This is a genomic window from Mucilaginibacter gilvus (genome assembly GCF_004054195.1).
Lineage (GTDB): Bacteria > Bacteroidota > Bacteroidia > Sphingobacteriales > Sphingobacteriaceae > Mucilaginibacter > Mucilaginibacter gilvus.
In genome coordinates this window covers 172,544-230,214 of sequence record NZ_SBIW01000002.1, presented here as the reverse complement: position 1 = coordinate 230,214, position 57,671 = coordinate 172,544, and the positions used below count along the sequence as shown (strand labels likewise).

Annotated in this window: 53 protein-coding genes (2 of these 53 running past the window's edge); 29 read left to right on the top strand and 24 right to left on the bottom strand. The window is 46.3% G+C overall.

The annotated features are described in order from the left end of the window. The 3 genes from EPL05_RS04270 to EPL05_RS04260 all read right to left on the bottom strand — a co-directional run. Positions 1 to 197, bottom strand: the start of a protein-coding gene (locus EPL05_RS04270) for a class I SAM-dependent methyltransferase (protein ID WP_128532436.1). Its footprint begins 691 nt before the window's first position; only the first 197 of its 888 coding nucleotides appear in the window; it begins with the start codon at positions 195 to 197; its stop codon lies off the left edge, out of view. Positions 198 to 335: 138 nt separating this feature from the next. After that, on the bottom strand, positions 336 to 1,088 hold the full coding sequence (locus EPL05_RS04265) for an ABC transporter ATP-binding protein (protein WP_128532434.1): 753 nt from the start codon (positions 1,086 to 1,088) through the stop codon (positions 336 to 338). Then, complete coding sequence (locus EPL05_RS04260; protein WP_128532433.1) at positions 1,085 to 1,816, bottom strand: MlaE family ABC transporter permease; 732 nt, start codon at positions 1,814 to 1,816, stop codon at positions 1,085 to 1,087. The genes EPL05_RS04265 and EPL05_RS04260 overlap by 4 nt, the downstream gene beginning before the upstream one ends. Positions 1,817 to 1,934: 118 nt before the next feature. On the opposite strand from EPL05_RS04260, the gene EPL05_RS04255 reads away from it, so the two are divergent. From EPL05_RS04255 to EPL05_RS04230, 6 genes are all read left to right on the top strand, one after another. Beyond that, complete coding sequence (locus tag EPL05_RS04255; RefSeq protein WP_128532431.1) at positions 1,935 to 2,639, top strand: SDR family oxidoreductase; 705 nt, start codon at positions 1,935 to 1,937, stop codon at positions 2,637 to 2,639. A 33-nt stretch (positions 2,640 to 2,672) separates the two neighbouring features. Next, complete coding sequence (locus EPL05_RS04250) at positions 2,673 to 3,269, top strand: PspC domain-containing protein (RefSeq protein WP_128532429.1); 597 nt, start codon at positions 2,673 to 2,675, stop codon at positions 3,267 to 3,269. Positions 3,270 to 3,271: 2 nt separating this feature from the next. Next, positions 3,272 to 4,255 carry a LiaI-LiaF-like domain-containing protein gene (locus EPL05_RS04245; protein WP_128532427.1) on the top strand — a complete coding sequence of 328 codons (984 nt, stop codon included), beginning with the start codon at positions 3,272 to 3,274 and terminating at the stop codon, positions 4,253 to 4,255. A gap of 50 nt (positions 4,256 to 4,305) precedes the next feature. Continuing rightward, positions 4,306 to 4,968: an RDD family protein gene (locus EPL05_RS04240; protein ID WP_128532425.1), complete on the top strand. Its 663-nt coding sequence runs from the start codon at positions 4,306 to 4,308 to the stop codon at positions 4,966 to 4,968. A gap of 248 nt (positions 4,969 to 5,216) precedes the next feature. Then, entirely contained in the window at positions 5,217 to 6,176 is a 960-nt protein-coding gene (locus EPL05_RS04235; protein ID WP_128532424.1) for a GLPGLI family protein, read from the top strand. Next, positions 6,173 to 8,842, top strand: coding sequence for a TonB-dependent receptor (locus EPL05_RS04230; RefSeq protein ID WP_128532422.1), 2,670 nt, complete (start codon positions 6,173 to 6,175; stop codon positions 8,840 to 8,842). The genes EPL05_RS04235 and EPL05_RS04230 overlap by 4 nt, the downstream gene beginning before the upstream one ends. Before the next feature lie 205 nt (positions 8,843 to 9,047). Here EPL05_RS04230 and EPL05_RS04225 read toward each other — a convergent pair whose 3' ends face one another. The 4 genes from EPL05_RS04225 to EPL05_RS04210 form a co-directional block, all read right to left on the bottom strand. Then, positions 9,048 to 10,385, bottom strand: a complete 1,338-nt coding sequence (locus EPL05_RS04225) for a TldD/PmbA family protein (RefSeq protein WP_128532420.1) — start codon at positions 10,383 to 10,385, stop codon at positions 9,048 to 9,050. 3 nt (positions 10,386 to 10,388) lie between these two features. Next, positions 10,389 to 12,023 (bottom strand): TldD/PmbA family protein, encoded by a 1,635-nt coding sequence (locus EPL05_RS04220; protein ID WP_128532418.1) that lies wholly within the window; start codon positions 12,021 to 12,023, stop codon positions 10,389 to 10,391. A 68-nt stretch (positions 12,024 to 12,091) separates the two neighbouring features. Further along, positions 12,092 to 12,721, bottom strand: coding sequence for an RDD family protein (locus EPL05_RS04215; RefSeq protein ID WP_128532416.1), 630 nt, complete (start codon positions 12,719 to 12,721; stop codon positions 12,092 to 12,094). Positions 12,722 to 12,765: 44 nt separating this feature from the next. Beyond that, positions 12,766 to 13,392, bottom strand: coding sequence for a DUF4159 domain-containing protein (locus tag EPL05_RS04210; protein WP_128532414.1), 627 nt, complete (start codon positions 13,390 to 13,392; stop codon positions 12,766 to 12,768). Between the two features lie 177 nt (positions 13,393 to 13,569). Here EPL05_RS04210 and EPL05_RS24445 point away from each other — a divergent pair, with 177 nt between their 5' ends. From EPL05_RS24445 to EPL05_RS04160, 11 genes are all read left to right on the top strand, one after another. Then, positions 13,570 to 13,701: a hypothetical protein gene (locus tag EPL05_RS24445; protein ID WP_262708151.1), complete on the top strand. Its 132-nt coding sequence runs from the start codon at positions 13,570 to 13,572 to the stop codon at positions 13,699 to 13,701. A gap of 132 nt (positions 13,702 to 13,833) precedes the next feature. Beyond that, on the top strand, positions 13,834 to 14,829 hold the full coding sequence (locus tag EPL05_RS04205) for an AAA family ATPase (protein ID WP_128532412.1): 996 nt from the start codon (positions 13,834 to 13,836) through the stop codon (positions 14,827 to 14,829). A gap of 124 nt (positions 14,830 to 14,953) precedes the next feature. Beyond that, positions 14,954 to 15,811, top strand: a complete 858-nt coding sequence (locus EPL05_RS04200) for a DUF58 domain-containing protein (RefSeq protein WP_128532410.1) — start codon at positions 14,954 to 14,956, stop codon at positions 15,809 to 15,811. Positions 15,812 to 15,858: 47 nt separating this feature from the next. After that, on the top strand, positions 15,859 to 17,337 hold the full coding sequence (locus tag EPL05_RS04195) for a BatA domain-containing protein (protein WP_128532408.1): 1,479 nt from the start codon (positions 15,859 to 15,861) through the stop codon (positions 17,335 to 17,337). Further along, positions 17,330 to 19,444 carry a DUF4175 family protein gene (locus EPL05_RS04190; protein ID WP_128532406.1) on the top strand — a complete coding sequence of 705 codons (2,115 nt, stop codon included), beginning with the start codon at positions 17,330 to 17,332 and terminating at the stop codon, positions 19,442 to 19,444. The genes EPL05_RS04195 and EPL05_RS04190 overlap by 8 nt, the downstream gene beginning before the upstream one ends. After that, positions 19,441 to 21,222, top strand: coding sequence for a hypothetical protein (locus EPL05_RS04185; RefSeq protein WP_128532404.1), 1,782 nt, complete (start codon positions 19,441 to 19,443; stop codon positions 21,220 to 21,222). Before EPL05_RS04190 ends, EPL05_RS04185 begins: the two co-directional genes overlap by 4 nt. A gap of 321 nt (positions 21,223 to 21,543) precedes the next feature. Beyond that, positions 21,544 to 23,181: a TldD/PmbA family protein gene (locus EPL05_RS04180; protein ID WP_128532402.1), complete on the top strand. Its 1,638-nt coding sequence runs from the start codon at positions 21,544 to 21,546 to the stop codon at positions 23,179 to 23,181. A gap of 4 nt (positions 23,182 to 23,185) precedes the next feature. Then, complete coding sequence (locus tag EPL05_RS04175; protein ID WP_128532400.1) at positions 23,186 to 24,517, top strand: TldD/PmbA family protein; 1,332 nt, start codon at positions 23,186 to 23,188, stop codon at positions 24,515 to 24,517. 69 nt (positions 24,518 to 24,586) lie between these two features. Next, positions 24,587 to 24,784, top strand: coding sequence for a DUF2683 family protein (locus EPL05_RS04170; protein ID WP_128532398.1), 198 nt, complete (start codon positions 24,587 to 24,589; stop codon positions 24,782 to 24,784). Further along, a complete protein-coding gene (locus EPL05_RS04165) occupies positions 24,775 to 25,032 on the top strand; it encodes a Txe/YoeB family addiction module toxin (protein ID WP_128532396.1) in 258 nt (85 codons plus the stop codon). Before EPL05_RS04170 ends, EPL05_RS04165 begins: the two co-directional genes overlap by 10 nt. An 82-nt stretch (positions 25,033 to 25,114) precedes the next feature. Continuing rightward, positions 25,115 to 26,113 carry a phosphotransferase enzyme family protein gene (locus EPL05_RS04160; protein WP_128532394.1) on the top strand — a complete coding sequence of 333 codons (999 nt, stop codon included), beginning with the start codon at positions 25,115 to 25,117 and terminating at the stop codon, positions 26,111 to 26,113. Here the strand turns inward: EPL05_RS04160 and EPL05_RS04155 are convergent. Next, a complete protein-coding gene (locus EPL05_RS04155; RefSeq protein ID WP_128532392.1) occupies positions 26,099 to 26,905 on the bottom strand; it encodes a hypothetical protein in 807 nt (268 codons plus the stop codon). The genes EPL05_RS04160 and EPL05_RS04155 overlap by 15 nt on opposite strands. 63 nt (positions 26,906 to 26,968) lie before the next feature. On the opposite strand from EPL05_RS04155, the gene EPL05_RS04150 reads away from it, so the two are divergent. Both EPL05_RS04150 and ispG read left to right on the top strand, forming a co-directional pair. Beyond that, positions 26,969 to 27,826 (top strand): NAD(P)-dependent oxidoreductase, encoded by an 858-nt coding sequence (locus tag EPL05_RS04150; RefSeq protein WP_128532390.1) that lies wholly within the window; start codon positions 26,969 to 26,971, stop codon positions 27,824 to 27,826. A 95-nt stretch (positions 27,827 to 27,921) separates the two neighbouring features. Beyond that, positions 27,922 to 29,958, top strand: coding sequence for a (E)-4-hydroxy-3-methylbut-2-enyl-diphosphate synthase (ispG, locus tag EPL05_RS04145; RefSeq protein ID WP_128532388.1), 2,037 nt, complete (start codon positions 27,922 to 27,924; stop codon positions 29,956 to 29,958). 175 nt (positions 29,959 to 30,133) lie between these two features. Here the strand turns inward: ispG and EPL05_RS04140 are convergent, their stop codons facing one another. After that, positions 30,134 to 30,658: a GNAT family N-acetyltransferase gene (locus EPL05_RS04140; protein WP_128532386.1), complete on the bottom strand. Its 525-nt coding sequence runs from the start codon at positions 30,656 to 30,658 to the stop codon at positions 30,134 to 30,136. Positions 30,659 to 30,920: 262 nt separating this feature from the next. On the opposite strand from EPL05_RS04140, the gene EPL05_RS04135 reads away from it, so the two are divergent. Together EPL05_RS04135 and EPL05_RS04130 are read left to right on the top strand one after the other, a co-directional pair. Further along, positions 30,921 to 32,096, top strand: coding sequence for a helix-turn-helix domain-containing protein (locus EPL05_RS04135; protein ID WP_128532384.1), 1,176 nt, complete (start codon positions 30,921 to 30,923; stop codon positions 32,094 to 32,096). Between the two features lie 283 nt (positions 32,097 to 32,379). After that, positions 32,380 to 33,453 (top strand): hypothetical protein, encoded by a 1,074-nt coding sequence (locus EPL05_RS04130; RefSeq protein WP_128532382.1) that lies wholly within the window; start codon positions 32,380 to 32,382, stop codon positions 33,451 to 33,453. Positions 33,454 to 33,510: 57 nt separating this feature from the next. Here the strand turns inward: EPL05_RS04130 and EPL05_RS04125 are convergent, their stop codons facing one another. After that, positions 33,511 to 34,614: a hypothetical protein gene (locus EPL05_RS04125; protein ID WP_128532380.1), complete on the bottom strand. Its 1,104-nt coding sequence runs from the start codon at positions 34,612 to 34,614 to the stop codon at positions 33,511 to 33,513. A gap of 194 nt (positions 34,615 to 34,808) precedes the next feature. On the opposite strand from EPL05_RS04125, the gene dnaK reads away from it, so the two are divergent. Then, complete coding sequence (dnaK, locus tag EPL05_RS04120) at positions 34,809 to 36,704, top strand: molecular chaperone DnaK (RefSeq protein WP_128532378.1); 1,896 nt, start codon at positions 34,809 to 34,811, stop codon at positions 36,702 to 36,704. Between the two features lie 229 nt (positions 36,705 to 36,933). Then, positions 36,934 to 37,197 (top strand): GIY-YIG nuclease family protein, encoded by a 264-nt coding sequence (locus tag EPL05_RS04115; RefSeq protein WP_243837209.1) that lies wholly within the window; start codon positions 36,934 to 36,936, stop codon positions 37,195 to 37,197. Between the two features lie 194 nt (positions 37,198 to 37,391). On the opposite strand, the gene EPL05_RS04110 is transcribed toward EPL05_RS04115, so the two are convergent. Next, positions 37,392 to 38,426 (bottom strand): alpha/beta fold hydrolase, encoded by a 1,035-nt coding sequence (locus EPL05_RS04110; RefSeq protein WP_128532374.1) that lies wholly within the window; start codon positions 38,424 to 38,426, stop codon positions 37,392 to 37,394. A 50-nt stretch (positions 38,427 to 38,476) separates the two neighbouring features. Then, the gene (locus tag EPL05_RS04105; RefSeq protein WP_128532372.1) at positions 38,477 to 38,836 is read right to left on the bottom strand and encodes a response regulator; all 360 of its coding nucleotides are present in this window, start codon (positions 38,834 to 38,836) and stop codon (positions 38,477 to 38,479) included. A gap of 194 nt (positions 38,837 to 39,030) precedes the next feature. On the opposite strand from EPL05_RS04105, the gene EPL05_RS04100 reads away from it, so the two are divergent. Then, on the top strand, positions 39,031 to 40,887 hold the full coding sequence (locus tag EPL05_RS04100) for a PAS domain-containing sensor histidine kinase (protein ID WP_128532370.1): 1,857 nt from the start codon (positions 39,031 to 39,033) through the stop codon (positions 40,885 to 40,887). A gap of 274 nt (positions 40,888 to 41,161) precedes the next feature. On the opposite strand, the gene EPL05_RS04095 is transcribed toward EPL05_RS04100, so the two are convergent. The 3 genes from EPL05_RS04095 to EPL05_RS04085 all read right to left on the bottom strand — a co-directional run bounded on the left by EPL05_RS04095 (position 41,162) and on the right by EPL05_RS04085 (position 43,707). Next, positions 41,162 to 41,482, bottom strand: a complete 321-nt coding sequence (locus EPL05_RS04095) for a YMGG-like glycine zipper-containing protein (protein WP_128532368.1) — start codon at positions 41,480 to 41,482, stop codon at positions 41,162 to 41,164. Between the two features lie 95 nt (positions 41,483 to 41,577). Next, positions 41,578 to 42,384, bottom strand: a complete 807-nt coding sequence (locus EPL05_RS04090; protein WP_128532366.1) for an alpha/beta fold hydrolase — start codon at positions 42,382 to 42,384, stop codon at positions 41,578 to 41,580. A gap of 12 nt (positions 42,385 to 42,396) precedes the next feature. After that, positions 42,397 to 43,707, bottom strand: a complete 1,311-nt coding sequence (locus tag EPL05_RS04085) for a gluconate:H+ symporter (protein WP_128532364.1) — start codon at positions 43,705 to 43,707, stop codon at positions 42,397 to 42,399. Positions 43,708 to 43,819: 112 nt separating this feature from the next. Here EPL05_RS04085 and EPL05_RS04080 point away from each other — a divergent pair, with 112 nt between their 5' ends. Together EPL05_RS04080 and EPL05_RS04075 are read left to right on the top strand one after the other, a co-directional pair. Then, a complete protein-coding gene (locus tag EPL05_RS04080; protein WP_208394672.1) occupies positions 43,820 to 44,317 on the top strand; it encodes a VOC family protein in 498 nt (165 codons plus the stop codon). Positions 44,318 to 44,553: 236 nt separating this feature from the next. Next, positions 44,554 to 45,780 (top strand): multidrug effflux MFS transporter, encoded by a 1,227-nt coding sequence (locus EPL05_RS04075; protein ID WP_128532362.1) that lies wholly within the window; start codon positions 44,554 to 44,556, stop codon positions 45,778 to 45,780. A 231-nt stretch (positions 45,781 to 46,011) separates the two neighbouring features. On the opposite strand, the gene EPL05_RS04070 is transcribed toward EPL05_RS04075, so the two are convergent. Beyond that, entirely contained in the window at positions 46,012 to 46,404 is a 393-nt protein-coding gene (locus EPL05_RS04070) for a hypothetical protein (protein WP_128532360.1), read from the bottom strand. 105 nt (positions 46,405 to 46,509) lie between these two features. Between EPL05_RS04070 and EPL05_RS04065 the strand changes: the two genes are divergently transcribed. Both EPL05_RS04065 and EPL05_RS04060 read left to right on the top strand, forming a co-directional pair. After that, positions 46,510 to 48,048, top strand: coding sequence for an alpha-N-arabinofuranosidase (locus EPL05_RS04065; protein ID WP_128532358.1), 1,539 nt, complete (start codon positions 46,510 to 46,512; stop codon positions 48,046 to 48,048). A 338-nt stretch (positions 48,049 to 48,386) separates the two neighbouring features. After that, positions 48,387 to 50,567, top strand: a complete 2,181-nt coding sequence (locus tag EPL05_RS04060) for an ATP-binding protein (RefSeq protein ID WP_128532357.1) — start codon at positions 48,387 to 48,389, stop codon at positions 50,565 to 50,567. Here the strand turns inward: EPL05_RS04060 and EPL05_RS23875 are convergent. From EPL05_RS23875 to EPL05_RS04050, 3 genes are all read right to left on the bottom strand, one after another. After that, complete coding sequence (locus tag EPL05_RS23875; protein WP_166727624.1) at positions 50,564 to 50,719, bottom strand: hypothetical protein; 156 nt, start codon at positions 50,717 to 50,719, stop codon at positions 50,564 to 50,566. The two genes, EPL05_RS04060 and EPL05_RS23875, sit on opposite strands and share 4 nt — an antisense overlap. Positions 50,720 to 51,044: 325 nt before the next feature. Next, positions 51,045 to 51,545, bottom strand: a complete 501-nt coding sequence (locus tag EPL05_RS04055; RefSeq protein WP_128532355.1) for a hypothetical protein — start codon at positions 51,543 to 51,545, stop codon at positions 51,045 to 51,047. Beyond that, positions 51,520 to 52,026: a hypothetical protein gene (locus tag EPL05_RS04050; protein ID WP_128532354.1), complete on the bottom strand. Its 507-nt coding sequence runs from the start codon at positions 52,024 to 52,026 to the stop codon at positions 51,520 to 51,522. Before EPL05_RS04050 ends, EPL05_RS04055 begins: the two co-directional genes overlap by 26 nt. Before the next feature lie 222 nt (positions 52,027 to 52,248). On the opposite strand from EPL05_RS04050, the gene EPL05_RS04045 reads away from it, so the two are divergent. Next, on the top strand, positions 52,249 to 52,968 hold the full coding sequence (locus EPL05_RS04045; RefSeq protein WP_128532352.1) for a hypothetical protein: 720 nt from the start codon (positions 52,249 to 52,251) through the stop codon (positions 52,966 to 52,968). A 2-nt stretch (positions 52,969 to 52,970) separates the two neighbouring features. Here EPL05_RS04045 and EPL05_RS04040 read toward each other — a convergent pair whose 3' ends face one another. The 5 genes from EPL05_RS04040 to EPL05_RS04020 all read right to left on the bottom strand — a co-directional run. Next, entirely contained in the window at positions 52,971 to 53,447 is a 477-nt protein-coding gene (locus EPL05_RS04040; protein WP_128532350.1) for a DUF4126 family protein, read from the bottom strand. Between the two features lie 60 nt (positions 53,448 to 53,507). Continuing rightward, positions 53,508 to 54,425: a helix-turn-helix domain-containing protein gene (locus tag EPL05_RS04035; protein ID WP_128532348.1), complete on the bottom strand. Its 918-nt coding sequence runs from the start codon at positions 54,423 to 54,425 to the stop codon at positions 53,508 to 53,510. A gap of 18 nt (positions 54,426 to 54,443) precedes the next feature. Then, a complete protein-coding gene (locus EPL05_RS04030) occupies positions 54,444 to 55,346 on the bottom strand; it encodes an NmrA family NAD(P)-binding protein (RefSeq protein ID WP_128532346.1) in 903 nt (300 codons plus the stop codon). Positions 55,347 to 55,972: 626 nt separating this feature from the next. Continuing rightward, on the bottom strand, positions 55,973 to 56,962 hold the full coding sequence (locus EPL05_RS04025) for an MlaD family protein (RefSeq protein ID WP_128532344.1): 990 nt from the start codon (positions 56,960 to 56,962) through the stop codon (positions 55,973 to 55,975). An 18-nt stretch (positions 56,963 to 56,980) separates the two neighbouring features. Then, on the bottom strand, positions 56,981 to 57,671 hold the 3' portion of the coding sequence (locus EPL05_RS04020; RefSeq protein ID WP_128532342.1) for an ABC transporter ATP-binding protein. Its footprint extends 83 nt past the window's final position; only the last 691 of its 774 coding nucleotides appear in the window; the start codon falls outside the window, past its right edge — the gene reads right to left on this strand; its stop codon occupies positions 56,981 to 56,983.

Here is a 57,671-nt window from a genome sequence, read left to right as displayed (position 1 = left end):
CCCGCTGTTGCAGAACGGCCTTTGAATTTGATGTGGTGAATTTTTTGCCATTGGTCGGCACTTAGGGTCTTGCTCCAAACGGCTTGTGGCTCGGGGCGTATGAGTACAATATTGCCAAACCGTTCCAGTTTTTCAAAGTCGCCGCTGTCAATCAGCTCATAATCTTTCCAGTGGGTTGGTGTGAGGAGTTGGATCATTTTTTCAGTATCGAGTAGTTAGTATCAAGTATCAAGTATCAAGATTTTGTATCGGGTATCAAGATTTTGCAAATATCGGAATTATCGTTAATAAAGGGTTTGGGTCTTACTACCTGATACTAAATACTTGGTACTATTCTACAACTTTCCCTTTGCCGCCTGCATAAATTTGCTGGCGAATACAAAGTCGTTTAGTTCTTTGTTATCGGTATGTGCAATTTCTTTGTTGCTGCCTTCCCACCATTTTTGGCCCTCGTGCAAAAATATAATATGCTCGCCAATACCCATTACCGAGTTCATATCATGGGTAACAATAATGGTGGTCATGTTGTATTCGGTTGTCAGGTCGTTTATCAGGTCATCAATTACAATGGATGTTTTTGGGTCGAGGCCGGAGTTTGGCTCATCTACAAACAAATATTTTGGCTGCATAGCAATGGCACGGGCAATGCCCACCCGCTTTTTCATACCACCCGAAAGTTCTGCAGGGTAAAGTTTGTTTTTATCTTCCAGGTTTACCCGTTCCAGGCAAAAATTGGCGCGGTCGCGTTTCTCGGCAAGGGTTTGCTTAGTGAAAAGGTTGAGTGGGAACATGATGTTTTCTTCTACCGACATAGAATCGAACAGCGCCGAGTTTTGGAAAAGCATACCAATTTGGGTACGAATAGGCACGCGTCCAGTAAAATCCATATCGGTAAAGTTCTCTTCCTCAAAAAAAACATCGCCTTTGGTGGGTTCGTGCAAGCCTACAATACATTTTAGTAACGTAGTTTTACCAGAGCCCGAGCCGCCGATGATAAGGTTGTTCTTCCCGGTTTGAAAAGTAGCCGAGATGCCTTTAAGCACATCATTATCTCCGAATGTTTTATAAATGTCTTTTATCTCGATCATAGCATTAAACGGGTGATAACCAAATCGGCAAATAATATCATAACGCAACTATACACAACTCCACGCGTGGCCGATTGTCCCACTTCCAGCGCACCACCCGAGGTATAAAACCCCTGGTAGGCACAAATAGAAGCTATAATAAAACCAAATGCAGTAGCTTTAACCAAAGCCACCTGCATCGTGAGCGGGTCGAAACCATCGCGCAGGCCCACAACATAATCTGCAGGGGTTACTTCGCCGCCAAAAAGGCAGGCTATCCAGCCGCCCGTCATACCCAGCGCGATAGATACAATAACCAACAAAGGTACCATGGTAATACCGGCAATAATTTTAGGGGCTATGAGGTAGCCCGGTGCATTTACACCCATAATCTCCAGGGCATCTATCTGTTCGGTAACGCGCATGGTGCCAATTTGAGAGGCTATGCTGCTGCCCACCCTGCCGGCCAATACCAGCGCGGATATGGTGGGGCTAAACTCCAGGATGGTAGAGTCGCGCGCTATTTTCCCCGCGGTACTTAAAGGCACCAGGGGGCTTGATAACTGAAAGGCAACCTGTATAGTGGTGGCCGCGCCGATAAAAACCGAGATGATACTGATAATTCCCAATGAGCCAATGCCGGTGGAAACCATCTCGCGCATTACCTCCGCCCAGTAAACACTAAACTTTTCGGGCCGTTTAAAGCTTAAACGCAGTAAGAGTATATATTTTCCTAAACTATTAAACATAGAGGCTTTTAAATCTGGTTAAAAATACATTTTTTAATTTTAAGCTTTATTGCTTGTTATAATTGAATTACTTTTAATAAGAATATTACGCAGCAATGGCTGTATAAATACCCTCACCATGAAAAATGCATTAATAACCGGGGCAACAAAAGGCATGGGCCGTGCCGTGGCCATAGCTTTCGCTAAACAAGGAATAAACCTGTCAATTTGTTCTCGCAAAGAGCAAGAATTATTAGATTTTAAAGAAGAAATATTGCAAATAGCCCCCGGTTTACAGGTGTTTACCCTGGTTGCCGACTGTAGTAAGCGCGATGATGTAAAAAAATTCGCCGCATTCACCGAGAAAAACATGGGTTTCGTCGATATTATTGTAAATAATGTGGGTATGTATAAGCACTCGTTTATACTTGATGACAGCGACGATTCCTTCCAAAAGCAGGTAGATACCAACCTCATGCCTGCCTACGAACTGTACCGTTTCTTCGGTAAAAGTATGGTTTCTGTCGGTAAAGGGCATATATTCAATATATGCTCCATTGCAGCTATAAACCCCATAGCCGAGGCGGGGGTGTATAGCGTAACAAAGTATGCGTTGTTAGGTCTTAATAAGGTAATGAAACTCGAAATGCAGCCGCACGGAGTAAAGGTAACCGCCATCATTCCAGGCTCAACATTAACAGACTCATGGGCGGGGATGCAAGTGGATAAAAACAAGATGGTATTGCCTGAAGATATCGCAGCAGCTATCATCACAATTTATAACATGAGTGCCGGCGCCAATGTAGATGAGATGATCGTTACACCAAAATTTGGACAGATCTGATTATTTAAACGCTAACTAAAAACACTAAACAAAATGGAAAAGAAACTTTATAGAAACGAACACGGCAAAATGATAGGCGGTGTTTGTTCTGGCATCGCAGATTACCTTGCCATCGACCCAACAATTGTACGGCTTGTATTCCTGGCCATGCTTATTGGCCACGGCGCAGGCTTTTTGATATATATAATATTACTTATAGTATTGCCAAAACACAATGTTTTTACCGGCCCTAACTTTAAGCCGGGTGTTGATTACCGGGTGCCACCAACACCGCCTTTTGGCCAGCCGTTCACTTTTCCACCGATCCCTCCAAAAAAGACATCAAATATCGGGATGATCTTCGGCGCGATACTGATCGTATTAGGTTCGATATGTTTGATAGACAACCTTGACATCATACCTGATTGGGATTTTGACAGGCTATGGCCATTGGTAATAGTTGCAGCAGGTGCAGCACTTTTATTTGCAGGGCAAAAGAAACATCCATGGGAAAAAGCCGATTGGAATACTACCGTGGCCCCACCTGCAGGCGAACCGGCCAGCGAAAGCGGTGCTGCCGATAAAACGTCAGCAATCGACCTTAATAAAAAGAACGACGAACCATCAACTGACAACCCTACAACTATATAACCATGAAAAGCAATAAAATAATACCGGGTGTTATCCTGGTGCTCCTTGGGGCCTTATTTTTACTACATAACTATAACGTTATTAATTTCCACTGGGGCAATGTGTTCACCCTGTGGCCGGTGTTCCTCATCATGGGCGGTGTAAACCTGGTGCTTGCCAACAACCGCGAAGTTTGGGCCACAGCGGTAAAGGTAGCCGTAGTGGTAGGATGTTTTTGCCTGCTCGTATTTGTGCCTAACCACAAAAACTATTTTTGGAATCACCATAACGGTAACTGGAATTTTAGCGACCACGATTACGATAATGACGACGACGATAACGACACCACAAGCTCACGGGGCGTTATAAAAGTACACGGTGAAAGTAACTTTACCGAAGCATACGCACCCGCCATTACATCGGCCCGTATCAACATCAGCGGCGGTGCGTCAGAGTACACCATTAAAGATACCACAGGGCAACTGTTTGACGCAGTAACCAAAGAGTTTTACAACAAGTACGATTATACCCACAGCCTGGAAAACGGTGTTTTTGTAGCCAACCTGAAAATGCGCGACCAAAAGGGTAAGGATTTTCACTGGGATAGCGATAAAATGAACTCTGCAGTAATTAAGTTAAATACTGCACCAGAATGGGACATCAATGTAAAAACCGGTGCCAGCGCACTCGATTTCGACCTGAGCAAATTCAAAATAAAAAGCCTTACCATCAACGGCGGTGCAGCCTCGTTCGAGGTGAAAATGGGCCAGCCATTGGCAACCACCAACATCGACGTATCTACCGGTGTATCGGGCGTTACTATTTTGGTTCCTAAAGATGCAGCTTGCAGCGTGAACACCAGTTCGGGCCTTTCGTCAAACAATTTTGAAGGCTTTGATGATAAAGGCAACAACAGGTACGAAACCCCTGGTTTTTATGCCGCGAAAAACAAAATGGTTATCCATTTAAAAGGTGGCCTGTCTGGCTTCGAAGTAAAAAGGTATTAATTTTTAACAGGCCGGGAGGGTGTAATTACAAATGTTTAAATTTGACAGCTATGCAAACTCCCGGCCTTAACACTTTCGCAACCGATACCCAATATGTGCTGGTAGTAGCCGGTAAACCCGAAGGACCATTTAGCATAGCTGAATTAAGAGCAAAAAAAATAAAACCGGGCGATTTTGTAAAAACCCCGGGGATGGACGATTATAAAGAAGTCCATGAAGTTGCCGAACTACGGCAACTTTTTGGCTTTAGCAGGCAGCCATTGCCTATGCAATACTTTGGCAGCTTTGATCAGCGAGCGACCGCTTCTGTGGTAGATTGGTTTATTGTTTTGGCCGTATTTGTTTTGGCTGCTTTTGTGGTGATGCTTTTTTCGCTGCTGGCACTGCCGGGCGAAGAAAACAAGGTAATCCGTATAGGCATCAGCGTGGCTATCGTGGCGCTTACAATCCCGGCAAGGCTGATTTACAGCGTTGTGATGGAGAGCGGGCCAAAGCAGGGCACGTATGGAAAGCAACTGTTAAAAATACGCGTGTGCGATATGTACGGCGAACGGATAGACACTTCAAAGGCAGTTGGCCGCAACGTTGCCAAAATCCTCTCGGTAGCCACATTTTTTGTAGGCTATCTTATTATATTCTTCAATAAAAAACAACAGGCCCTGCACGATATAGTAGCCGATACCCTGGTTATTAAAGACCGGCTGGATGGGTAGCGATTGAGAAGGTTAGGAGAGGTTGTAATAGTTAGAGAGAGAGGTTATAAGGATTTAAACTTTTGACTCAATTAAAGCTTTACTGCTACTAACATTAAAACGTCTAAACTTTTCCAACATCTCCAACTTTCCTAAAATGTTAAAATTTGTTAAATACTACGAAATTATCGTAGATTAACTAATGCAATAGTTATGTTTGTTTTGTAATCGACTTTCAACCTTAATTTTAATACTCATATCACTGCAAAATGAAAACTTTAATTTTACTATTAACCTTCGGTATTATCGTTTTTAACGCTAAGGCCCAAAGCCCCGAGATGGCGAAAGCCACCGTTCGCTACAAATTCTCGCATGTACGCGATACAGCGGCAAAAGATAAACCATATACCGAGAACATGATCTTGTTTTTGGGCCAATCATCAAGCGTATACAAAAGTTACGACCGTAAATTACAGGATGCCCTGATGCGAAAACAAGTAGAAGCGCAGCTGGCCGAGCAAAAAGGCAGTGGCAACTTAAATATTAAATTAACCGGCAGCAAGCCAACAACACGGTCAGAGATCTACCAGTTCCCGGCACAAAACAAAATAATGCGTAAGGAAAACCTGATAACCCCATACCTCATTGAGGAAACCCTGCCGGTGATCAACTGGAAAATAAGCGCGGATACAGCCAGTTTTGGCACACTGCTTTGCCAAAAAGCTACCGGGCATTTTGCCGGCCGCGATTACACCGCATGGTTTTGCCCCGACCTGCCTTTCCGCGCCGGGCCGTGGAAACTGAACGGTTTACCCGGCCTTATTGTAGAAGCTTACGATACCAACAAAGAAGTGCAATTTAAATTTGACGGGTTGGAGCAAGTGGTAGCATCAGACAAACCTGCCACAGCGGCCAATGCGCCGCCGCCATCTCCGGAGGGTACGATGATCAAATTCGGTGGCCCTGATGACAACGCTGATCCGAATTTAATAGCCTTGCCTGCAAACGCGGTAAAAACCAGCGTGAAAGAGTTTGATAAGTTACAGGCCGCCATGCGTAAAGATCCGCAGGCGTTTATGGCTGCTATGGGCGGCGGAGCCGCTAATATGCGTGGCCCGGGTGGTGGCCCTGGTGGCGGTGGCCCGGGTGGCCCAATCCGTTCGGTAGTAGTTAACAGCGGTACGCCTGCTATTATCAATAACCCATTAGAGTTGCCCGAAAAGAAATGATAAGGCTATACAAAACGTGTGTGGTGTTCATTTTATGTACGCTATGCACTGCCGCGTGCCTGGCTCAAAGCATAAAAGGTACAGTAACCGATAGCCTGGGCAAGGGAGTCTCGTTCGCAAGCGTTAGCCTTAAAAACGGGAACCTTATCCTGGCGTACACCACAACGAATACCAAAGGCGCCTACACGCTGGCTGTTCCGCCGGAGGCTGAGAAGGCTAATTTGCAACTGAACGTAAGTTGTGTTGGGTTTAAAAAAGAGGTGCGGAAGATCGACGAGCTGGAAGCGCCGTACAATTTTAAACTTTCTGCGGCCTCCAATCAATTGCAAACCGTTACCATAAAAGATAAGAACCCACGGCTACGCGCCCATGGCGACACGCTGGACTATAAAGTGTCAGATTTTTCCAGTCCGCAGGATAGGGTAATTGGCGATGTGATCAAAAAGCTGCCCGGCGTAACCGTGGCCAAGGATGGCACCATAAGCTACAACGGCAAGGCCATCTCCAACTTTTATATCGGCGGGGATAACCTGCTGGATGATAAGTACAACATTGCAACCAGCTCTATCCCGAATGGCGTGGTAGATAAGGTACAAGTAATGGAAAACCACCAGCCGATAAAAATGCTGAAGGACAAAGTAGTGAGCGAAGACGTCGCCATGAACATCACCATAAAAAAGGACGCCAAACTACAGTTGGTAGGGCAGGAAACTTTAGGTGCAGGCTTGCCGGATAAATATTATGCCGACATCAACGCCATGATGTTTAAGGATAAATACAAAGCCATTAACTACATTAAGGTAAATAATACAAACTTTGATGTGGCCGGCGACCTGGTGGCACATAACTATTCCAGCTACCTGTCCCGATTGGATAATGACAAGCCCGGCACTGTACTCTCGTTAGGCACAGCCGGCGACCCCGACCTGCCGCGCAACCGCTACCTGTTTAACCAGGTGGGCATCATCAACCTCAATAATTTGGTAAACCTGCAAAAGGACGTACAACTGCGGGCCAACTTATCCTACCTGCACGATACGCAAAAACAAAGCTATACCAAGTTCAGCGAGTTTTATTTACCTACGGATACTATCCGTTACGCGGAGGTGCAGAACAACAGGAGCCGCCCCGATTATATGCACACGCAACTGGGCATCACCATTAATAAAGATAAATTCTACCTTTTCAACAGCTTTATAGCCGACTATAGCAAAAGCTCTGATTACTCGGCATTGGCAACCAACGGTACTCCCGTTAACCAGGTTTTTAAGGATAACCTGATGGATCTCTCCAACGAGTTCAATTACATGAAAACCTTTAAAACCAATAAAATAATGGAGCTGTACAGTTACCTCAACCGCAGTACCGAACCCGAGAACCGGGTAATTGACCCTGGTTTGAACCCCGATATTTTTAATAACGGCGTGGCTTACAAACAGCTTACCCAAAATACAGATATCCCTACCTGGTTCACCAATAACTATGTGGGTTACAAAATACCGGGCAATAATGTTACGCAAAGCTATAAAGCTGGTTTCAGCCTGCAATCGCAAACGCTGAAGTCGGATTTGAACGTAACGCAGTTGAATAACGCTACTAAGCTGGTAGGGGATAGCGCGGTGAATAATTTAGATTGGCGCCGCCGCAAGCTCTACGCGGAGGCAGGTTATGATATCCCCGGCAGTATTCTCAAGGTGAATGTAACCTTGCCGGTAAACTATCTGAACATCCACTATAACGATGTTTATTACGGCTTGAATAAAAGCCTCGAAAGGCTGTATTTTAACCCGAGGCTGTATGTAAAATATCAAAGTGGGATAGAGAATTACTTTTCGCTGGGTTATAATTTCCATAATGATATTGGCAACATACAGGATGTGTACAACGGCTATATCCTCAAAAACTACCGTAGCCTGTACGCTAACAATGCCGACCTTACCGAACGCAAAACACAATCGGCCAGCCTGGGTTTTAATTTCCGCAGGGCTATCCAGTTGTTCTTTTTCAGCGTGAATGCATCGTATATGCACCAGGACGCCAACAATATCGCTTCCAGTATATTAACCAATAACATACAGCAGCGCATTGTATTACCGTACGATAATAATGTGGATTCGTGGTCGCTGGCGGGGAATATAAGTAAGTACTCTTTTGGTTTGCGCACTACATTCAGCGCCGGGCTGGCTGTACAAACTACCAAACTTAACCAGATCCTTAACAATATTGTAATGCCGTACAACACGGTATCTAAAACGTTGAATTTTGGTGCTGATACCAAAGTGAGCAGCAAGGTGAATTTTAGCTACAAGGCGGGCTACGATCAAACCACCAGCAAATCATCAGCAGTGGCAACAAAAAGCAAGTTCGAGCGATTGATCCAGCAGGCATCGGTTAATTACAACCCGCTTGATAATGTGTTTTTTGCCCTGTCGGGAGATCATTATTACACCCACCAACAGCAAGCCAACGATCTGAAGTACATGTTTGCCGATGCCAGCATCCGCTATAAATTCAAAAAAACAAAAGCGGATATCGAGTTAAGTGCCCAAAACCTATTCAATACCAAAACCTACAGCGCGTTGTATCTCTCGGCAAATTCATTTACCTCCAGCACCTACAGCATTCCGGGCAGGTTTGTACTGGCGAAGGTTACGTTTACTTTATAGTGAGTGGTCAGTTGTGAGTGGTCAGTGGTGAGTAGTCAGTGGTGAGTAATGAGTGGTAAGTGCAGAGTTGTAAGCGTTGAGTAGTAAATAGTTAATTGGTCTTACCAACCGACCTTAGACCAGGTAAAGTTTTAACCACTCACTACTCATTACTCACAACTCAGCACTCACAACTTACTACTCACCACTCACTACTCACTACTCCCTAAACCGCGTCCGATAGCGATGTAAACGTAAATTCCTTTATCCGCATGGGTGGTATTAGGGCGCTTTGGCTGCTTTCGCCGCTTACTGTGCGCTCTTGTTTGCCCAATGCATCCAGGTTGTTCAGCATAATAACAGGGCTCTCGTTAAAGCGCAGGTTTTTTATCGGGAATTTTATCTGACCGTTTTCTATATAAAATGTGCCATCACGGGTAAGGCCTGTAAACAGCAGCGTTTGCGGGTCAACCGGGCGAATGTACCACAGGCGGGTAACCAATATGCCTTTTTCGGTGCCCTTTATTAGTTCCTCCAATGTTTGGGTACCGCCATCCATAATAATATTACCGGGGCCGGGGATAGGCTGAACGCCTTTCTTCTGCGCCCAGTAGCGCGAATAACTAAAATTCTTCACCACGCCTTTTTCTATCCAGCTGCGTTTTACCTGTGGCTGGCCATCGCCGCTCCAGCTGCTGCTTGGCAGGTCGGGGTGCGATGGGTCGGTATAAATGTTTATGCGTTCATCAACCAGTTTTTCGCCAAGTTTGGTTTTGCCACCTGGTTTGCTTAAAAAGCTCCGGCCTTCATCGGCACTGCGTGCATCCAAGCTGCCGTAAAGCTGCTCTAACAATACAATACCAGCGGCGGGTTCTAATATCACGGTGTATTTACCCGGCTCAATAGCACGTGCATTTGCGGATCCGCTTGCCTTTTGCGCGGCAATTTTGGTAAATGCCAGCGTATCCAGCTTTGCTACGTCGTTATAATCTTTTGTGGCATAGCCCGAACCCTGGCTATCCGCCGTGCGCAGGGTGATGGAGAAGTTAATATCGGTTGAAGTGTTGTAAGCAAACAGCCCGTGCGAGTTCATCATAGCCGAAAAGCCAGCGCTGTTTTGCAGAAAGCCAGCGGCGGTCAGCTTATTTTCTTTGGCTACGTTCAGGCTCTGCGCTACCATAGTAGTGCGCTGAGCCGGTGTAATGGCCGCTGTTGCGGGCACAAACATGGTAGCAGATGGCGCGTAGGTTTGCGGGCCTAAAAATGGCATATACTCCGGGTTCTCCGGTGCGAGCTTGGCCAGTTCTTCCGACCGTTTAACCGCACTGGATATGGCTTCATCGGTATATTCATTCAGCGTAACAATGCCCAGTTTTTTGCCAAAAGCGGATGAAATGGCCATGCTGGTTGAACTTAACGAGCCACTGGTTGATACCGAGTTGCGCGCGTAGCGGATGTTACCCGAATCGGATCCGTTAAGGCTTATTTCACATTCATCGGCTTTGGAGTAGCTAAGCGCTTTTTTTAATATCGCTTTGCATTCGTCTTCAGTTAAAATAGCCATATCTTAAATTTTTCTTGCTGTGTTAATTACGTTAACCCCTTTAAACAGGGCAGTTGATGAACCATGAGATACCGCGCTGCTTTGTGCCGGTTGCCCCTTACCGTCGAAGAACGAACCGCCCAGGCGGTAATCGCTTTTGTCGCAAACGGCGGCGCAGCTGTTCCAAAACTCCTGCGTATTGGCCTGGTAGGCAACATCGTTAAGCATGCCCACTATTTTGCCGTTTTTGATCTCGTAATACAGCTGCCCGCTAAACTGGAAGTTATAGCGTTGCTGATCAATAGAGAAGGAACTATCGCCCACAATGTAAATGCCTTTTTCTACCTTGCTGATCATCTGCTCTACACTCAACGGTGTTTTACCCGGTTGCAACGAAATGTTCGGCATCCGTTGGAACTGCACATCCTGCCAGCTTTGCGAGTAGCAGCAGCCCTGTGATTCTTTAAGGCCGATGATATGCGCCTGGTCGCGGATGGCCTGGTAATTTACCAATATGCCGTCTTTAATAATATCCCATTGTTTGGTGCCCACGCCTTCGTCATCGTACCCAACCGCGCCAAGCGAGCCCGGCTGCAGCTTATCGGCCACAATGTTTACGTGCTCGCTGCCGAACTTGAATTTTTTCGATTCCCATTTATCCAGTGTCAAAAAGCTGGTCCCGGCAAAGTTGGCTTCGTAACCCAGCACACGGTCCAGTTCAGAAGGGTGCCCTACCGATTCGTGGATGGTGAGCCAAAGGTGGCTTGGATCCAGTACCAAATCGTATTTGCCCGGCTCTACCGATTTTGCTTTTAGTTTTTGCGCTGCCTGCAGGGCCGCTGCGCCGGCATCTTCCAGCATATCGTAGCGGTTGCGGTAGAGGGTGGTTTGGCCTTTTATTTTATCGCTATCGCGGGGGATCAAATATTCGTAACCCATTCCACGTGGCGCGCTTAAGCTGCTGCGGGTTTCAAACTTGCCACTTTTCTCGTCAATTTTGGTGATACCAAAAAATGGCCAGATGCGATGGATATCCTGGTCGATATAAGAGCCATCGGTTGAAGCAAAATATTTCTGCTCATTCACAAAAAACAATACCGATTGAGCATAGTTAGCACCATTTTTAAAGGCGGCATCGTTTACAGATAGCAGGAGGTCGGTTTTGTCCTTCATCGGCACCTCGAAGGCGTTCTTCTCGATGGGCGTTTTCCAGCTTACTTCGCCATAGCCTTTTTGAGGGGCCAGTTGTACCGGCTCGCTTTGGATGCGGGCGTTCTCTTTGGCTATCGCTACCGCGTTTTCGGCGGCGCGGGCAATGCTATCGTTATCCAGTTTATCTGTCGCGGCAAAGCCCCAGCAGCCATTGGCAATAACGCGGATGCCCATGCCGTAGCTTTCGGTATCCACAATATTCTCAATGTTTTTATCGCGGGTAACCACAAATTGGTTAAGGTAGCGGCCAATGCGGGCATCGGTATAAGTGGCACCTTTAGATCGCGCCGAGTTGAGGGCAACATCGGCCATGCGCTTTTTCAGGGTTACGTCCACATCGCGCAAAACGGTGCCGGGCATCACAGGGCTGCCCATGGCCGTCATCCTGCTAAGCATAGAAGCACTGATGCCCATGCCGGTAAGGTAAAGGAAATCTTTTCTTTTCAAGGTGATACGATTAAAGTACTAATATAGGTATATGCAAGTGAGATTTTGCCGACTGTAAAAGTATTTTCTTAAGCGTCGCGACGGATAACGTAGGTTTTGGCAACCATATCGTGCCAGCCCTGGCGGCGCTGGTTCCAGAGGATGGGCAGGTAGCCAATGTTTAAGGGCAGGCTGGATAGTATTTTGAAAAAATTGCGCAGCAGCGCCCTGCCAACGCCAAGCCTGCGGCCATCGGCATCTACCACGGCCAGTCTGCACAATTTTTTGCCGATACTGCCGCGCATCGGGGTAGATTCGCAAAGAGTATTGTATAGCGCCAGCAGTACATACAGCGCCATGCTATATTTAAACCGCTCTATAGCCTGTTCCGGGGTTGGGTTTTCGGCGTAGAAGGATTTTGATAGCTGCATTACGTAATCCTGCGCAACTATAGAGAGTACTATCGATATGAAAAACAGGTCTAAAATGTAGGCCAGAAACCTTATCCAAAAGCTGGCAAGGTTGCCTTCGGTAGGGAGGTAGATGCCTTGTTGCTCAAAATACTCGAACAATTCGGGTACGTACGAAGCTTCCTGCCATTCCTCATTACCGGGTGCTAAAACCATCGTGTCCACGTCAAGATCCTGCTCAAACAGTTCTTTCAGCGTGAACGGGCCGGTTTGTTCGTCTTTTACCTGGATGTAGTAGCTATCGTTCATTTGGGTATTAAATGTGCGCTAAGATAAATAATTAAGCCACTGTATCAGGAACTCATGGCGTAAACAATAATATTCACCCCGAATTTGGTGTTATCCTCCGCTAAAAAACGCTTATTGCGGAAATCGTAATCCCACTCGCAGCCATAATCTTTACTGCTGTACAGTACGGCTATGCGGCCGTTCACCTCTATGGCTTTCAGATAATCGTGTACCAGGTCGTCGCCCCAACCGTTCAGTTCAAAAGTGGTAGTTGGTGGCCCCTTATCAAAACTGAAGAACGAATGGTAAAGTTTATGGTTGTTGGCGATCTTTTTTAAAGCGGTCGGTCCAAACAAAGCTGCCATCTGCGCCTCGAAAGATTTGGCGAACAGCCCGTCGATATCGTGGTTGCAATCATCTACAAATACAAAGCCGCCGTTTTGCACATACGTTTTAAAATTGGCCTTCTCTTTCGCATCAAACTGTACAAGCTTGTGCCCGCTAAGGTAGCAGAAGGGGTAATTAAATATATCGTCGCTGCTAAGCGGGATCACTTTTTCGTGCGGATCGATGGGGATAGTGGTGTACTCTACCAGCGAGTTAAGCAGGTTGGAGGGCATGCGCTGATCGGTGTCCCAATCGCCGCTGTGGTAGCTTAACCTGGTAAAAGTGAATTTTGCGCCTTGTGCCATCTGTTCCAAAAACTCTAAAATTAGGATAAAATTTCTGCCCGCCCTCCATTATAAACCTTACAATGTTGTAAAGTTTATGATACTTTGTTGAGCTTTTGGTAAAAAAGCAGGGTATTTACTTAAATTGCCTCACCGTAACGCCTCACCCCGGCCCTCTCCAAAGGAGAGGGAGGCAAAGTGACTTTTCAAGTTCTCTCCTTTGGAGAGGATTTAGGTGAGGCTTTTAGGCAGGGTGAGGCATTAGCGCCGTTGACTCACCCCGACTACGCTTCGCTGGGCGACCCTCTCCGCAAGCGGAAAGAGGGTTAGAATTGGAGGAACGCAATAAAACATTTTCACCCTCTTTACCGCATGTAGACAGGGTCGATGCACGGAGTGTCGTTGGGGTGAGTAAATAGCCTGCAAGCAATTAATTGAACAAAACATTAACACGATAAGACATTGGAACTTACCGAACAAAACATAAAAACCCTGCTTGCCAAATTACCGCAGCTAAAAACCGAGATCCAAAAGGTAATTGTTGGGCAGGACCATATACTGGACGAACTGCTAGTTGCCTTTTTAGCCGGCGGCCATTGCCTGCTGGAGGGTGTACCCGGGCTGGCGAAAACGCTGATCGTAAAAACTATGTCGCAAGCGCTGCACCTCGCGTTCAGGCGCATCCAGTTTACGCCCGATCTGATGCCTACGGATATCATTGGCACTGAAATACTGGAAGAGGACCACGCCACCGGCAAGCGTTTTTTTAAATTCAACAAAGGCCCCTTGTTTGCCAATATTATACTGGCCGATGAGATAAACAGGACGCCACCCAAAACACAATCGGCCCTACTGGAAGCCATGCAGGAATTTGAAGTGACCTACGGCGGGCAAACGTACCCGCTGGATAAACCCTTCTTTATCCTCGCAACGCAAAACCCGATTGAGCAGGCCGGTACTTACCCTTTGCCCGAAGCACAGCTCGATAGGTTTTTATTGCTGATAAAAATTGGCTACCCTACCGAGCAGGAAGAATTTGCCATATTGAACCGTACCACCGGCAGTAAGAAAGCGGAAGTAAAAGCCGTGATCACTGCCGAAGAAATAACCCAGGCACAGGAACTGGTGAGGCAGGTAACGATAAATGAAGACCTGACACGCTATGTAAGTCACATCATCCGCGCCACGCGGCCGGATACTACCGAAGTCGCCTACATAAAGGAATGGGTACGCTGGGGTGCCGGCCCGCGCGCGGGCCAGGCATTGATACTGACGGCCAAAGCGCGCGCGCTGTTAAAAGGCAGATATTCAGTTTTGATGGAAGATATACATGCCATGGCCCCTGCCGTACTAAGGCACCGAATCCTGATGAATTTTAAAGCCGAAGCAGAAGGCATAACTTCTGATAAGGTGACAGAGGAATTGCTGAAAGTTATAGAAAGAAAAGGGAACTTGTGAGCCCCACCCAAACCCTCCCCTGAAAGGGAGGGCTTTAAGAATATATTTTAACATTTTAATTAAAAATCTCCCCCTGAAGGGGGAGATTAGAGGGGGCTTAAGCTTGTTACATCCCAAAGTATTAATGACCATAAAAGATTTGCCATTGCTGGCGAAAACGGTTATTGATGGCTTTATGAATGGGTTTAACAAAAGCACCGTAAAGGGCCCGGGACTGGAGTTTAGCCAATACCGCAGCTATCAGCCGGGCGATGATTTAAGATGGCTGGACTGGCGCATGTTTGCCCGAAGCGACCGTTATTACATCCGCGAATCGGAAATTGAGACCAGCATCTCCGTAAGGTTTTTGGTAGATGCCAGCGCTTCTATGAATCACGACGACGATGGGGTGAAGAAAATAGATTACGCCCGCTTTTTGGTAGCATCGCTGGCCTATTTGGCCAACCTGCAGGGCGATAGTGTGGCGCTGAACGTTTTTAAGGATGGCGAACTGTTTTCTCTCCCTTCCAAGCCAGATCCGCAGCATTTGCAGCGGTTGTTTTACCATTTGCAGCAGGTAGAGGCAGGCGGCACATTCACCAAGCCGATCCATTATAAAGAACTTTTTGCCGGCAGCAGTCGTAAGGAACTACTTGTTTTTATTACCGATATGTATCAGGCAGAGGGGGAGATCAACACCCTGCTTACGTCGCTTGCGGCGTTAAAGCACGAGATCATCGTTTTTCACCTGATGGGGCAGAACGAGCTGGATTTTGATTTTAAAGGCTACTCCACCCTGGAGGACCTGGAAACCGGCGAAACCATACAGGTAAACACGCGGCGCGCAAAAGAAACCTATACCGAAAGATTGCGGCAGCATTTGGCGGCCATTAGGTCGGAACTATTAGGCAAGCGCATTGCCTACCGAATGCTCAGCACAGCGCGGCCACTTGACGAGGCCCTCCGCGATTTTTTGGTACAAAGAAAAAAGGGGGCGCTATGAACTTAACTATCCTTCACTCACTACTCATTATTCAACACTCACTATAAATGCTATTTGCGTTTCCCACATGGTTCTTCGCATTAGCGGCAATCGGTATCCCGGTGCTCATCCACTTGTGGAATATCCGGCCGGGTAAAACATTAAAGGTGGGCAGTATCTCCCTTATCACCGAAGCCTCCAAAACAACCAGTCGCAGCCTTAAATTATTAGATATTTTACTGCTGATACTGCGCTGCCTGCTGCTGGCCTTACTGGCCTTCTTTTTAGCGGGGCCGCTATGGGCCTACTTTTCAGCGGAGAAAAAAGCAAAGGGTTGGGTGCTTATACCCAAAGAGAATTTAAAGGAAAGCTACCAAAAGTGTAAGCCGAAGGTAGATTCGTTACTGAAAGCAGGTTACGAATTTCATTATTTTAATAAAGACTTTGCGAAACAGGACCTGCAAAAACGCTTAGCTGATACCAGTATGAAAGACACCACCACCGAGGCAAACTATTGGAGCCTGGTAAAACAACTGGATGAAAAAGCACGCGATGTCCCGCCGGTCTACTTATTTACGCCAAATGGGGTTAATCATTTCAGAGGCGCGAAGCCGCAAATCAAATCGTACATCACGTGGAAAACGTATACTCCCACAGATTCTACAAGCCGTTGGATAGCGGGCGCATCGTTCACCAATACAGGCGCTATTAAAGTAATACTGGGCAGCAGCAACCCGTCTGGCAGCTGTTTCAGCACCCAAACTATACAGGCTGACGGCAATAAAGATATTGCGGTGAATGTACAAAACGGGCAGCCCATAGTAAGCCTGAAAAACACCACCCAGCCAGCTGTTGCGGTAGATACTGCTACCTTCAGCATTACTATTTATACAGATAAGTATGGAGTTGATGCCGGTTATTTGAAAGCAGCGTTGCAGGCAGCGGCGGGCTTTATAGGTAAAAAGGCGGCGGTAAAGCAATATGCATCACCTACTCAAATCCCTGCAGGGCAAGCCTGGTTGTTTTGGTTGTCGGAGCAATCGGTTGATAGCCGCCTACAAAATGCATCGGCAAATATTTTTAAATACGAGCGCGGTAAAATCATCGATGCACACACCCGGATGAGCCCCGGAAACATTGCATTAATAAAATATATAGATGCACCCACCAGTGGGGATGCTTTATGGCAAAACGGATTTGGTAAAGCCATATTAAAGCTTGAACAACAGGGAAATGCCAACGTTTATCATTACTACAGCCACTTTAACCCGGCATGGAATGATTTGGTTTGGAGCGATGCTTTCCCGAAAGAGATTTTAAAACTCCTAAGCGGCCAACCGTACAAAGTGCCGCTGGAATACGATAAATGCGTACTTACCCAGCAACAGCTATTGCCTTACAATATGGTTAATAGTTATACGCCTTCATCCGTTGTTGCTGTAAACCCTAAGGATATTTCGGCATACTTTTGGCTGTTTCTATTTGTTGTTTTTGCGGTAGAGCGTTGGTTATCACATAAAATTACATCAACCCCCACCAATGACTGAGCAGGGCATACATAAAATAGCCGCGCTACGCAGGCGATGGGTTACTTACCAGGTGCTGGCAGATGCGGCTTTGTCGGCAGTTATTGCGCTGCTGGCTGCAGGACTGTTTTTTATGCTATCGTTGCTGGTGTGGTGGGCGTTCCCGGTGTTTTGGAGTTCATTTGGGTTGATGCTTGCTTTGCATAGGCCATGGCGGGTTGGTAATGATAAAATTGCCAGCTTCCTGGATAAACAATATCCCGAATTACAGGAAAGTACGGGGCTGCTGTTATTGCCTGTAGGCGAACTTAACGTATTACAGTCCCTCGCACGTGCCAAAACCGAGAGCGTGTTTTACCATTTGCAGGTAAAACATAAGCCCTTCGCCAAACGTTTTTGGCAGTCGGCGTTGCTGCTGCTTTTATCGACATTGTTTTTCGTGGCGATAAAGGTGTTATACCATCCGGCAAATGGCAGTAAAGCCTGGACGAGGGGAATAGGAATTGCAGAGCAAAAATTCCCGATGGAAAAAATCCTGCCACAAATCGACGGGGTCGAACTCACCATAACCCCGCCTGCCTACACTCGCAGAGCCAAAAGGGAGCAGAACAGGTTCAACCTTTCTGCCGAAGATGGCGCGACAGTAAACTGGCATATCAAAACCAATGTAGCCATAAAAAACGCATTCCTGTTATTTAACGATAAGGAGCACATCAACCTGAAAAACATAGAAGGGGGCACCGAGTGGCAGGCTTCAAAGATGATCTCTCAACCGGGTTTTTACCTGGTGAGCATCGATGGAAAACTGTCGGATTTGTATCAAATTCAGATAATAAAAGATGCCCCGCCGGTGATCCATGTTAAAACGCCAAAACAATACACCTATATTGATGCAGGCGAAGCACAGCAGGTAAATATAAACGCGTCGTTAACGGATGATTATGGCGTCGCCGATGCTTTGATCATCGCCACCGTTGCCAAAGGCCGGGGCGAGGGTGTTAAGTTTAAAGAGTATAAACTTAACTTTAATGGGGCGTTTGGCGGCAACCCCCAGTACGATGTAAAGAAACTGGTGAGCCTGCCTGCGCTGAATATGGAGTCCGGCGACGAACTGTACTTTTATGTACAGGCGAAAGATACCCATCAGCAGCAAAGCCGTACGGATGTATTTACCGTTGCCATACAGGACACCGCCGAACTGCTGAGCATGGATGGCGTGCTCAGTGGTGCCAACCTTAAACCTGAATTTTTCCGCAGCGAGCGGCAGATTATCATCGATGCCGAGAAATTATTGAAGGAGAAGGACAGCATCGCGGTAGAAAAATTCAACGCCCGCAGTAACGATCTCGGTATCGACCAAAAACTCCTGCGCCTGCGCTATGGCAAATTTTTAGGCGAAGAGGACGAAACCACAGAAGGCCCAAAAACAAACGACCAGGTAGCCGACCCCGCAGATTTTAGCAACGCCGCCAAAATATTAAAAGAATACACCGACGACCACGATAAAGCCGAAGACGTGCAGTTTTTCGAACCAGCCATCAAAGCTCAGCTAAAAGCAACCCTTACCGAAATGTGGAAGGCCGAGTTGCAGCTCCGTTTATACAAGCCACAGGCGGCGTTGCCTTTCGCCTACAAAGCGTTAAGATTATTGAAAGACCTGCAGCAAAAATCCCGCTCGTACGTAGCCAAAACAGCTTACAATCCAACACCCATTAAATTGGATAAGCGCCTCACCGGCGAATTGGCTAAAATTATGCAGCTTGTAAATAAACAGGAAATAAAGCCCGGTGCGGATCAGTTTGAGGGCTTGAAAAAGGCGGTTGCTGTTTTAGAGCAGTTGAAGATACGGCCTGTTTTAAACGCCGCGGATAACCGGGTGTTACAGGTAGCCAATCAACAATTAAGCGTACGTGCCTCGGCACAGCCGGGGATATACCTGTCGGCATTGAGCGCTATGCGGAGGATCTTATCGGCACAAAAGGTAAACATAAATGATATTGGCATTGTAGAGCGTGCCATCCAAAAAACGCTTGCTGCGCCAAAGGTGATGCCGTCTACAGAAGTACAAACAGCAGATATGGGGCTGTCGCGCAGCTATTATAAAAACCTGAAACAAGCCAAACCATGATGCAGGCCAATTGGACATATATTGTTATTGGGCTTTGCATTTTGCTGGTGGTCTTCCTGGTTTGGCAGGAGGTTAGTCGTGCAAGTAAAAAATGGCTGATACTGAGAATAATAGCAGTGCTTGCCGCCGCTGCCATGCTGGCCTGTATTGCTTTACCCCTAAGTTACTCAAAAGACGCCGCTGCTAACGAGAGTGAAGGGCTTGTGCTTTTAACACCTGGTTTTAGTGCCGATAGTTTAAAAAGTATTGCCAACCAACAGGTGTTTGCCATTGATAAAGATGTAAAGAAGGCTTATCCCAAAGCCAAATTATTAAGCGGCCCGGATGAAATTGTTGATACCTTGAAAACAGGCCCCATCCACATTTACGGTAACGGCCTGTCGGAGTTTGAACTATCGGGACTTGGTAAAACCGCTGCGGTTTTCCATCAGTCGCCTTTACCTGCGGGCGTAATTAGTATTTATTGGAACCAAAAACTAAAAACAGGCGAGGAATTTAGCATACAGGGCAATTACAATAATACATCGGCACAAAAAATAAAGCTACTGCTAAAAGGATTGAATACCATTTTAGATACGGTGACGATAAAGCCGAACGGCCAATTTGATTTTGAGCTGGAGTCACTGCCCAAAAATGCCGGGCGGATTGTTTACAATCTGCAATCCGTAACTAATGGCGATACCATCAACCTGGGCAGCATCCCGGTGCAAATTGATGTGGTTAAACCGCTAAGGGTGCTGATGCTGTCTGCCTCGCCCGATTTTGAGACCAAGTTTTTAAAAAACTGGCTTAGCGAAAACGGTTATGTAATTGCCGCCCGTTCAACTATTAGTACGGGCAAGTTCAATAGTGAATACATCAATCTGCCACAATTTCCTTTAGAAAGGCTATCCGCGCCTGCGCTGAATAAATTTGATGTGGTAATAGGCGATCTGTCGGTTTTAAACAGTTTAAGCCCTGCCGAAAGCGTAGCTCTTAAACAGGAAGTGGAAAACCGTGGTTTGGGCATTATCGTAAGAGCAGATAGCGTGGGTAAAACCTCCTGGTTGCAAAAAGTTTTCCCGGTGGAGCGATCCACGGGCAAGGAAGCAACATCTCGGCTTATTATCAATGGCAAAAAAAGCGCGTCCGCTCAGTTAAACACAGGCAACACTTTTATTCGTTACCAAAACGGCACGCAGCCATTGGTTTTAACAAATCAAAACCGCATACTGGCCAATAGCGGTATTGCCGGTGCAGGTAAAATGGTATTCACAACCCTAAATAATACTTATAGTTGGGTGCTGGCCGGTAACCGGCAGGATTACCCGGCGCTCTGGTCGGCTTTGATTGGTAAAGCAGCACGGAGAGATACAACGCTTCAAAATACGGTTTACACTCCGGGGTTTCCAATAATTGGTCAACCGGTACAATTGCAGGTTGCAAACGGCAGTCAATCTGCCTTATTGATAAACGGGGAAGCTGTTGCTGCCGAACAAAATTCTGCCATGCCTTTTGAGCGGCGTGCAGATTATTGGCCCGCCCGATCCGGCTGGCAATCCCTCGTACAAAATGGTAAAACCGAATGGTGGTATGCCCACGATAAAACAGATTGGGAAGGCGTACAGGCCGCCGCCAAAATAGCCGCTACTGCAACTTATGCAAGGGAAAACCAGCCCGGCCATATTGTAACAAAACAGATACACCAAAAGCTTCGGATTGAAGTGCCGAAAATTTACTTTTATATCCTGCTGCTTGCGGCATGTACATTTCTGTGGGTAGAGAAAAAGTTATCGTGATAACTAAAGTTTAACGCTAAAAAACAGGGGCACATGCGATTCGCCTCTCGAGAGGGGGAGGGGTGTGTTAGTTAGTATCCGCAATGACTGGGCAGATAGGTTTATAATAAAATATCTGGGAATTATGGTGACACTATTAATGGAAAAATATGTTAACCCTGTATTTTTTTAACTTATTGATTATAAGATTTTTAATAAATATTTATTGAAATTGTGTTAAGTTATGTTAACCCTAAACAGGATGTCCCCCCTCCGACACTTTCAAGCGTGGACGCTTGACAGGGCGGAGCATAAAGACTTTTTACTGATGATTAAAATAATATGAGAAGACGAGATTTTATTTATTTAACAGGGCTGGGCGCGGCAGCAACGGCCTTGCCCAACTTATCCGCATTCGGTAAAAATATCGATGTGCAGGATGCCCTTAACCCGGTGGATGCGAAGATCAAAAAAGAACTTTCGGATGTAGGGCTTAACGCCGCTAAATCTGCGGGTGCAACCTACGCAGATGTACGCATCGGACGCTACCTAAACCAGTTTGTGATCACCCGCGAAAACCGGGTGCTCAACGTGGCCAACACCGAAAGCTATGGCGTGGGTATCCGCGTTATTGCCAATGGCTGCTGGGGCTTTGCCGCTACCAACGAGGTAACTAAGGATGGCATTGCCAAAACCGCCAAACGCGCGGTTGCCGTTGCCAAGGCAAATGCCAAACTGGGCAGCGCACCAGTGCAGTTGGCACCGCAAAAAGGCTACGGCGAGGTAAGCTGGAAAACACCTATCGAAAAGAACGCCTTCGAGGTGCCGATAAAAGAAAAGGTGGACCTGCTGCTGGGCGCAAATGCCATAGCCATGGGCGCCGGGGCCAACTTTGTAAACTCCACCATCTTCGCGGTGAACGAGCAAAAATACTTTGCCAGCACTGATGGCTCGTATATCGATCAGGATATCCACCGCCTGTTCCCGAGCTTTACCGTTACTAAGATAGACCCTACTAAAGGTTCGTTTGAAACGCGTAGTGCATTGAGTTCGCCGGTAGGCATGGGTTATGAATATTTAAATCCGAAGGCTTCAGATACTATAGCAGGGATCACCCCGAGGTACAAAAACCGTTACGATATGCTGGAGGATATTAAATTTGCCACCAAACAGGCGGGCGAAAAACTTACAGCAAAATCGGTAGACCCAGGTAAGTACGACCTGGTGCTTGATCCAACCCACCTTTGGCTTACTATACACGAATCGGTAGGCCACCCAACAGAACTCGACCGGGTATTGGGTTACGAAGCCAACTACGCCGGTACAAGTTTCTTAACTTTAGATAAATGGAAAGCCGGCAATTTTAAATTCGGAAGCGACAAGGTGAATGTTGTTGGTGATAAACTACAGGTAGGCTCATTAGGCGCTGTTGGTTATGACGACGAGGGCGTGGGCACCAAAAAATGGGACATCATTAAAAATGGCGTGCTGGTAAATTACCAGGCCATCCGCGACCAGGCGCATATCATCGGCTTAAAAGAATCGCAGGGCTGCTGCTACGCGCAAAGCTGGCAGGATGTACAGTTCCAGCGCATGCCGAATGTATCGCTGCAGCCGGGTACCGCTAAGCTGAGCGTGGATGAGATGATTAAAAATGTGGAGAAAGGCGTTTACATCATAGGTAACGGTTCGTTCTCTATCGATCAGCAACGCTATAACTTCCAGTTTGGCGGCCAACTGTTTTACGAGATAAAAGAGGGCAAAATAGTAGGCATGCTAAACGATGTTGCCTACCAGGCTAACACGCAGGAATTTTGGAACAGCTGCACCCAGGTTTGCGACGAAAGCGATTACCGTTTAGGTGGATCGTTTAACGATGGCAAGGGGCAGCCGGGGCAAAGTAGCGCGGTATCGCACGGCTCATCTACAACAAGGTTTAACGGGGTTAATGTAATCAACACAAAAAGAAAAATCGGGTAAAAACATGGCTATATATACAAAAGAACAAGCACAGGCTTTATTAAAGAAAGTGCTGAGCTATTCCAAAGCCGATGAGTGCGAGGCAAACCTTGGCGGCGGTGATGAGGGTAACGTGCGTTACGCCTTGAACGCGGTTTCAACCGCGGGCGATGTAAGCAGCATCAGCCTATCGGTAACATCGGTTTACGGCAAAAAAGCAGGCTCGGCCTCTATTAATGAGTTTGATGATGCCGCTTTAGAGCGCGTGGTGCGTCGCTCGGAAGAACTGGCACAATTCGCGCCCGAAAATTCGGAGTATATGCCGATGTTGGGGCAGTCGGATTTTAAAGAAGCGATAACCTATAACGCCAACACCGCCGCCATGACACCCGAAACACGGGCCGAAATGGTGGGCAAAAGCCTGGCGATAACCAAGGAAGCAAAACTGAGCGCTGCGGGATTTTTAGATAATTCTACCAGTTTTAACGCGGTGATGAACTCTAAAGGTTTGTTCGCCTATAATAAAAGCACCGATGTTTATTTTTCGGTAACCACCCGTAATGATGCAGGTACAGCATCGGGCTATGCTGCCCGCGGTTTTACTGATGTAAGCAAACTCGATACCGCTTCGGCAACCCGCGTAGCTACCATGAAGGCCAATGCCTCTATTGGCGCAAAGGCCATCGAACCCGGTAAATACACCGTGATACTGGAGCCAGTTGCAGCCACCTATATGCTGGAGAATATGTTCCGTTTTGATGCGCGCAGCGCGGAGGAAGGGCGTAGCTTTTTAAGTAAAAAAGGGGGTGGCACCCGTTTGGGCGAACAGCTGATGGACCCGAAAGTAACCATCTATTCGGACCCCTTTAACCCCGACCTACCCGCAGGAACCTGGGGCGGCGATGGCCTGCCACGCGAGAAAACGATGTGGATAGATAAGGGCGTGGTGAAAAACCTGTCGTACTCCCGTTTTTGGGCGCAGAAGAAAGGCGTAGCGCCACTGCCCGGCCCAAGCAATATTATTATGGAAGGCGGCGATGCTACGTTAGAAGAACTGATAAAAAGCACCGAGCGTGGCATACTGGTATCCAGGTTGTGGTACATCCGTATGGTGGACCCACAATCCCTATTACTAACAGGACTTACCCGCGATGGTACGTTTTACATTGAGAACGGTAAGATCAAGTTCCCGGTAAAGAATTTTAGGTTTAACGAGAGCCCGGTAATTATGCTGAACAACCTGGAAGCCCTGGGCAAACAGGAGCGCAGCATCAGCGTAGAAAGCTACCGCAGCTACCTCATCCCGCCAATGAAGATCAGGGACTTTACGTTTAGTTCCTTATCGGACGCGGTGTAATACATTTATGTTAAGATTTGGCAACTTTTAGTAGTTGTCAAATCTTAACATAAATTAGTAAATTTGGATATGACAACGATAATTGTACACCCAAAAGACGAACAACAATTAGAAGCTATAAAAGCTCTGCTGAAAACAGCGGAAGTTTCTTTTGAAGAGGAAAACGACGATTATGATCCGGAGTTTGTGGCGATGGTGCTAAAAGGTGATGAGGAAATTAAAGCCGGAAAAGGTAGCAAAGTTGATGTGAAAAATTTATGGAAGTAATACTTGCCTCTGCTGCTTTGTCGCATCTTAAAGAATGGCAAAAGAGTGGGAATGTAAGGATTCAAAATAAAATTAATCAACTTCTCTACTCCATCATGGAAACGCCTTTTGAAGGCATTGGTAAACCTGAACCTTTAAAACATCAATTGTCGGGGAAATGGTCGAGACGAATAGATCAGGAGCATCGCATAGTTTATGCCGTTGATGGTAACATCTTAAATGTTTACTCCCTGAAAGGGCATTATTAAACGTAATCGCCAATATGTTTTTAACCGCCATTGCCCGCAAGCAATGGCTTTTTCGTTTCTTTGTAGCCCAAATTTTTATTTTATGCAGCCGTTTCCCGTTATCAGTTCTATTGTTTCCGCAGATCACATTGGTTTTTATGTACAGAATGAATACGGGCTAACCGGCGTTTCGTGCAAATTGCTTAAAACGGGCATCAATCATAGTTATTTAATAAGCAGCGCCGCGGGCAAGTACTTGTTTAGGTTATACAGCTTAAACTGGAGAACGAAACTGGAAATTACGGAGGAGATCAAACTCCTCAACCTCCTCCGGGAAGAAAGCTTACAGGTGTCTTACCCTATTGTCGATAGCAGCAACAACTATATTCAACAAATTCAGGCACCCGAAGGCCTGCGCTTTGGCGTATTGTTTTCTTTTGCTGAGGGCGATAAAATGCTCAGTTTTTCGCCTGAACTACACCATAAAGTTGGCGAAACTATGGGGCGCATCCACCGGGCAACACAGGGTTTAACGCTGCAACGAGTTAACTACACACCGGAAGTTATACTGCAACAATCGCTCCCGCAATTGGAGAGTTTCCTTTCGCCAGATTCGGAAGAGATGCAATGGATGCAAAAAGCACAGCAATATTTGCTTCGCGAAATTGCAGCTGCCGATGAAACCCAAATGCGGAAAGGCGTTACCCACATGGATATCTGGTTCGATAACATGAACATAACCGCGGGCGGCGAAGTAACCATCTTCGATTTTGATTTTTGCGGCAACGGCTGGCTGGCTTACGATATTGCTTACTACGTTCTGCAACTGCACAGCACCGAAAAGGACGCCGCCCAGCGCGATGCTAAACTTAAATGTTTTATGGAGGGGTATGAATCGGTTACCCCAATCAGCACTGAGGAAAAACGCCTGCTACCGGCATTGGGCGTATGTATGTATTTCTTCTACCTCGGCATCCAATGCCAGCGTTTTGATAACTGGAGCAATGTATTCCTCAACTCAACTTACCTTAAGCGTTTCATCACGGTACTGGTGCGCAAATATTTTGAAGACAACGTTTCCAGCGAATTATTGGCGGGTTAGGGTATACTTCAGCTTGCCTGACACCATCAGCGTTGCGTTGGCATTTGGCTTCGCCTCGTACAATTCCAGCGTGTTGCCCTTAAACAGGTAGGAGTACACCGCTTTTTTACTGCTGAACTCATCGAGGATGATCAGGTCTAAATTTTTTAGCGCGCCCGGTTTCAGGTCGTTCTCAATAAAGTATTTCTTAACCCCGGCAAGGCCTGTTACTTGTCCGTCGTTAGTAAACGTTACTTTATCAACCGACCCTTTGAGCGTGTAATTGCCGGCTATTAAGGCTTTGTTAATAGCGTAGTTAATGGCATCGCTCAGGTTACGGTCGGGGCCGACAGGTAGTATCCTATTGTACCTGGTTTTAAATAATTGCTTATTGTAAATCTGGTATAATATTAAGGAGGTATCGCCATTGGCAATGGAGTAGCCTAACTCATCCTCTCCAAATTTAACGGCAGCCGGATTTTTGCCGGGTTTAAAAGTAAGGGCCACATTTCCCGGATTTTGATTATCCCAGCCAACAGTTACCTCCAGGCTATCGCCGTTAAGCAGGCCGCTGTCTATCTGCATCCCGGTTATTCCGGTGACCACATCAACCGCAGCCAAAACAGACTGGCTTTGGTTTATCTTTTCAATATAATCGCTTTTGACCCAAACACCCTGGTAAACGGATAGCTGTTTTTTTAAAAAAAGCGGGCTGGAATGCGTTGAAGTAGTATCTGCCGCAGACTGTGTTGGCTTGCCTTTGCACGAAAGGAGTATAGCAGCAGGGATAAGCAAAAACAAAACTTTTTTCATTTCGGGGGATTTGTGCTTGCTAAAATACTTAATTATTCAAACGGATAAACGGATATTTGTTTAATGAATACAACCAACATAGGCTGGATAGGCCTCGGGCTGATGGGGACGCCCATGTCGCAGCAATTAATAAAAGCAGGTTATCTGGTAACCGTTTACAACCGCAATAGCGCTAAAGAACAAACGCTAAAGGAAATGGGCGCGGCCACTGCTACAAACCCGGCTGATTTAATTCAGAAATCGGACGTCATCATCATTATGGTTACTGATGATAAGGCCATCAACAATATTTTTAATGGCGAACACGGTTTACTAAGTGCCAACACTACCGGCAGGGTAATTATCAATATGAGCACCGTGTCGCCAGCCATCAGCAAAGAAATAGCTGCGATGTGCGCCGAACAAGGCAACAATTACCTGGATGCCCCGGTATCCGGCAGTGTTAAGCAAGCCGAGACCGCTCAACTGGTTATTATGGCGGGCGGCGATGTTGCAGCCTTTGAAAAAGTTAAGCCTGTATTGGAGGCGATGGGCAAAAGCGCTACGCTGATAGGCGAAGTAGGTGCAGGTAACGTAGCCAAACTGGCCATTAATACCCTGCTAAGCATTCATGCGCAAGGTTTGGCAGAGGCGGTTGTACTGGCCAAACAAAACGGCATCGCCGCGGAAATTTTACTGAACCTGTTGAATAATGGTGCGTTGGCAAATCCATTTATGAAAATAAAAGGCGAGGCCATTTTAAACGATAACTACGCCGCTGCATTCTCGCTAAACAATATTGTTAAAGATCTGAAACTGGCGCAGAATATCGGTTTATCATCGCCATTGGGTGAAGCTGCTTTAGTAACCTACATAGCTGCGCAGGCTAAATATGGTGAGGAGGATTTGATTGCGGTGATAAAGGAAGTGGGTAAAGAGTAAAATGTGACGGTTGAGGTACGTAGAACCCGATATACTAAATTCCAACCTTCCAACAATTTCCGTATTTTTGCAGCTTATTAATTCCACCCCTGCAAATGAATGCTGATGCTGTAAAGATGCTGCAAGGCCGTTACTGTAATTCGTTAACCCAATACTCCCGTTTTGTTACCCGCGAGGTTTTCATTGGCGATGTGCCTATGGGCGGCAATAACCCTATCCGCATCCAAAGCATGACCACTACCGATACCATGGACACGCTTGGTACGGTAGAACAAAGCATCCGCATGGTTGATGCCGGCTGCGAATACGTGCGCATCACCGCGCCCAGCATTAAGGAAGCAAACAACCTTGCCGAAATAAAAAAGCAACTGCGCCAGCGCGGCTACAACGTACCCCTTGTTGCCGATATTCATTTTACACCAAACGCCGCCGAAGTTGCAGCTCGCATTGTAGAAAAAGTGCGCGTAAACCCCGGTAACTATGCCGATAAAAAGAAATTCGACCAGATAGATTATACCGATTCCCAATACCGGGGTGAGTTGGAGCGGATCTTTCAAAAATTTACCCCACTGGTAAAAATTTGCAAAGAATACGGCACTGCCATGCGCATAGGCACCAATCACGGCTCGCTGAGCGACCGGATAATGAGCCGTTATGGCGATACCCCGCAGGGCATGGTGGAAAGCGCCATGGAGTTCATGCGCATGTGCGAAACGTTGGGCTATTACAACCTGGTGGTATCTATGAAGAGCAGCAACCCCCAAGTAATGGTGCAAGCCTACCGCCTGCTGGTGCAAACCATGGTGGCCGAGGGCATGAACTACCCGCTGCACCTGGGCGTAACCGAAGCCGGCGACGGCGAAGACGGCCGCATTAAATCTGCCGTAGGTATTGGCACCTTGTTGGAAGACGGCCTGGGCGATACCGTCCGCGTTTCCCTTACCGAAGAACCAGAAGCAGAAGCGCCGGTTGCCATTGCGATGGTGGAACGCTACGCGATTAGAAGTCAAAAGTCAAAAGCCGAAAGTCAAAAGTTGGAGTTAGCCTCGAACCACTCATCACTCACTACTCACCACTCACAACACAGTCCTTACGAGTATAAAAAACGAGATACCTACGAAGCCAACGCTTTTATAGGCGGGCATATGGTGCCGAGGGTGGTGGTGGATATTTCGCGGGCCAACCTGAAAGATCCCGCTACGCTTAACGCTGCGGGATACCTGTATTCCCCATTGCTGGATAAATACAACATGGCTGAGCAATCGGTAGATTTTGTTTATTTGGGTGATAGCCTGCCATCGTTTACGCTGCCAGGCAATTTAAAGCAGCTTTATAATTACGCCACCTGGCAAAAACTGGCCAACAAAACCCTTTGCCACCCGGTGTTTACTTTGCAGGAATATATTGCTGATGATGCCAACCGCACCTCGGCGTTAAACCTGGTGAGAATAACAAATGCCGACCTGGATTCAGACGCTTTTGGGCTATTGCAAATGGACAAGAGCCTGGTATTTGTATTAGAAACCAACGAACTCCACGGCATGGCAGACCAGCGCGCCTTCTTCCTCAAACTGGAAGAGTTTGCGCTCGATGTGCCTGTGATCGTAAAACGCAGCTACACTTTCCCAGACCATGGACTATCGACCATGGACCATGGTCAAAGCGAACTCAAAACTCAAAACCTCCAACTATACGCAGGTACCGATTTAGGCGCTTTATTAGTAGATGGTTTTGGTGATGGCGTTTGGATTGACGCGCCGCAAGTAGAAACAAATGTAATTACTTCAACTGCTTTCGGCATACTGCAAGCCACCCGCTCGCGCATCTCTAAAACAGAATACATTAGCTGCCCAAGCTGCGGGCGTACTTTGTTTGATCTGATGATTACCACCCAGATGATCCGCAGCCGTACCAGCCATCTTAAAGGGCTCAAAATTGGCATCATGGGCTGCATTGTAAATGGTCCCGGCGAAATGGCCGATGCCGATTATGGTTACGTAGGCTCGGGTACGGATAAAGTAACCCTGTATCGCGGCAAAGAAGCCGTTAAGAAGAATATAAATTCCGCCAACGCGCTTGATGAACTCATCGGTATCATTCAAAGCGATGGTAACTGGATAGAACCAGCATAACCGTTCCATAAGCATCCCAACAACCGCTATGTATTTTCGATGAGCGTTGGAGGGAAATGAGCGACGGCGCGAAGAGAAACCTTGTACGCCTTGCTTCCCGTTTATGCATTGGCGTAATGGCTGGCGTATAAAATTCCTCCTCGCTGTCGCTCGCTCGGAATGACAATCGCTTATTTTATGATTGCCGCGGCATTTTAAATACCGCAAATTCATCACGCGTACCCGTTTGAGTGAACCCGGCTTTTTGCAATATTCGTTGCGAGGGCAGGTTGTCCAAACCTGTATCGGCCCAAATTACTTTCACTTCCGGGGTTTCAAAACCCCACTCACAGATACGTTTGAGGCCCTCGGTGCCGTAGCCTTTGCCCTGCTCGTTACGGTCGATAGAATAACCAGTGATAGATTCGCCATTCTCATCCGGGTAGCCAAGTCCGAAACCACCAATGCTGGTGTTGGTATCTTTGCGCACCGCTTCCCAAATGCTGTACCAGATCCATTTATCCGGGTAAAGCAGCGTTTTGGGGAGGCACCAGTTCTCAATGGCGTCGGCAAGTTCATCCTGCCAGATCTGGTCCACAAGCATATTAGATGGGGTAAGGCCCATAGATAGTTCCATTTTTTCGCGGCTTTCCTGTAAAAGTAAAAGCTGCGCGCGTGTTAACGGTATCAGTTTTAACCGTTCGGTTTCAATAAAAAACATTGTTTTGGTTTAAAATTATATAACAAAAGAAATTGCTTCCGCCTGCGGTGTGCGGCGGCGTGGCAGCTATAAGGCTGCGGTGTTATACAATTCCAGGCAGTGTAATTTGCCTGTTTGGTGTGTTAAGTAACAGCGGCGGTAATTTTTAGTGCTCAAATATAATAATTTGAAAATTGATTGATTTGAAAATTTGAAGATATTAAAACTACATTTTCAAATCTTCAAATTACCAGATCTTCAAATTAAAAAGTAATTTTATCACATGAGCGCCGAACTTATTTTACACATCATCACCTGCAACTGCTTTTTCCTGATGGCCTTTGTGGCTTGGTTTAACCCCGGCAAGGTAAACGTGGTAGCTAACCGCTGGCTTGGGTTGTTCTTTGCAGCGGTTGGCTGCATGGTTTGTAACGTGGTGCTTTTTGATGCCGGGCTGGAAGGGGCCTACCCCCGCATTGTGGGTTTTAACGAACTTTCGCGCTTCGCGCTGGCACCGGCGCTGTACCTCAGTATTGTGCAATTCACCACGCCGGGCAGCAAACTTAAGGGGGCTGATTACCTGCATTTCATCCCGTTCACTATTTTCTTTTTGTACATGGTGCCCGTGCTGTATTTCCCAAATTACCAGTTGATAGGCGGACATATTAGCTTGCCGCCAAAAGTGAACTTTGTGATAGGCTTTTTGGTGCGCTGGTCGGTAAATGTGCAGTTACTGGTCTACTGGGTGCTGGCGTTTAATACATTGCGGAGACACCGGAAACATATTCAGCTCATCGCTTCTGATACGGTCCCGGTGAACCTCAACTGGCTCAAATACCTGCTGCTGAGTATAGGGGGAATGCTGGCCTTGTTCTTTGCATCTATCCTGTTCAATATCCATTTAACGCCCGCGGGTATTGCCTTCGGCCACCTGCTTGGGGGACTGGCCATATTTTATTATTCGCTCGCACAGAAAGAGATCTTTCCCTTCGAGGTATCGGAGCTAAAGGCCATCAACGAAGTAATTGTTGAAGTTGACGCTCAGGTTAAACCCATCAAACAACGCTTTGCTGATGAACAGGCCCGGCAGATGCGCACCAAACTGGAAAGCCTGATGACTGCCGAAAAACTTTACCTCGATAACGAACTTAGCCTGCCCCAGTTGGCGGAGGCGATGGGCGTATCGGTGCACGATCTTTCCTTTCTGCTCAACGAGAAGATAGGGCTAAACTTCTTCCAGTTTGTAAACGCTTACCGGGTGGAGGAGGCCAAGCAAATTATGCTGTCGGATAAATATAAGCATCTTAATATCCTCGGAATTGCTTACAGCGCCGGCTTTAGTTCTAAAACTACTTTCAATACAGTTTTTAAAACGCAGGTGGGGATGGCGCCAAGCGAGTTTATGCGGAGGGGGAAGGTTGATGAGGGAGTGTTGGCAGGGGCAGAGCGCCAACATTAGGGTTAACATAGCTTAACACAATTTCAATAAATATTTTTCAATTATCTTATAATCAATAAGTTAAAAAAAACTTGGGTTAACATGTTTTTTCCGTAATGGTGCCACCATAAACCCTAAATATTTTATTAGGACATCGTAGAGGCATTAATAAACACTGTCTTCCTGATGGGCTATCGATCTCTCAAGAGGAAATTGAAAATAAACTCACAAACACGTTCGCCTCTATCCATCCGAACGACGCGCATCTTCCCAACGCCTACTATTGCACCATAAACTTATATTTATGGAACGTAAACCTTTCTCCCCGCTTGCCCTCGCCGCTTTTATTGCCGCCGTATTGGGCGCTATTGTTTTTACCCGCGCCGTACGTGTTGCCGTAGGCGAGAATATATCGCCGCTGCTACTATATGGCATAGCGCTCGGTTATCTGTTCACCGTTTTAACGCTGCTATTTGTTTGGAAAAGCAAAGCCGCAAAGGGGGCTATCGATGTTACCAATTATACCGCTTTTTGGCAAAACGCCGTGCGCTATACAATCGCGCTGGATATGATTATGTTTGGTGGCCAGAAGTTGTGCCACCTGCAATTTTACGTGCCCCTCGGCATGCTCGACGACCCCTTTACCGCCATCCCTAACGAAATGCTGATGTGGGCCTTTATGGGGCGGTACCATTCTATGGTAAACATTATAGCCTCGCTCGAAATCCTTGGCGGCACGCTGCTGCTGTTCCGCAAAACCCGGTTGGTGGGCGCTTTTGTGTTGCTGCCCATGCTGCTGAATATTATGCTGCTGGATCTTTACTACCTCAACTTATTGGTGCAGGTATACGTTATGCTTGAGGTGCTTGCCGTAATATACCTCATTATGTTGGAGTACCGCCGCCTGGTAGAATTCTTCCTGGTGGCCAAAGGCAATTCGCCATTATATAACTTCGGCAGCAAAGGGCTTGGCTATGCAATAAAAGCATCGGTGATCATTATTCCGGCGCTTGCCCTTTGTATGCACCAATATCCATCCAATTACCCCGAAATTATGGGCAAGTACGAAGTGAAACGCGTGCTTATCAACAACATCGATAAAACCACCTCCCCCTGCCGCGACAGCGTGCTCACCCACGTTTTTATCGACCATTACGACCTCGTTTTAGGCTATCCGGATTACCATGACAAGGTAATTGGCAGGTACGATTACAATCCGGCAACCAAACAAATTACAGTTACGTTCCATTACCCTGTAAAAGATACCCTTGTAGCCACCATTACCCCCGGCAACGGCGAAATGAAAACGCTAACAGGTAAAATGGGGGGTAAGGATTTGAAGATTGAGATGGAAAGGGTGGCACCTGTGAATAATTGAGAGGGTGTTACTTAACCAAGGTGCACTTTGACTAATAGCAACGCACGATGAAAATTGTTAATTGTTGCTTGTGTTTTTTGAGTAGGTAACGGTAAATGTAATCGCACCAGCCATTATTGCTCCCAAAAGACCAATTAAAATTGTCGAGTCCATTTTTAAAATGAAAAGCTTCATTAACATGAACAAAACTGGGATGAAAATTAATGATAAAAGGAAAGTCCAGCTTATGAAGGTTATAAAAATAATTTTGTGGGTAAATACCCCGTTTATTTTAGAAAAGGCCGCAATGATTTTTTTTGAAAATGGCGGCTTGGTAGGGCGCGCTTCCTGAGGCCTTTGAATTTCAGTTAAAGCATTTATTTCTTCACAGAATTTATAAAAGAAGGATTGTCTTAATTGAATTGTTGACTGACCCGTCGTTAAACCTTTCGCGGCATTGTTTTTCTTTATTTTTATATACTCATAAATCAATAAGTTATTCAATGAATTTATTACCAAATCTATTTCTTTATTTTGCTCGATCCGTGTTGATATTTTTAAATCAAATGATAGTAAGGCAGTCACAGTTTTTTCGGTTAACGAATCATATTTTATCCAAAAGTTATCTTTAGTCATTTTGGCGAGTTCGGCAGGTAGATAGCTGCTTTGATTTTGGATGCTCGTCGAATACGCCTCACTGTTTTTATAATATTTTTTTAAATAATCTTTTGCAATGTTAAGACTCTCTCGACGCCCATTTATCGAGAAAAGATTTAATTCTTTAATAGTCGTAGCAATGTAGGCAAAAGGTAAATCTTTTGACGAAACACTGCACCTCTTATCTCGAGCTTTATAAATTTTTTTAATCAAAAAGGTAATTGAAAATAGAAACAAAGCCCCAAGAATAGTTACGAGCCATAATATGTAAAAATTACCTACATCTATTATGTAATTACTAATTTTGAGAGAATTACCGAATATCTTTATTAACGTGTCTTTAAATTCGATAGAAACTATTGGAAATATCGATGAAAACAGTAATAAACCAGTCAATAAATGTAGAATGGCAGCGGTGATAAACTTCCAGCCATTTTCTTCTGAATAAAAAAACAAGTCCTCTATCGAATCAAAGTATTTTTCTGCTCGTTCAACTAATTCTTTTTTAATGTCAACTGTAAACATTGGACTTTAGGTTTAAACAAAGTTAATAAATTATACTCACCAATCTCTGCCAACCTGTCACCACAAAGTAATGCACCCTGCCGCACTGTAAGTATTCTGCCAATTATCGGTTATTTTATCTGCCATTTAAGTATTGGCACAACCCTTGTTAAATAGGCTTGGTAAGCAATACTTAATAAAAAATAATCAATAATATGTCTAAAATAATTGGAATCGACTTAGGAACAACAAACTCCTGCGTTGCTGTAATGGAAGGCAACGAGCCTGTTGTTATAGCCAATAGCGAGGGTAAACGTACTACGCCGTCAGTAGTAGCTTTTGTGAACGATGGCGAACGTAAAGTTGGCGATCCGGCAAAACGCCAGGCTATCACCAACCCAACCAGAACTATTTCTTCTATCAAACGCTTCATGGGCAACCAGTTTAACGAGGTTACCAAAGAAGCTGATCGTATGCCATACAAAGTGGTTAAAGGTGACAACAACACCCCACGTGTAGAAATTGGCGACCGTAAATATACGCCACAGGAGCTTTCTGCCATGATTCTTCAAAAAATGAAGAAAACGGCTGAAGATTTCCTTGGTCACGAAGTTACCGAAGCGGTTATCACCGTTCCTGCATACTTTAACGATGCACAACGCCAGGCAACTAAAGAAGCCGGCGAAATTGCCGGTTTAAAAGTTCGCCGTATCATTAACGAGCCTACTGCTGCTGCCCTTGCCTACGGTTTGGACAAAGCACACAAGGACATGAAAATTGCGGTATTTGATTGCGGTGGTGGTACGCATGACGTTTCTATCCTGGAATTGGGTGATGGCGTGTTCGAAGTAAAATCTACCGATGGTGATACACACTTGGGTGGTGACGATTTTGACCAGGTAATTATCGACTGGATGGCAGACGAATTTAAAAGCGACGAAGGTGTAGACCTGCGTAAAGACCCTATGGCTTTGCAACGCTTAAAGGAATCTGCTGAGAAAGCAAAAATTGAGTTATCAAGCTCTACGCAAACTGAGATCAACCTGCCATACATTACCGCAGGTGCCGAAGGCCCTAAACACTTGGTTAAAACTTTAACCCGTGCAAAATTTGAGCAATTGGCAGATAGCTTGATCAAACGTACTATCGACCCATGCCGTACTGCTTTGAAAAACGCAGGTTACACCACTGCAGATATCGACGAGATCATTTTAGTAGGTGGTAGTACCCGTATCCCTGCTATACAGGATGCCGTGCAAAAATTCTTTGGTAAATCACCATCAAAAGGTGTTAATCCTGATGAAGTTGTGGCCATTGGTGCTGCTATACAAGGCGGTGTATTAACCGGTGAAGTTAAAGATGTGTTGTTGTTAGATGTTACTCCATTATCATTGGGTATCGAAACTATGGGCGGTGTGATGACCAAACTGATCGAAGCTAACACCACTATCCCAACCAAAAAAACGGAGACATTCTCTACCGCTTCTGATAATCAGCCGGAAGTACAACTGCATGTGTTACAGGGCGAGCGCCCAATGGCTGCGGGTAACCGTACCATAGGCCAGTTCAACTTAGCCGGTATACCTCCTGCACCACGCGGAGTGCCGCAAATTGAAGTAACCTTTGATATTGATGCCAACGGTATATTGCACGTAGCAGCAAAAGATAAAGCAACCGGTAAAGAGCAAAAGATCCGTATCGAGGCTTCTTCGGGCTTAACTGATGCTGATATCAAACGCATGAAGGATGAAGCAGAAGCAAATGCCGACTCTGACAAAAAGGCAAAAGAAGAAGTTGAAAAACTTAACGGTGCCGATGCGTTGATCTTCTCTACAGAAAAACAACTGAAAGAGTACGGTGATAAGATTCCTGCCGATAAAAAAGGCGCTATTGAAGCCGGCTTAGAGAAATTGAAAGCAGCTTATTCAGCAAAAGACCTTGAAGCTATTGAGCCTGCACAGGAAGAACTGAATGCAGCATGGACAGCCGCTTCTGAGGATATGTACAAAGCATCTGCCGATGGTGGTCAGCCACAAGGTGATGCAGGCCAGCAGCCACAAGGCGAAAGTGCCGATAACGTAACCGATGTTGATTTTGAAGAAGTGAAGTAATTTCACTCCGGATAAGTATCCAAATAAAACCCCCGGTTGAGCAATCAACCGGGGGTTTGTTGTTTTAAATAACCCAACAATCGCCGTCATGCCCCAAAGTCATGCTGAACTTGTTTCAGTACCCCACTTGCAAGGTAACCGAGCTATTGCAAATTAATTAAGGTTTTCCGTATTTTAACTTAACCAAAACCAATCTCATATGCTCTTCAAAGATCCGCACGTTTACATAATGACTAACGCTTATCGCGCGACATTTTATATCGGCGTAACATCAGATTTGCGGGCGAGGGTTTGGCAGCACATTAACAATGAAGGCTCGGCATTTGTAAAAAAGTACCGATTGTATGACCTGGTATATTACGAATCCTTTATTCGGATCACAGATGCTATCGACCGCGAAAAACAATTGAAGAATTGGTATAGGGATTGGAAAATCAATTTGATCAAATCGATCAATCCGCAGATGAAGGATTTAAGGGCGAATTGGAAATAGAATAGCGGCTAAGCGCGTTTACCACCTATCCTGTGGGGTGCTGAAATAAATCCAGCATGACGTGGTGGAGAGGCGTTGTTGAAAAAAACGTCATCCTGAACTTGTTTCAGAACCCCACATGCAAAGTCGCAGATTGCTAAGTTTACACCTGCCGTGTGGGATGCTGAAATAAATTCAGCAAGACGTGGTGGAGTTTACAACCCCTTCTTCACAAAATTATTAATAGCGATGAGTAGTTTCCTTCGGCCGTTTCCCTGTGTATCTAAAAAAACAAAGTGGTTACCATTGGCAATGATAAATTTCTTTTTGTTAGGCGCGCTTATCAGTTCATTATAAAAAGTATCTGCGTCTATCGGCCGCGACCAAAAATCCCTGTCGCCACGGATGATGAGAGTGGGCACGGTAATATCCTTCGCATCCCAATATTTGCGCCCACTCGCCATATAAAAACTTTCCTTGCGGAACCCGCCGGGTGTTTTCAGTAAGTGCTCATCGTTAAAGCCCACCGCACTCTTGGCGAAAGCTTTTATTACTGCCGAATCTGCCTTGATGGTGGTGTCGGCATCAGTAAGCCCGGTTTTCCAGATGTTGATCACCGCCTGTTCGTTAGATTGCCGGTAGGCGGGGATACTGTTATCAAACCGGGTGCTATCCGTAGAACTGGCAAACGAGGTGTTGAATAACCAGGGTGCTTTAACGCTGTACAGGCTGTTCAACACAATGAGGTTAGCCACTTTGTCGTTATGCAGGGTAGTATAATACGCTGCCCAGTGCCCGCCCACGGCCCAGCCGAACAGGTTTATTTTGCCTTTGGGGTTTCCTTGTAATACGTAATTAACCACCGCGTTTATATCCGATGCTGCTTCCAGGCAACTGCCAGCCACCAAAGCAGTATCGGTAAGGTTATATGTGGGGGCGGTGGAGCGTTCCCAGCCGCGGATGTTCATTAAATAAACAGTAAAGCCGGATAAGGCCAGCGACTTGGCAAAGGAAGCATCCTCCGTACCCAGGTCGAAAGAGGTGGTTGCGCCGGTGCCGCCGTGTATAAGCAGCAACGGTAGTTTGCGGCGCGATGAGTAGGTGGTTTCAACAATTTTGCGCACCTGTAGTCGCAGCGTCCCGTTGGGTACAAAAAAATCGGTGGTGGTATAATTGCTTTGGGCCGATGCCGTGCCTGTGTTAAGTAGCAAAGCAAAAACAAGCGCTAAAAAATATAGGGTACGACACATTTAAGGTATAAACTTTAATACTGCCTTTAAATTATGCCGGATGGAAAAAATTACGAGATAAGGTTGTTTACTTTTTCTACCAGTTCGGTAAGGTCGAACGGTTTGTTGATGATGGCATCGCAGCCATAGCGCAGTAATTCGGCGTCGCGGTTAATGTAAGCCGAAAAAATGATTACCGGCACGTTGCTAAATTTTGGATGCGCTTTTATCTGCTGGCACAGTTCGCCGCCGTTGGTGCCTGCCACACGGAAATCCAATATCACCAGGTCTGGGTTAAACTCTTCCACCAAAGGCATTACCTTCTCGCTTTCACCGGTGCTCCTAACCTCAAAATTCTCATAGGTGAGGGTCTCGTGTACAATGTCGAGGATGTCCTGGTTGTCATCTAATACTAAAATACGCTTTATCATAAAAGATATCTACTAAATTACAAAAAGGTGAAAATGGTATTTTTAGTATCGGAAAATTAATAATAATGCAAAAAAGGGAAAGGCTCGTATACCGGGGTTGTAATTGTTTCAAAAATACTACAATTATTTGTATAATAAGGTAAGAGAAGCCGATTGTTTCTTAATAATTGCATTATTATTGTTATATTAAAATCGTGAGTACTAACGTCAATCGCCCCGGCAATTTAAGCCAGCAAAATTTCCAGCATTTAATGGCGCAAGCACCTGTGGCCATAAGTATTTTGCGAGGGCCGCAATTTATCATCGAGCTGGCTAACAGCCAGATATTGGAACTTTGGGGAAAAAACGAAAACGTTATTGGCCTGCAGTTAACAGCAGGGCTGCCCGAAATAAAAGACCAGCCATTTGTGGCTCTGTTGCAGGGTGTTTATAATACCGGCGTTACACACTACGGGCACGAAGCCAGGGTGACCCTGGTAAGGGATAATGTACCTGGCCAATATTATTTCAATTTTGTTTACCAGGCCATAACTGATACCGACGGAAGCATCGGAGGCATTATGGTGGTTGCTACCGAGGTTACCGAGCAGGTGCTTTCGCGCCGTAAGCTGGAAGATGCGGAAGAACGCCTGAGGCTTGCCGCAGAGGCTACCGGGCTGGGCACGTTCGATCTCGATCTGCAAAAGGGTGTTATCATCCATTCGCCGCGCCTGGCAGAGATATTTGGGCGGCGCAGTACCGATAACATCAGCCATGCCGAACTGCGACAGATCGTTTTACCTGTAGACCTGCACATTGTGATCGGTGCTTTTGACAGGGCCCTGCAAACCGGCATCTATTTTTACGAGGCCAGGGTGATATGGCTGGATGCCACCATTCATTGGATCCGTACCACCGGTAAAATAATTTATAGCGATAATGGTGCGCCCCTGCGTATGCTGGGCACCATACAGGACATCAGCGAACAAAAACGCATATTAGACGATTTGCAGAAGAGCGAGGAGAACCTGCGACTGGCAACACAAGCGGCAGAGGTAGGCACCTTTGATCTGGATCTGTTGAACCAAAGTATGGTTTGGGACAGGCGTTGCCGCGAATTATTCGGCATGGAAGATTTTGACGGCCCGGTAAGTTATGATAACCAGTTTTTGTTTGGCCTGCACCCGGATGATAAAGAAAAAACCGATCAGGCTGTTAACCGAGCCTACAACCGCCAGCTATCTAACGGAGAATACGATGTAGAATACCGCACGATTGGTATTGATGATAAAAAATTGCGCTGGGTAAGGGCCAAAGGTAAAGTGAGCTTTAACGATGAAGATATACCCCAAAGGTTTATTGGTGCCGTGCTGGATATAACTGAGAATAAACTGAACGAAATACGGAAGAACGATTTTATAGCCATAGCCAGTCACGAGTTAAAAACACCGCTTACTTCGCTAAAAGCCTATATACAATTGCTGCATGTAAACGCGCGGAAATCCGGCGATAGTTTTTTGCTGAATGCCCTGCAAAAATCGGAAAATCAGATAAATAAGATGACCAAACTTATCTACGGTTTCCTGGATCTCTCAAAACTCGAATCGGGGAAACTGAGGCTGGAGCGCCATGAATTTGATCTGAACGCCCTGATAGAAGAAGTAACCGCAGAAAACAGGCCCATTGCGCAAAGCCATACCATTACTTTTTCTGGCGGGAAACCTATCATAATTACTGCCGACCGCGAAAAAATTGGCCAGGTAATCAATAACTTTATCAGCAACGCGGTAAAATACTCACCCAAAAAAACGGATATCAAAGTTTCGGCACAGTGCTTAACTGGCCAGGTAAAAGTTTCGATACACGATAACGGAATAGGCATTAAGCTAAAAGATCAGCAAAATATATTCCAGCGTTTTTACCGGGTAGAGGATGAAAGCACCAAAGGCTTTAGCGGCTTTGGCATAGGGCTGTACCTTTCTGCCGAGATTATAGAGCTGCACCATGGCAAAATAGGTGTAGACAGCGCCGAAGGCCAGGGAGCGGAGTTTTACTTTTTGTTGCCGGCGTAGGCAATTTCAAGAGAACAGGCTCAACAACAATCTTTTAAAATCGGCCTTGTCCTGTTCGGCAACCACTAACAGCGATAAAGGACAACCTTTGATAGAACAGGGCGCAGCCGAGAGTTTCTTTTGGTTACTTTTCTTTGCGGAAAACAAAGTAACATTCACAGGCTTAGCATAGATCTTTATCTGCTCCTAATGAGCACTAATCCCCACAGGCCACCCACAAAAAAACCCGCAGCCAATCGGCGCGGGTTTTTTTGTATAAGAATAATATTATTTATTAATATGGATATGCTTTACCAGGGTGCGATGCTTTCCATGCACGGCGGCGTTCCAGCCAGGCTGCATGTCGTTTTTTTTGCTGGCGTCTGCGGGCTTCGTTACCAATAATGTAACCGCCGCCGGCACCAATTGCACCGCCTATAACGGCACCACCAACATTGTGCCCAATTAAAGCACCGGCTACGGCACCACCGGCACCACCTATTATAGCACCTTTACCTTGTTGACTTATGCCTTTTTTTTCCTGAGCAGCTGCACTAAAATTTAACGATGTTGTTAATGCCATTGCAAGGCCGCCATATATGAGTATCTTTTTCATAGTGATAGTATCTAAATATGTTTTGTTTAATACAAATAGTGAGCCATATTGCTAACTATACTATAGAGTGCTTAAATCGGCAATGGTTTAATATTTTATTTCAGAAAATTAGTAATCGCGTTAGAAAACTGTATAGTTTTCCCTGCACTGTTATGGTCGCCGGGTACGGCGGCCATGATCGCGGTAGGGATGAGTTTCTTCAGATCTGCAACGTCACCATTGGTTTTATCCTCGGTGCCGTCTATCAGTAAAACAGGGATCTTTACTTTGGACAGCTCGGCGGGGCTGGTGCTTGGCTGATGTTTTTGCTGTAGGGCAAGCGCCACTTTATCAAAAGGGTTTTTATTTATCCATACCATCATATCATCCACATCATGCAGCGTGGTATCGCCTTCTAAGGCTTTCCAGGCGTGTATGCGTCGCTTCCAGTTGGGGTTGGTGTAATCTGCCCCCATGCCGCCCATTACGGCCTTGTGCACGCGCTTATCCAGCACCATCACCCGCGAGGTAATAATAGAGCCGCGCGAGTAGCCCACCACATTGTATTTTTTGATGCCGAGGCTGGTTACCAGCCCCATCAAATCTTTTGCTTCTGCATCGTTATTGTAGCCGGCATCGGTATGCGGTTTGTCCGAGTGGCCGTTGCCCCGCATATCCAGTATAATCACTTTATAGCCTTCTTTTAGCAGGTCGCCGTAAAGGAGGCCGTTTTTCCAGCCTTGGGCGGTACCTGTAAAACCATGCAGCATCACCACAGGGAAACCTTCGCCTTTTACCTCGTAGTAAATTTTAGTACCGTCGAACGAGGTGTAATAAGCGCCTTCGGCAGGTGTTTGGGCATAAGTTTTTATGCCGAAGCTGCACGCAAGGCAAAGGGTAAAAAAGCAGATTAATTTTTTCATGATGATTGATTTTTAAACAAACATGTTCAGTATAAGTACGCCGCCCAGCCCAATAAGGGCTACCAGCGTTTCCATTATCGTCCACGATAGAAAGGTGTTTTTAATCGACAAATTAAAATACTCTTTAAACAGCCAGAAGCCCCCATCGTTAACGTGTGAGCAAGCCAGGCTGCCTGCGCCAATAGATAGCACCATTAAATTAGGGTTGATGGAAGGGTCTTTTACAACCATGGTAGATACGATGCCGGCAGCCGTAAGCCCCGCCACCGTTGCCGAACCCAGGCTGATGCGAATAATGGCCGCCAGCAGCCAGCCCAGTAATAGCGGCTGCATGTGCGAACTTTGCAGCAGGCTGGTGATTTCGTTATTTACGCCACTATCAACCAATACCTGTTTAAAAGCGCCCGCGCCGGCTATGATGAGCAATATCATGGAGATATCTTTTACGGCATCGGTATATATCCCGCCCAAAGCGGCCATAGTTTTCTTTTGCCTTAGGCCCAGTGTAAAGGTGGCTACCAAAAGCGATATCAGCATTACAATAGGCGCATCACCTAAAAAGGTAATGATATCATGCACCCTGCCCGGCGTTTTATTGCTATTGAGGTAAAACGTACTCGCCATTAGTAAAATAACAGGCAGCAGGGCGGTTAAAAAGCTGGTAGCAGCACCCGGGAGCTTATCTGCCGGCATATCCTCCGAACGGAAAGTATCCAGCGGTGCCGAGGGCATTTTTTTGAGGGTTTGTGCAAATACCGGGCCTGCCAAAATTATAGCAGGGATGGCCAGCGCCAGGCCGTAAAGCAGCGTAGTGCCCATATTGGCATGAAACATACCCACCAGGGTGGTAGGCGAAGGATGCGGAGGCAAAAAGCCATGCGTAACCGATAATGCCGAAAGCATGGGTAACCCTATATAAACCGCAGGCAGTTTATACTTATAAACTACCGAAAATATCAGCGGCACCATCAGCACAAAGCCGGTATTGTAAAAAAGCGGTATGCCTATAATAAACCCAACAGCAACCAGCGCAAGCTGAATATACTTAACACCAAAAAGGTTAACCAGCACCTCGGCAATTTTTTGGGCCGCGCCGCTTGTAGCCACCAGTTTACCCAGCATGGCGCCCAGGCAAATAATAATGGCCAACGGCCCCAGCGTATCGCCAAGTCCTTTTTGCACCGATGCGGTAATTTTGGTTAAAGGGATGCCCAGGAGGAGCCCGGCGGTAATAGATACCATCAGGAATGCCAAAAAAGGATTTACTTTGGCCCAGCTAACCAGCAGGATAAGCAGCACGATGCAAATGAGTATAACCAGCATTGTTGTAAATTCAGGTGTGTATAAAGGGGTGCATCTAAAGTAATAACATTTATGTAATTTGACAGGTGCCGCTGTTATTTTGATGCGATAAAATATGGTATCTTCACCTATTATGAAGAAAATATTGATCACTGCCGGCTTCGTAGCATCGTTTGCTTTGGGCTGGGCTTTTAATTCGGTAAAGCAAAACAGCGCGATGAAAAAGGTAACCGGCATTGGCGGCATCTTCTTCAAATGTAAAGACCCTAAAAAACAGCGCGATTGGTACAGCAAAAATCTCGGTTTAAATACCGATAAGTACGGTACCGTATTTGCCTGGCACCAGGGGGCCGACAGTACCAAAAATGGCTATACCCAATGGAGCCCGTTCTCTGAGAAAACCAAATACTTTGAGCCATCCACCAAAGAGTTTATGATCAACTACCGGGTGGCGAACCTGGAAGAACTGGTAAAGCAGCTGCGGGCCGATAGCGTTACCATAACCGATAAAATGGAAGTGGTGAGCTACGGCAAGTTCATTCACATAATGGACCCCGAAGGGAATAAAATAGAACTGTGGGAACCCAACGATGTGGAGTATGGCAAAATTCCCGGTAGCATTACCAAATAGGCTGTAAACAAAAATAATATACTCCTCTCGCGTCATGCTGAACTTGTTTCAGTACCCCACAAGACAGGTAACCACTATGCAGGCTACTACGCTTTAAAAACCTTGCAGATGAGGTGCCGAAAAAATTTCGGCATGACGGTGGCAGGGAATGCGCGAAGCATCAGGTCTCAAAAATCGCGCTAAAATTTTACTTTGCCCCGTCAATTTTCTGCCTTTTGTTACCGTTCTTTACAGCAATGACAAAACAGCGTTACTTTACCCTCATCATTGTACTGGGTTCGCTTACGGCTTTGGGGCCGTTTTCTATTGATATGTACCTGCCCGGTTTCCCGGCCATTGCCAAATCGTTGCATACCACTACCGAAAACGTAGCGCTGTCCTTATCCAGTTTCTTTATCGGCATCTCGGCCGGGCAACTGTTGTACGGCCCGCTGTTAGATAGGTTTGGCCGCAAGCGACCGCTGTATTTCGGGCTATCGCTTTATATCATCGCATCCATCGGCTGCTATTTTTCGGGCAGTATTCAAACGCTTATCATCATGCGGTTTATACAAGCCATTGGTAGCTGCGCGGCTGCTGTGGCGTCTATGGCCATGGTGCGAGATCTGTTCCCGGTTAAGGATAGCGCTAAAGTATTTGCCCTGCTGATATTGGTCTTGGGCGCTTCGCCACTGATCGCGCCAACCGTGGGTGGCTATGTTACCGAAGCATTTGGATGGCAGCTGATATTTATCATTTTGGCCGTAATATCGGTTTTGATAAGCCTCGCCGTAATTTTTGTATTGCCAGAAAGCTACCCGCCAGATCCATCATACTCGCTGGCCCCGGGGCCAATTATCAATAGCTTTTTAACGGTGCTGAAAACGCCGCAGTTTTACACTTATGCTTTTTGCGGCGCGCTGGCCTTTTCGGGGTTATTCGCTTATATCTCGGCATCGCCAATTGTATTTATGGAAGTATTTAAGGTAAGCGCAAAAACCTACGGCTGGATCTTCGCCATCCTCTCCATAGGTTTCATTGGCTCCAGCCAGGTGAACAGTTTTTTGGTGAAAAAGTATAAAAGCGAGCAAATTGTAAAAACCGTTTTAATGGTAATGGTGGGCATAGCGGTTGTGTTTTTAACCGGCTCGTTACAAGGCTGGCTTGGGCTGGTTGGTACCATCGTCATGATCTTCGGTATTTTATGCTGCGTGGGCCTCATAAGTCCCAATACCTCTGCCCTGGCGCTGGCACCTTTTGAAAAGAACGCTGGTACGGCATCTTCCCTGCTGGGTGCATCGCAAATGGCCATCGGCTCTATGGTATCGGTAGGGGTAAGTTTATTTAAATCAAAATCCGCGGTGCCCATGGCCGCTATCATCATCGTATCGAGTGCAATGGCATTGGTGCTGTTGTTCATTGGCACGCGTTTTATTAAAACTAAGGTAGCAGCTAAACAAGGTGGGGGCGTTGCAGCGCATTAAGTAAAAGCCTTCCTGTTTTATTAGGTGATACTTGCCGAGTCAAAGTCTTAACCTTCTTTGCGCAGCAGAGAGGGTCGAACAGTGTAGCGCATTCGGGGTGAGTCCACTCGCCGAGCGATATCGCAACGATTTTCGCTGCCGCGAGATTAGCGTGGCGTATCTCGTGGTATGGCACAAGGTCAGCTTTCAGCTGACGGAAGCAGGATGCTACCGCCACTCAAAACCTCGCCACTACTCCTTTACCGCTGTCACCTTCGAGCCATCTTCGCCAAGCGTTTCAAAAATAATTTTCTTGTCCGTAAGTTCGGTTACCGAGAAGGGGAAATCGCGGGTTTTGCGGTCGCCCAGGTCCTCTTTGTATTTAATATCCATACTGGCTATTGTGAATTTACCATGCGATAATACCTTGCCGCCCCAATAGATCTGCAGCGTGTTATCTTTATTAAAAACAATGGCGGGTTTCTGCTCGGCAATGTCAAAACGGGTTACACTATCGCTGGGCGAAGCCGGTTTCTCTACCCGGGTATAATTCCATCTGCCGTAAAGCCTTTCCGGCGATAGTCCGGGTTTACAGGCGGTAACAAAGGCGGGTAGCAGAACTACGGCGATGATGTATTTTTTCATGATTGGCAGATGATTTTTCAAATTTATTCTAATCCGTTTGGATAAAAGAAAAAAGTGCTTAGATTTATAACTGTAATTTATACATTTATTAATTATAAACCAATTATGAAGAAGTACGTACTTTTGCTGCTGTTAGCGGCACCGGTGGTTGCCTGTGCGCAAAGCAGCGGCAGCATCACCATCACCAACGATTCTAAGGCTATCATCAGCAAACACATTTACGGGCAATTTGCCGAACACCTGGGCCGTGGTATATACGATGGTTTTTGGGTGGATAAGAACCTGCCCGTAAAAAAGCAGAACCGGATACGGCTGGATCTGGTTGCTGCCCTGAAGAAAATTAAGATCCCCAACCTGCGCTGGCCCGGCGGCTGCTTTGCAGATGAATACCACTGGCGCGACGGTATTGGCCCCAGCGCGCAGCGTCCCCGCATGGTAAACAGCAACTGGGGCGGCGTTACCGAAGATAACAGCTTTGGCACCCACGAATTTTTGGAACTTGCCAAACTGCTGGATACAGAGCCCTACATAGCCGGTAACGTGGGGAGCGGCACGGTAGATGAAATGAGCAAGTGGATAGAATACCTTAACTCTAACAGCACCAGCACCGTAGTGCAACAGCGCAAGGCAAACGGCCACCCCGAACCCTACAAGGTTGCCTTTTGGGGCGTAGGTAACGAGAACTGGGGCTGCGGCGGTAACATGACGGCCGAATACTATGCCAACGAGTTTAAACGTTACGCCTCTTTCGCTAAGGATTACCCGGGCGCAAAGCTTAAAAAAATTGCCAGCGGTGCCAACTCCGATGACTACAACTGGACCGAAACCATCATGAAAAATGTGCCTAACAATATGATGTGGGGCGTATCTATGCATTACTACACCATCCCTACAGGTAGCTGGGGTAAAAAGGGCTCGGCAACCAGCTTTAGCGAGGCGGAGTACTTTAACACCATGGTTAATTGCATGCGAATGGATGAGATAGTGAGCAAGCACTCTGCCATTATGGATAAGTACGACCCGCAGAAAAAAGTAGGGCTGGTAGTGGATGAGTGGGGGATATGGACCGACCCTGAACCGGGCACCAACCCTGGCTTTTTATACCAGCAAAACAGCCTGCGCGACGCGCTGATAGCCGGTACCACCTTAAATATTTTCAATAACCACTGCGATAGGGTGAAAATGGCCGAGCTGGCCCAAACCATCAATGTGCTGCAGGCGCTTATCCTTACCCAAAAAGAGAAAATGATACTAACGCCTACCTACCATATTTTTGATATGTACCAGGTACACCAGGATGCCAAATACCTCAACATAAAACTTAATTCGCCGGATTATGAGGTGGATGGCAAAAAGCTACCGGCTGTAAATGCTTCTGCTTCGCAGGATGCAACCGGCAAGATCCATATCTCGCTGGTGAATTTAGATCTGCATAACACCGTCACCATTAGCACGGCCCTTAAAAACATCAACTGGAGCACCGTAAAAGGGACCATCCTCACATCGGCCAATATTACGGATGTGAACACCTTTGAACAGCCAAAGAAACTGCAGCTGCAAAACTTCACCGGCGCCAAAAAAGATGGTGATAAACTGGTTGTGGCTATTCCTTCAAAATCGGTAGTGACGCTGGAACTGAATTAATAAAAATACTCGAACGGGCGGCCGCTCGAGTCAATATTGTCCTCTAAATCAACACAGTTGAACAATTAGTTATCCTCGCTAATTGTTCAACTGTTGTTATTTTTGCTCAATTTGTGCACACAATTTTGAACAGCGTACCCGCAAATACTCCCCAAATATTTGCCTTAAACGACAAACTGCTACTGGTAGTTTAAAATACACTCTTATCGGGAATAAAACAGTGTGTGGCATCTTCATTGCAATACCGCGTAGAAATACGTGGGAAAAAGCAATAGCTTTTCCTTTTAAATTATCACAGGTAAGGGCTTAATCCTTTAGAGTACTGTTTAAACCTTCTTATGATCGCTGGTGTAAAAAAAATCCCCCTGCTCCGTTACGGCCTTATTGTTTTGCTTATTGTGGTGCTCTTTGGTAGTGCTTTTTACTTATATCTTCATTATAACAAAGCCGAGAAGATTCGCAGCAGTTTTCAGCAAATGATAAACGCCCGCGAAAATTCTACGCTGATAGATAGCTGTATAGTAGAACTGTACAGCGCCGATAACAGCAGCCGCATGTACGCGCTCACCTCCAAAAAAGCCTATTTTACCCAGTTTAGCACACAAATAAAAAACGTACACAATATTATTGATACCATAAACCGTAACAATAAAAGCACGGCAAGCCTTGCCCAGGATGCAGAACTGGGCAACCTTATCAGCCAAAAATCATTAAAAACGGATAGCTATATAAAGCTGATGACGCTTACCGATAGCCTGCTAAAATCGGCAAGGAAATTAAATCGGGCGCTAAAAGATGCGGATAACAAATACCTGCAGCAACCGGTTGTTAGCCGCGTAATAACTGAGGTACATATAGATACGATAAAACCTCTGCCAAAGTTAGTTGCAACGCCTGCCACCCAAAAGAATTTTTTTAAAAGGCTGTTTGGCAAAAAACAAAAGGCAGCAGAAGCTAAACTGCCGCCTTTATTAGTGCAGCGCACTACCGATACCACCATCACCACCATGACACCCACCCCCAAAGTGGCGCGCGTGTACAATAACTATTACAGCAAACTTTACGAGGCCAACAATAAGCTCCGCAAAAACGAACTCGAAATGCTGGAGATCAACAACCGCCTCATCAGCCAGATCATCGGGAGTCTGAAAAAATATAAAGTTGCCGAGCAGCAGTATATCGCGGCCAGTAAAACCGAGGTGAAAAGCAACTTGTCAACCGTATTGTACGAGTTTAAACGCCTCTCGGGGCTGATGTTCCTGATACTTACTGTTGTTGTGGTGGTTATCCTCTACAACATCTGGAAGATATTTAAGAACGAAAAAGAAATGGTGGTGTATACCGAGATGGCCGAAAATTACGCGCACTCTAAGAGTCGGTTTATGGCCAACATGAGCCACGAGATTCGCACGCCGCTAAACTCTATCATCGGCTTTTCGGAACAGCTTACGCAGAGCGAACTCACCGAAACGCAGGCGGAGCAAACCAGTGCCATCCGTAGCTCGTCAAAAATGCTGCTCGATGTGGTGAACGAGATCCTCGATTTCAGCAAGTACGAAACCGGGAAGATGAACTTTGAGGTAGCACCATTTAAACCTTATGAGGCCATTACCGATATAGCCACCAGTATGCAGGTACAGGCCGGTAAAAAAGGAATAGAACTGAACTACCAGCTGGATTTTGGCAGTGAGCTTTGTATGCAGGGCGACTACTTCCGCCTGAAGCAGGTGGTGATGAACCTGCTGAGCAATGCCATTAAATTCACGCCGCGTGGCTCGGTGTTTATTAATTCCTTTATTACCGATGGCAGGCAACCCGGCTTTAAGGTACTCAACGTACACATCCGCGATACGGGCTTGGGGATTGATAAAGAACACCTGCCCTTTATCTTCGATGAGTTTTCGCAGGTTAGCTCGGCGCAAAAAACCACCACTACGCAGGGTACAGGGCTTGGCCTGGCCATCGTTAAAAAAATAGTTGAATTGCAGGGCGGCAGTATAAAGGTTACCAGCAAGGTAGGCACCGGTTCGATATTTAGCTTTAAACTGCCGATGGAAGTTATCGGTGCGGAAGCTTGCCAGGAGCAGGAAGCTGTTATCGAAACAAACCCGCGCAAACTGGTTGCCGGCAAGCATGTGTTGGTGGCCGAGGATAATAAGCTGAACGTATTGCTGGTGAGCACCATCCTCAAAAAATGGAACATCACCTTTGATGTGGCCTATGATGGCAGGGAAGCACTTCAACTTTTTGAAGATCACCCTTACGATATTATTCTTACCGATATAGAGATGCCCGAGATGGGTGGGATAGAATTTTCGCAGTTGGTAAGGGCCAATGGAAATCCCCAAAAGGCATCGTTGCCCATATTGGCCCTAACAGCTAATGTGCTTAAAGAAGACAGGGATAAATACCTTGCCGTGGGGATGACAGGCGTAGTGCTTAAACCATTCTCTGAACGGAACCTGATAGATAGCATCGCCGCGGCATTGCCCAACCGCAATATGCTGGTTAGTAGTTAAGACTTCTTTTCGGCAGCCTTTGCCATTTTAGATTCCGCTTTTTTCACCTCGTCCTTTTCACTTAAAGGGCCATCTGTTTTAAGATCTTTTTCTTTTGATGCAGAGGGCTTAACTGCGCCGCTGCTTTTTCCGGTTGATTTTTCTGTTGACATGTAATGGGAGATTGTTTGCAGAATAACTTTCGGCAGGGGAAAAGGTTTACAAATTTAATGAAAGAAGCGTAGCGTAAGATTTAAAATCCCTCTCTGGGGAGGGCGTGCGTGGGCCTCGCGCGCAAATGCGTGGAGGGGTTTATCCGTCATACTCGTTACTGCAAAGTTCAGTAAACCCCTACCTCCTCCTTTCCACATGGAAGGAATCGCACATCCCCGCGCTTTGTTTTTTCAGAACAGCAATGGTGTCATCACTAACTCCATAAAAACACAAAGCCGGTTCAGGACAACTGAACCGGCTTTTATATAAAAAATGTTTTGATCCCTATTTCTTCAGCTGCTTTAGCTCGGTTTTCAACTCCTGCACCTGCTGCTGGGCCTGGCGGTTTTCGAGGTAGAAGTAAATGGCGCAGCCCAAAAAAATCTTACCCAAAACAAATACCGCAGCTAAAACCCATTTCCAGTTCTTATGAACCTTCATGTGGTTAGATTCCGACTCTACCGCTATAAAGTGCGGGCTATTATCGGTTTTAAAGTTGTGGTAATTGTTGTCCCTGGCATCAGTTGTAAACTGCTTGGGGTCGTATTCCCCGCGGAGGACGAGCTCATCTATGGTGTTTGATATCTTATCCCAGGTACCCGCAGGCGGCATCACTGCCATGTGTTGGGCAATATGCTCCATATCCAGCTCCAACTGTTGCAATGCGAAGTTTACCTCGGGATACTTGGCCTTCATGTACATCAGTTCCTTTACCTCGGTATCGGTAGCAGAACCTGTTACATAGGCTTCTAAAATGCCGCTATCTATGTACTGTAGCTGTATCATTACGTTGCTTCCTGATGATGATGAATGACTCCTTTAATATACGTTTTATTTCTTCCTCCGGTTTGCTTAGTTGGGCTGCAAGCCCCGTGGTTGTTTTCCCATGGTAATGTACGCCGCAAAACACCATTTGTTGCTCTGCCGACATCAGATCAATAAATTTATTACCGATGATAACCAAATCTTTCAGTTTCCCGTCCGCATCGGCGCATTCATCTGCCGCTCTTGAAAACGAGGTCAGTTTTTTTCGTGCCATCATTTGCAGCTGGGAAAAAGTATTAACGCCCGGTTTTGATATGGCCTGTATATCGCTAAACTGCAATTCGTTAAAAATATCTACGAGGTATTGCTCGGCAACGACTTTGTTTTTTAGTGCCTCAAACAAATAGCCCAACAGCATATTTGCATAGCTGTTATACAAACTTTGTTTAGTTTGCGCGGCAGAGGGCAATGAAGCTTCGGTATTGGTTAACTTCGGTTTCAAAATTGGTAAATAATTACGTTGGGGTCGGTCAAATCAAAAATACAGTATAAACGTATTTTTAGCGAATAAAAATACATAATAAATACAAGCCCCAGTTAAAAAAATTTCTTCAAATATGGTTTTTTTACCATCTCTCGCCATCCCTACAATATGTAATTGTTAAATTTAGTTAAATGCCGGGTTCCTGGCATTTATGGAAGCCAAATTTGCTACTTTTAAAACATGCACACCTATACCAGGTACTTCTTATTGTTCGCGTTTTGCCTTGCCGGCCCGGTAGCATTTGCACAGGGTATTTTTAACGGGAAGGTATTTGAGTACAAAACCCGCATCGGGCTTGCCAATATTTGGATAGAGAACTTACGCAATAAGCAAAACACCCTGTCGGATAAAACGGGCAAATTTTCGCTCCCCGCTAAACCGGGCGATCTGGTTTTATTTAAAGGCTTTTCTTACAAAAACGATACCGTGCTGGTAACCAGCTTAAACAGTGCCGAAATTTTTTTACAAAGCCAGAAAATAGAGCTTAAGCAGGTAAATATCTCAACAACCGAATTGGCAAAAAAGTTCAAAGACTACGATCAGGAGTACCACGGCCAGCCCATGGTTTACCACCGAGACCGCGAGGGCAACTTAGACGGCGGCATCAATATACGGATACATTACTGGAAAAAGGGCGAGCACGACAAGGCGAAACTGGATAAAAAGCTACGCGATTTTGAAACCATGGACCATATCCATGGACTATTCACGCCGGAAACTATTGGCAAATTTGTACCGCTAAAGGGCGATGAGATGGATAATTTTATCAGCCTGTATACCCCCAGCGTAAAAGTGTTTACCAGTAACGATTTTAATATGGTGGCGTATCTTAGCGAGAGCTACAAAAAGTACCAGGCACTACCCGTGGAGAAGCGCCATCCGCAGCCTATTGGTAATTAAAATTAAGCCTTAAGGATAGAGATGCCGGTGCCCAGCGCCACTACATCTTCTACTGCACCGGCTATTTGGTCTTTCACAAACGGAAGTTTATCCGCTGCCTTGCGTAAATAAAAACTGGCAAAGGTAGCCGCCAATGCCGATGCGCCACCAAGCAAGATCCCATCAATAACACTGAGCTTATTTGCTTTAAATATCGTGGCACCCACAAAAGCGCCCGATGCAACGCGGGCCAGTAGCTGAGCGGGGATGATGCGGTTTGGGCCGCCGGGGATTTTATCGCCGGTGATCTCGGCAACGGAAAGCAGCTTGGTAATCATAGCCGTAACCGGCATTTGTATAAAGCGTAACGCGGAATGCGATATAGCCGGGTTTGGGTGGTTGCTTAAATAATGGCTGGCAACCATTGGTGCCATGGTGGCCCGCATACCTGCAACAGCGCCCAGCCCCACTGTTTGCAATATTACGTTACTTGTTTTCATGCTGGTACAACACGCTGGGTGGAGGATGGTTTGGATTAAAATACAAACCGAAGTCCCGGCCTAATTAAACGACGCTCTAAACTCCAGCGGCGAGAGGTTGGTTTTGGTTTTAAATAGCTTGCTGAACGATTGCGGATGCTCAAACCCCAAACCGTAGGCAATTTCACTTACCGATAAGGCGGTGGTTGATAGTTTTTCCTTCGCCTTTTCTATCAGCGCGTTATGAATGTGCTGCTGTGTGCTTTGGCCGGTTAGCGTTTTAAGTAATCCGCTTAAATAGCCCGGCGATACATTCAAAGCATCGGCAACGTAAGCAACGGTTGGCAGGCCTTGCATAGCTAAAGTATCGTTTTTAAAATAGTGGGCAAGGATGCTCTCCAACCGGTCCAGCACCTGGTGGTTGGCTATTTTGCGGGTAATGAACTGCCGGTGGTAAAAGCGGTCGGAATAGTTGAGCAATAACTCCACCTGGGCGATGATGATATCCTGGCTGAATTTATCGATGTTGGAATGATACTCCTGCTGAATATTCTGCATAATACCCGCTATAATCGTCTCCTCTTTTTCGGAAAGGAACAGCGCCTCGTTCACCGAATAATCAAAATACTCGTACTGTTTAATGTTTTTGGCCAGGGGCGTGTTCCATAAAAAGTCGGGATGGAAGAGGAGCATCCATCCCGACTGCTTTAATGTGGTGACCACTTCTACCTCCAGCCTTAAAACCTGCCCGGGGGCCATAAAAAACATGGTGCCTTCGTCAAAATCATATTCCTGCTGGCCATATTTCATTTTGATGTTGAAATTCCTTTTCAGCGCGATGGAGTAAAAATCCTTCACCATGCTCATCTCCCCACTGGGCAGCTCATTCACATCCTCTAAATTTATTACGCTTACCAACGGGTGTTCCGGCTTGGGCAGTCCCCTAAAATGGTGAAATTCGCTGATCGTTTTAACTCTTAACGGTTGTGTGCCTGCCATACTACAATATACTTATTATTACTGCTGATTGTTCATCGCCGCCGCAAATTCTTTGGCGTAATCTGCCAGTTTTACCTCACCCATCACTGCCGGCCTGTTGCGGAAGTAGTCTTCAGATAACAGCCCCGTATGCAGGCTGCCGAACATCTCCACCAAGCCTGCTGCAATACGCGGATTCATGCCTGTTTTTAGTAAAGCATCCAGCGCTTCTTCGCTGCTGATCAGGTCCCAGCGCAAATCCGGCTTACCCATAGCTTCGCCTAAAATACTCGCGCTTTCGGCTCCTGTAAGTTCTTCGCTGGCTACGTAACGGATCTTTCTGCCATTGCCCGTTGCAACTATTTCTTCGGCCACCGCGGCTGCAATATCTGCCGGCGAAACCCAGGGGATAATATCACCCGCACCGTAGTTGGTCACTATTCGGTTCTCGGTTTTGATGGTATGCGCATAGGCAAATAAGTTGTAATAGAACGATGTTGGGCGAATATGCGTAATGCTTACGTCTGCCGGTAATTCGTTAATGATGCCCTCCACATCGTGTGCGCCAGTTAGTATGCCCGAGCCTTTTTCCAGGTGGGCGCCAATGGTGCTTAAATTAACCACATGCTTTACGCCTGCTTGTTTAATGGCGGCGGCATAGTTGCTGCCCAGTCTGCGGTAGTAGGCCAACAGGTCGAGGCTATGGTCGAAATAATTTGCCGGCGGAACCATGGTATAAACGGCATCCGCACCGGTAAAAGTTGCTTTCAGGAACTCCACATCCTCCAATGAACCAATGGCCGCTGCAGCCCCAAGAGTCTCAATCTCGGACTGTTTTTCGGCCTTGCTGCTAATAACTGTAACCGCGTGCCCTTTTTGTACTAACTCCTTTGTAAGCGGCGCACTAATGTGCCCCAGCGAACCTGTAAGAATGATCTTCATGCTGATATGTTTTGATGTTGATACAAAGGTGGGGAGTAACGGGCAGGCAGATGTAGCCGAATCTGCTGAGGTTGTAGCCGAAAAAAGTTGGAGAGTAGCGTGGCGGTGAAACCCCTCCCTGCCTTTGCGCTCCCTTCGACAAGCTCAGGACAGCCGCACCCCTCCCCAGGGAGGGAATTAGAAAAACGCGAGAGTAGTGTATTGAACACATGATGGGCTGCGGAACGAAACCAACGAAGCCCCTCCTAAATCGGCCTTGTCCTGTTCGGCAACCACTGGCAGTGCTAAAGCTCTTCCTTTTATAGAACAGGGCGCAGCCGGGAGTTTTCTTTTGGTTACTTTTCTTTAGCGGAAAAAGAAAAGTAACATCCACAGGCTTAGTTAAAACTACTGCCTTTCCTAACAAAGAACTGATAGGCGATAGGCTATCCGGGAGATTGCTTTGTGCCTCGCAAAAACTAACATTGAGAAGCATGGCAGCAAAACCCCTCCCTGCCTTTGCGCTCCCTTCGACAAGCTCAGGGTGACAGCGGCACCCCTCCCCAAGGAGGGATTTAGAAAAAACGGCACAAAAAAAGCGATGAGTTGTAAAACTCATCGCTTTCAATATCATAAGCAAAATAGCCTTATATCTTCCCCTTCAAACTATCCTGTTTAGCTTTTTCCTTTTTCTTGAAAAAGCCTTTTAGTAAAAAGTTGTGCTGTACGGCTTCCAGGTCATCATTTAGTTTGATGGAACTTTGCTGCAGGGTATTGATGGTGCTTTGCACTTTTTTGGCGCCTACAGGGTCGTTTAGTAAAACACCCAAAATGTTATCGGTACTGTTGAGCTTGTTGCTGGCTTTGTTCAGGTTATCGGTAAGGATAGTGGCGTTATTGGCCGCTTCCTTTAGTTTGGCAACAGATTCCTGGATGCGGGCGTAGGCTACGGTATCCGTTAATAATTTATCGGCAAAGCCACCCTTGGTGTTCATTTTTGCGCCGAAGGTGTTTAGCTCGGCTGCCATTTTTGATGCGGTTGCGGTGGTGGTTTGCAGGTTGCGCATGGCGGCGCGTAATTGCATGGCCATGGTGCTATCGGCTAATAATGCGCCAACGGTACCTTTACCGGCCAGTATCTGATGGCCAAGGGTTTTAAAATCGGTAGTGATGGCCAGCAGGTTTTCGTTGTTCTTCTGCAGGGTGGCCATAATATCATCGGTAGAAAGCAGTTTGGCTGCCTGCAGTACGTCGCCATCCTGCACAATTGGGGCCTGCGGACTTCCGCCATCAATCACAATGATCTTGTTACCTATCAAACCATCGCTGCTGATATGCGCCAGGGCGTTGCGGTGTATGTACTGCTGTGTGGCGGCATCAATGGCCATATCCACATCTACCTGGGCGCCGCCGGTAAACTTTACAGCTTTAATGGTGCCGACTTTTACCCCTGAGAACCAAACGTTGTTCCCCTTTTTTAGGCCCGCAACATCGCTGAATATCGCGCTTATCTTGATGCTTTTTACAAAGCTTTTATTCTGGCCACCCAGTGTAAGTATGCCTATTACAAATACCGCTACGCCAAGCAGCACGAATATGCCTACTATAATTGATTTCTTGTTTTCTGCTGCATCCATTTTGCTATGGTGTATATTTTATTCTGTAAAATTATAATCGTAAAAAGGTTTTACCCTTACATCGTCGGTTTTAAAAACTTCCTCAAAAGTGCCCACCCGCTGAAACTGCCCGTCTAACAACATAGCTACCCGGTCGCCGGTTTGTTTGGCGCAGGTTAAATCGTGCGTAATGATGATGGATGAGGTATTGTAATTTTTCTGTACCTCGTTAATCAGGTCATTTATTTCGATGCAGGTGATGGGGTCCAAACCGGCGGTTGGCTCATCATACATCATAATTTCTGGGTTGAGAATGAGCGTGCGGGCAATACCAATACGCTTGCGCTGCCCGCCAGAAAGTTCCGATGGCATCTGGTTAATGGTTTGCGAAAGGCCAACGGCATCCAAAACACTTTCCACATTTTTATCTATCTCCGCCTTGGTAATACCCTTACGGTTACGCACCAGCGGGAACTCCAAGTTTTTACGCACTGTCATACTATCGTATAAAGCACTGTTCTGAAAAGAAAAGCCGATACGGATGCGCAAGGCTTCCAATTCGCGCTGGCTGATGGCGGCCACATCGTTGCCCAAAACTTCAATGCTGCCCGCATCGGGGCGCAACAGGCCGGAGATCAATTTGATCAATACCGATTTACCCGTGCCCGAGCGGCCAAGCACCACCAGGTTTTCGCCCTGGTAAAGGTCCAGGTCTATCCCACGCAGTACG

What these genes read in the sequence shown, in the direction of transcription:
- EPL05_RS04095 (WP_128532368.1), bottom strand. Translation starts at nt 41,482, where the DNA reads ATGAAAAAGATACTCATATATGGCGGCCTTGCAATGGCATTAACAACA.
- EPL05_RS04265 (WP_128532434.1), bottom strand. Translation starts at nt 1,088, where the DNA reads ATGATCGAGATAAAAGACATTTATAAAACATTCGGAGATAATGATGTG.
- EPL05_RS04200 (WP_128532410.1), top strand. Translation starts at nt 14,954, where the DNA reads ATGACCATAAAAGATTTGCCATTGCTGGCGAAAACGGTTATTGATGGC.
- EPL05_RS04125 (WP_128532380.1), bottom strand. Translation starts at nt 34,614, where the DNA reads ATGTTTACAGTTGACATTAAAAAAGAATTAGTTGAACGAGCAGAAAAA.
- EPL05_RS04070 (WP_128532360.1), bottom strand. Translation starts at nt 46,404, where the DNA reads ATGAAAAAATACATCATCGCCGTAGTTCTGCTACCCGCCTTTGTTACC.
- EPL05_RS04170 (WP_128532398.1), top strand. Translation starts at nt 24,587, where the DNA reads ATGACAACGATAATTGTACACCCAAAAGACGAACAACAATTAGAAGCT.
- EPL05_RS04140 (WP_128532386.1), bottom strand. Translation starts at nt 30,658, where the DNA reads ATGTTTTTTATTGAAACCGAACGGTTAAAACTGATACCGTTAACACGC.
- EPL05_RS04260 (WP_128532433.1), bottom strand. Translation starts at nt 1,816, where the DNA reads ATGTTTAATAGTTTAGGAAAATATATACTCTTACTGCGTTTAAGCTTT.
- EPL05_RS04175 (WP_128532400.1), top strand. Translation starts at nt 23,186, where the DNA reads ATGGCTATATATACAAAAGAACAAGCACAGGCTTTATTAAAGAAAGTG.
- EPL05_RS04040 (WP_128532350.1), bottom strand. Translation starts at nt 53,447, where the DNA reads ATGAAAACAAGTAACGTAATATTGCAAACAGTGGGGCTGGGCGCTGTT.
- EPL05_RS04195 (WP_128532408.1), top strand. Translation starts at nt 15,859, where the DNA reads ATGCTATTTGCGTTTCCCACATGGTTCTTCGCATTAGCGGCAATCGGT.
- EPL05_RS04210 (WP_128532414.1), bottom strand. Translation starts at nt 13,392, where the DNA reads ATGGCACAAGGCGCAAAATTCACTTTTACCAGGTTAAGCTACCACAGC.
- EPL05_RS04255 (WP_128532431.1), top strand. Translation starts at nt 1,935, where the DNA reads ATGAAAAATGCATTAATAACCGGGGCAACAAAAGGCATGGGCCGTGCC.
- EPL05_RS04130 (WP_128532382.1), top strand. Translation starts at nt 32,380, where the DNA reads ATGGAACGTAAACCTTTCTCCCCGCTTGCCCTCGCCGCTTTTATTGCC.
- EPL05_RS04230 (WP_128532422.1), top strand. Translation starts at nt 6,173, where the DNA reads ATGATAAGGCTATACAAAACGTGTGTGGTGTTCATTTTATGTACGCTA.
- EPL05_RS04215 (WP_128532416.1), bottom strand. Translation starts at nt 12,721, where the DNA reads ATGAACGATAGCTACTACATCCAGGTAAAAGACGAACAAACCGGCCCG.
- EPL05_RS04030 (WP_128532346.1), bottom strand. Translation starts at nt 55,346, where the DNA reads ATGAAGATCATTCTTACAGGTTCGCTGGGGCACATTAGTGCGCCGCTT.
- EPL05_RS04035 (WP_128532348.1), bottom strand. Translation starts at nt 54,425, where the DNA reads ATGGCAGGCACACAACCGTTAAGAGTTAAAACGATCAGCGAATTTCAC.
- EPL05_RS04180 (WP_128532402.1), top strand. Translation starts at nt 21,544, where the DNA reads ATGAGAAGACGAGATTTTATTTATTTAACAGGGCTGGGCGCGGCAGCA.
- EPL05_RS04240 (WP_128532425.1), top strand. Translation starts at nt 4,306, where the DNA reads ATGCAAACTCCCGGCCTTAACACTTTCGCAACCGATACCCAATATGTG.
- EPL05_RS04190 (WP_128532406.1), top strand. Translation starts at nt 17,330, where the DNA reads ATGACTGAGCAGGGCATACATAAAATAGCCGCGCTACGCAGGCGATGG.
- EPL05_RS23875 (WP_166727624.1), bottom strand. Translation starts at nt 50,719, where the DNA reads ATGTCAACAGAAAAATCAACCGGAAAAAGCAGCGGCGCAGTTAAGCCC.
- EPL05_RS04185 (WP_128532404.1), top strand. Translation starts at nt 19,441, where the DNA reads ATGATGCAGGCCAATTGGACATATATTGTTATTGGGCTTTGCATTTTG.
- EPL05_RS04080 (WP_208394672.1), top strand. Translation starts at nt 43,820, where the DNA reads ATGAAGAAAATATTGATCACTGCCGGCTTCGTAGCATCGTTTGCTTTG.
- EPL05_RS04235 (WP_128532424.1), top strand. Translation starts at nt 5,217, where the DNA reads ATGAAAACTTTAATTTTACTATTAACCTTCGGTATTATCGTTTTTAAC.
- ispG (WP_128532388.1), top strand. Translation starts at nt 27,922, where the DNA reads ATGAATGCTGATGCTGTAAAGATGCTGCAAGGCCGTTACTGTAATTCG.
- EPL05_RS04155 (WP_128532392.1), bottom strand. Translation starts at nt 26,905, where the DNA reads ATGAAAAAAGTTTTGTTTTTGCTTATCCCTGCTGCTATACTCCTTTCG.
- dnaK (WP_128532378.1), top strand. Translation starts at nt 34,809, where the DNA reads ATGTCTAAAATAATTGGAATCGACTTAGGAACAACAAACTCCTGCGTT.
- EPL05_RS04045 (WP_128532352.1), top strand. Translation starts at nt 52,249, where the DNA reads ATGCACACCTATACCAGGTACTTCTTATTGTTCGCGTTTTGCCTTGCC.
- EPL05_RS04085 (WP_128532364.1), bottom strand. Translation starts at nt 43,707, where the DNA reads ATGCTGGTTATACTCATTTGCATCGTGCTGCTTATCCTGCTGGTTAGC.
- EPL05_RS04245 (WP_128532427.1), top strand. Translation starts at nt 3,272, where the DNA reads ATGAAAAGCAATAAAATAATACCGGGTGTTATCCTGGTGCTCCTTGGG.
- EPL05_RS04065 (WP_128532358.1), top strand. Translation starts at nt 46,510, where the DNA reads ATGAAGAAGTACGTACTTTTGCTGCTGTTAGCGGCACCGGTGGTTGCC.
- EPL05_RS04115 (WP_243837209.1), top strand. Translation starts at nt 36,934, where the DNA reads ATGACTAACGCTTATCGCGCGACATTTTATATCGGCGTAACATCAGAT.
- EPL05_RS04225 (WP_128532420.1), bottom strand. Translation starts at nt 10,385, where the DNA reads ATGGCTATTTTAACTGAAGACGAATGCAAAGCGATATTAAAAAAAGCG.
- EPL05_RS04110 (WP_128532374.1), bottom strand. Translation starts at nt 38,426, where the DNA reads ATGTGTCGTACCCTATATTTTTTAGCGCTTGTTTTTGCTTTGCTACTT.
- EPL05_RS04105 (WP_128532372.1), bottom strand. Translation starts at nt 38,836, where the DNA reads ATGATAAAGCGTATTTTAGTATTAGATGACAACCAGGACATCCTCGAC.
- EPL05_RS04025 (WP_128532344.1), bottom strand. Translation starts at nt 56,962, where the DNA reads ATGGATGCAGCAGAAAACAAGAAATCAATTATAGTAGGCATATTCGTG.
- EPL05_RS04060 (WP_128532357.1), top strand. Translation starts at nt 48,387, where the DNA reads ATGATCGCTGGTGTAAAAAAAATCCCCCTGCTCCGTTACGGCCTTATT.
- EPL05_RS04150 (WP_128532390.1), top strand. Translation starts at nt 26,969, where the DNA reads ATGAATACAACCAACATAGGCTGGATAGGCCTCGGGCTGATGGGGACG.
- EPL05_RS04160 (WP_128532394.1), top strand. Translation starts at nt 25,115, where the DNA reads ATGCAGCCGTTTCCCGTTATCAGTTCTATTGTTTCCGCAGATCACATT.
- EPL05_RS04075 (WP_128532362.1), top strand. Translation starts at nt 44,554, where the DNA reads ATGACAAAACAGCGTTACTTTACCCTCATCATTGTACTGGGTTCGCTT.
- EPL05_RS04090 (WP_128532366.1), bottom strand. Translation starts at nt 42,384, where the DNA reads ATGAAAAAATTAATCTGCTTTTTTACCCTTTGCCTTGCGTGCAGCTTC.
- EPL05_RS04135 (WP_128532384.1), top strand. Translation starts at nt 30,921, where the DNA reads ATGAGCGCCGAACTTATTTTACACATCATCACCTGCAACTGCTTTTTC.
- EPL05_RS04165 (WP_128532396.1), top strand. Translation starts at nt 24,775, where the DNA reads ATGGAAGTAATACTTGCCTCTGCTGCTTTGTCGCATCTTAAAGAATGG.
- EPL05_RS04250 (WP_128532429.1), top strand. Translation starts at nt 2,673, where the DNA reads ATGGAAAAGAAACTTTATAGAAACGAACACGGCAAAATGATAGGCGGT.
- EPL05_RS04055 (WP_128532355.1), bottom strand. Translation starts at nt 51,545, where the DNA reads ATGATACAGCTACAGTACATAGATAGCGGCATTTTAGAAGCCTATGTA.